The organism is Kumtagia ephedrae (assembly GCF_003012745.1).
In the GTDB taxonomy this organism is placed as follows: domain Bacteria; phylum Pseudomonadota; class Alphaproteobacteria; order Rhizobiales; family Rhizobiaceae; genus Kumtagia; species Kumtagia ephedrae.
The window spans coordinates 111,590-167,944 of sequence record NZ_PXYK01000010.1 but is presented as its reverse complement, the minus strand read 5'-3'; the positions used below and the strand labels follow the sequence as shown (position 1 = coordinate 167,944).

The window sequence follows — 56,355 nt, the reverse complement described above, 5'->3', positions numbered from 1 at the left end:
TGGATGAGCCGTCCAGGTATCACGCGGAGATAGCGGCACTTCCTGCTGCGATCGCAAATGTCATCTGCGTGGAGTTGCTGGACTGGCAGGTTCGGAACGGGGGCTTCCATCAGTACTTCTTCAACTCGTATGGGATCACGATAAACGGCGCGATCCGTGGGTTTGAGGCTATGGGACTGCCGCAGTGCGCGGAAATAGCACGGGCAGCCCGCGATCGGTTTGGGCAATCCTTCCCTGAGGATCGAGGGGATCGCATTGGCTGGGTTGGCGATGTGGGCCATCGGAAGACGATGAATTTCGACGAACTGGATGGGGCGTATTATGCGCTTGATAGGAAAGAGATTTATGCTGTTTTGGATTTATACGCTACCGCCGCGATGAAAGGCCGCCTGCAATAGCTTCATCTTGCAAACAGGTTTTGGCCGGACGAGGACGGACCGACCGCCATCAGTCCTCCGGCTCGACGAGTTCCTCCACCGGCATTTCCAGCGCCTTGGCGAGCCGCATCCACAAAGCGATGTCGCCCGTGCGTTTCCCGTTCTCCAGGTCGGAAAGGTAGTTCTGCGCGATGCCGATCTCGGCTGCGAGCTGCGCCTGGGTGAGACCGCGAAACTTCCGCCAGAAGGCGAGGGGGGATGGTGCTTCGGCGAAAGCCAGGGCCTGTCCCGGCGTGAGGCCGGGCACCTTGCCGCGGCGATAGTCGGCGAGCGCCTTGGCATGGTCCGCCGCATCGCGCAGTGATTCCAGCTCCGCACGCGGCAGGATTGCCATTTCGTCGCCGCCGGGTGATGTGAAGTAGACGATCTTGTTCATCGATCCTGCTCACTCATAGACGGAGCCTCGCGGTCCGATCTTGGTCACGATGATCTCCGTGGCGGTTTCCTCGAAGACGATGCGATAGTCGCCGATCCGCAGGCGCAGGGCCGTCGATCCGGCAAGCGCCTTCACATTGTTGGCCTGCCCAGCGGGATCGACCGCATAGGCCTCGATCTTGGCAAGCAGGCGCGCCGCTTCGGTTCGGTGCTTACGCAGCGCCTTCGCCGCCGGAGGCAGGATCACCACGGCCTTCATGGCTGTATTTATCGCAATTCGCGATGTTTCGCAATTGGACCAAAACGCTGCAAACCGTGGGGAACTTGCGCCGGGGCCGAATCTTCACCATCTTAAGGACAGACAGTTTCCGCGGGCCTTTAACCCGCGCGAGATGGAGAATGCCGAATGGGACGTTTCGCCGTCATATCCCTGACCGACCAGGCAGCACACCGCGTGCGCGAGATCGTCGACACGCGCGACAGCGCCACGGGCATCCGCCTCGGCATCAAGAAGGGCGGCTGCGCCGGCATGGAATATACGATCGATCTGGTGACCGAGCCGAAACCGGGCGACGACCATGTCGAGCGCGACGGCGCCCATGTCTATGTCGCGCCGGAGGCGGCACTGTTCCTGCTCGGCACCGAGATGGATTTCGAGACGACGACGCTCAGGACCGGATTCACCTTCCGCAACCCGAACCAGAGTTCGGCTTGCGGCTGCGGCGAGTCGGTCGAGCTGAAGCCCGCCGACCTCAAGGCGCTGGCCGAGGCGCGGGCGTCGGCCTGAAATCCAGACGCAGCTTACTCGGTTCCGTGGCCGAGTCCTGCCGCGGCGGCAGTGGAAAAACCGTACCTCGGGCATTCCATCGTCAGCATCTGTCAGGATTATTTTCCTGAAATCTATCCCCGCTCCTTCGGACGGAGCGATCATTGCGCCGCCTGTATCGGAAGGAGGCGGCGGTGGACTGGGATGCGGGATCGGCGCGAGGAGATAAAGCAAACGGTCCCGGGAGGAGCCCGGCGTTTCCTGCGGCAATTTACGCAATACGCCGCAACGGCTTGCATTTCCGGCATTCCCCCTCTATATGCCGCGCCATTCCACACACGGACTTTGGTGTCTGTCCGGGAGAAATCCGGCGGAGACCTCCGGTGGCGAGCGGAAATCGTTCCAATCGCCTTTGTCCGTGGAGGCCAACCGGAAAGGACCTTTGAATGGCTCTGCCTGATTTCAGCATGCGCCAGCTTCTCGAAGCTGGTGTTCACTTCGGCCACCAGACCCACCGCTGGAACCCGAAGATGGCGCCCTACATCTTCGGCGCCCGTAACAACATCCACATCATCGACCTGTCGCAGACGGTGCCGCTGCTCGACCAGGCGCTGAAGCAGGTGTCCGACGTCGTGTCGCGCGGCGGCCGCGTGCTGTTCGTCGGCACCAAGCGCCAGGCCTCCGACATCGTTGCCGACGCCGCGCAGCGCTCGGCCCAGTATTACGTCAACTCCCGCTGGCTCGGCGGCATGCTGACCAACTGGAAGACGATCTCCAACTCGATCTCGCGCCTGCGCAAGCTCGACGAACTGCTCGCCGGCGAGGGCAGCGGCTTCACCAAGAAGGAGCTGCTTAACCTGCAGCGCGAGCGCGAGAAGCTCGACAAGGCGCTGGGCGGCATCAAGGACATGGGCTCGACGCCCGATCTGATGTTCGTGATCGACACCAACAAGGAGGCGATCGCCATCCTCGAGGCCAAGCGCCTCGGCATCCCGGTCGTGGCGATCATCGATTCCAACTGCGATCCGGACAAGGTCGACTTCCCGATCCCGGGTAATGACGACGCGGCGCGCGCCATCCAGCTCTACTGCGACCTGATCGCCAAGGCTGCGATTGACGGCATCGCCCGCCAGCAGGGCGCGTTCGGCGTCGACATCGGCGCTGCGGAAGAGGCTCCGGTCGAGCCGACCCTGGAGGAAACGCCCTCCGAGGGGTCGGCCCAGGCCTGAGGCCTCTCCACGGGCTCCGCGGAGCCCGCCCGCCACAAACTGGGCACGCTTGTCGTGCCGGCGTCAGGCGCATCGTCGATACTTCGATGGTGCGCCAGCGCATTTTGAACGAAGAGGCAAAGATGAGCATTTCTGCTGCACAGGTTAAGGAACTCCGCGAGATCACCGGCGCGGGCATGATGGACTGCAAGGCGGCGCTCGCCGAGACCAATGGCGACATGCAGGCCGCCGTCGACTGGCTGCGCGCCAAGGGCATCTCCAAGGCCGACAAGAAGGCCGGCCGCACCGCCGCCGAGGGCCTGATCGGCATCGATTCGGGCCTGCGCGAGGCGGTCGTGGTCGAGGTCAACTCGGAGACCGACTTCGTCGCCCGCAACGTCGCCTTCCAGGAGATCGTCACCAACGTCGCCAAGGTCGCGCTGGCGTTCGGCCCGGACACCGACGCCGTCGCCAACGCGAAATATCCCGGCTCCGACAAGTCGGTCGCCGAGACCATCAAGGACGCGGTCGGCACGATCGGCGAGAACATGAGCTTCCGCCGAGCCGCAAAGCTGTCGGTGCCGCACGGCTCGGTCGCGACCTACGTGCACAACGCCGTGGCCGACGGCCTGGGCAAGCTCGGCGTGCTGGTGGCGATCGAGACGGCCGGCGATGCCGAAGCCGCCAAGGCGTTCGGCCGCCAGGTGGCGATGCACGTCGCCGCGACCAACCCGCTGGCGCTCACCGCCGAGGAGATCGATCCGGCCGTGGTGGCGCGCGAGAAGGCGATCTTCACCGAGCAGGCGCGCGAATCCGGCAAGCCGGAGAACGTCATCGAGAAGATGATCGAGGGCCGCATCCGCAAGTTCTACGAGGAAGTCGTGCTGCTGAAGCAGGCCTTCGTGATCAATCCCGACCTCACCGTCGAGAAGGCGCTGAAGGAGGCCGAGAAGGAGATCGGCGCGCCGGCCAGGATCAGCGGCTTCGTGCGCTTCGCGCTCGGCGAGGGCATCGAGAAGGAAAAGTCGGACTTCGCGGCGGAAGTCGCGGCGGCCGTCAAGAAGTAACGTCCGGAACCACCGGAGCCGTTCCGGAGGGGCCGCACGCTTCGCGCTGCGGCCCCTCTTTCGTCTTCGGCGCCGCGCCACACCGTGACATCGGCGCGGCGCTCCTGTATCGGAACAGCCCGGCCCGCCCGTGACGGCGGAGCCAGGCGCGAGCCCGGCGCCTTCCGGGGGCGGAGGATGCCAAGATGCCTTCATACGAGCTCCTGCTCGCCTTCTTCGTCACCACGGCCATCTTCGCCTACATCCCCGGGCCGGCGATGCTTTATGCCGCCGCGCGCACGATGGCGGGCGGGCGCGTGGCCGGCCTGATGGCGACGCTCGGCATCCATCTCGGCTGCTATGCGCATGTCTTCGCCGCGGCGGCCGGGCTGTCGGTGCTCTTCCATGCCGTTCCGCTGCTCTACACCGCCGTCAAGATCGCCGGCGCCGCCTATCTGGTGTGGCTCGGCATCAGCCAGTTGCGCCGCAAGGTGCAGGGCGACGTCGACGTGCCCGCGCTGCGGCCGGCCTCCGGCCGCCGGGCCTTGCTCGAAAGCGTCCTGGTCGAGGTCCTCAACCCGAAGACCGCGATCTTCTTCGTCGCCTTCCTGCCGCAGTTCATCGACCCCTCCGCCGGCCTGCCGATCTGGATGCAGTTCGTCATCCTGGGCACGATCGTGAACCTGATGTTCTCCTCGGCCGACGTCGTCTGCGTCTTCCTGGCCGGCGCGCTGGTGAACCGGCTGAAGCGTTCGGGACGCGTCCAGCGCATGGTGCAGTGGGCCGGCGGCGGTCTGCTGGTCGGCTTGGGCGTGCATCTGGCGCTGCAGAGGAACTGATCGCGCGAGGCGGGCGGATGCAACGCCCTGTTAAATGCGTCGATGCCCGACGCGCGGGCCACAGTGACATCGCGACTCCCTTCGTGTATCCGGAAGCCGCACGCACCCTTCGGTCCTGGCGGCGGACGGGGTCGGTTGGACGGTCCCGGCGCGGCGGCCGGATTTGCGAGACATTTTGAGGATTTGATGGCCAAGCCCCTTTATCGACGCGTCGTGCTGAAGGCTTCGGGCGAGGCGCTGATGGGCGAGCAGCATTTCGGCATCGACGTCTCCGTCGTCGACCGCATCGCCTCCGACATCGCCGAGGCGCGCGCACTCGGCGTCGAGGTCGGCGTGGTGATCGGCGGCGGCAACATCTTTCGCGGCGTCGCGGTGGCGTCCAAGGGCGGCGACCGCGTCACCGGCGACCACATGGGCATGCTGGCCACCGTCATCAACTCGCTGGCGCTGCGCACCTCGCTGGTCAAGATCGGCGTCGACGCGGTCGTGCTGTCGGCCATCGCCATGCCGGAACTGTGCGAGAGCTTCTCGCAGCGGCAAGCGACCGCCTACATGAACGCCGGCAAGGTCGTGATCTTCGCCGGCGGCACCGGCAATCCTTTCTTCACCACCGATTCGGCCGCGGCGCTGCGCGCCGCCGAGATCGGCGCCGACGCGCTGTTCAAGGGCACCCAGGTGGACGGCGTCTACTCCGCCGACCCGAAGAAGGATCCGACCGCCGTCCGCTACGACCGCATCAGCCATGCCGAGGTGATCAAGAACAACCTCGCCATCATGGACACGGCGGCAATTGCGCTTGCGCGCGAAAACAACATCCCGATAATTGTGTATTCGATCCACGAAAAAGGCGGGTTCGGCGAGATTCTGACTGGCGGGGGTCACTGTACCGTCGTCGCCGATTGAGGTGCCGGCCGCAAGATCGACAGTGGATCAAGGAGTGAGACGATGACCAACGGGGCGAATTTCAACGACATCCAACGGCGCATGGACGGCGCGGTGGCCGCTTTCAAATCCGACCTCGCGTCGCTGCGCACCGGCCGTGCCTCGGCCAACCTGCTCGATCCGATCACCGTGTCGGCCTACGGCACGACCATGCCGATCGCCCAGGTGGCGACGGTCTCGGTGCCCGAGCCGCGCATGATCTCTGTGTCCGTCTGGGACAAGCAGATGGTCGGCGCCGTCGACCGCGCCATCCGCGAATCCAATCTCGGCTTCAACCCGATCATGGACGGCACCACGCTGCGCATCCCGCTGCCGGAGCTCAACGAGCAGCGCCGCAAGGAACTGGTCAAGAAGGCCCATGAATATGCGGAGAACGCCAGGGTCGCGGCCCGGCACGTGCGCCGCGACGGCATGGACCACCTGAAAAAGGCGGAGAAGGACGGCGACATCAGCGAGGACGATCACCGCAAGCAGTCGGAGCGCGTCCAGAAGATGACCGACGACACCATCTCGACGATCGACAGCCTGCTCGCCGGCAAGGAAGCCGAGATCATGCACGTTTGAGGCGCTTCTCGGGGGAACGGGCCTAAAGACGATATGACTACGCCCGCGCATGTCGCGATCATCATGGACGGCAACGGCCGCTGGGCGAAGGCGAGGGGCCTGCCGAGACTTGCCGGGCATCGCGCGGGCGTCGAGGCGCTGCGGCAGGCGGTGCGCACCGCCTCGGACCTCGGCATAGGCTGGCTCACAGTCTACGCCTTCTCGTCGGAGAACTGGTCGCGCCCGCAATCGGAGGTGAGCGACCTGCTCGGCCTTCTCAAGCTGTTCATCCGCCGCGACCTCGCCGAACTGCACCGCGCCGGCGTGCGGGTGCGGGTGATCGGCCAGCGCGACGACCTCCAGGCGGACATCCGCATGCTGCTGGAGGAAGCCGAGACGCTGACGATCGCCAACCGGGCGCTCAACCTGGTGATCGCCTTCAACTACGGCAGCCGCGACGAGATCGTGCGGGCCGTGCGCAGGATCGCGGCCGACGTGGCCGATGGCAGGCTGAGCGCCTCGGCCGTGACGCTGCAGACGGTGTCGGCGGCGCTCGACACCAGCGGCATACCCGATCCGGACCTGGTGATCCGCACCAGCGGCGAGATGCGGCTTTCGAACTTCCTCCTCTGGCAGGCCGCCTACAGCGAGCTGGCCTTCCTGCCGTGCTACTGGCCGGATTTCACGCCCGAGCTGTTCAAGGACACGCTTCGCCAGTTCGGCACGCGCGAGCGCCGCTTCGGCGGGCTCGTCGAGCGCGATCCCGTCTCCAGCAGCGCGTGACCGCGGGATGAGCAACCTGCAGCTCAGGGTGATCTCGGCGATCGTGCTCGCCGCCGTCGTGCTCGCCGTCACCTGGTGGGGCGGGCTGCCCTTCCGCCTGCTGTCGGCCTTCATCACGCTCGCCGTCTTCTACGAGTGGTCGCGCATGGCGCGGCCCGCGACGGCTGCGGGCTGGCGCATCGGCGGGCTCGGCTTCCTGCCGGAAGCCTGCGTCCTGGCTTTTGCGGTCGCTCTGGTCGCCGCTCTGCCGGGCCTCCTGCTGATCGGCTTCGTCGCGGCGCTGGGCGTCCTGCTGGCGGTCCTGTCGGCGATGCGCGTCGGCGATCAATGGGAGAGCGCCGGCTTCGCCTATGCCTGCCTCTCCGGCCTGTCGCTCGCCCTGCTGCGCGGCGGCGATATGGCCGGTCTGCTCGCGATTCTCTTCCTGTTCGCCGTCGTCTGGTCGACGGACGTCTTCGCCTATTTCGTCGGCCGGGCCGTCGGCGGCCCGAAACTCGCCCCGTCCATTTCGCCAGGGAAGACGCGCAGCGGCGCGCTCGGCGGCCTCGTCGCCGGCATCGTGACCGGGCTGATCGTCTGCCTGGCAGTGGGCGTCGCCTCGCCATGGCTGCTGGTGCTTGTCGCCGCACTGCTGTCGATCGTCTCGCAGGCGGGCGACCTGTTCGAATCCTGGGTCAAGCGCCGGCACGGGGTGAAGGATTCGGGCTGGATCATCCCGGGGCACGGCGGCGTCATGGACCGAGTCGACGGCCTCGTCGCCGCGGCCTTCGCGCTTTACCTGATCGGCTGGCTGCTGGGCGGCGCCGACCGGCCGGCACAAGGGCTGTTTCCCGGATGAGGCATACTGGATTAGCTGCGGCGAGGCGCCGCACAGTCTTTGATTTGCCGCCATCCCGCCGTAGAAGGGCGTCGGAGCGGCGGGACCGGTCCGCCAACGAGGGCATGACTTGAGCGCGTTCTTCTCGTCCATCTTCGGCTTCGAGGGGATTCTCCTCGGCACCATCGTGCCCTTCCTGTTCGTGCTGACGGTGGTCGTGTTCGTCCACGAGATGGGCCATTACCTCGTCGGCCGCTGGTGCGGCATCGGCGTGCAGGCCTTCTCCATCGGCTTCGGCCCGGAACTGTTCGGCTTCAACGACCGGCGCGGCACGCGCTGGAAGCTCTCGGCGATCCCGCTCGGCGGCTACGTCAAATTCGTCGGCGACATGAGCGTCACCAGTTCGCCGGACGCCGAGGGGGAGAAAAACCTGTCGCCGGAGGAGCGGCGAATCGCCTTCCACACCCAGCCGGTGTGGAAGCGCGCGGCGACCGTCTTTGCCGGCCCCGCCTTCAACTTCCTGCTCACCATCGCCGTCTTCGCGGTCATGTTCGCCGCCTACGGGCGCGACGTGCGCGAGCCCATGGTCGCCCAGGTCAACCCCGGCAGCCCGGCCGCGAGCGCCGGCTTCCAGCCCGGCGACCGGTTCGTGTCGATCAACGGCCGGCAGATCGAGACCTTCGACGATGTCCGGCGGATCGTCTCCGGACGGGCGGGCGATACGCTCACCTTCGTCATGCTGCGCGACGGCAAGGACGTGACCCTCACGGCGACGCCGCAGATCGTCGAGCAGCAGGACGCGCTGGGCAATGTCATGAAGGTCGGCGTGATCGGCGTGGTCAACGACGAGCAGCTCGGCCAGCCCAGGCATATCGACTACGGCCCGGTCGAGGCCATCGGCGCGGCGGTGAGCCAGACCGGCCATATCATCGCCGCCACCGGTCAATTTTTGAAACGGTTTGTCGTCGGGCGTGAGGACAAATGCCAGCTCGGCGGCCCGGTCCGCATCGCCGACATGGCCGGCAAGGCGGCGAAGGCCGGCTTCGAGTGGCTGGTCCAACTCGTCGCCATGCTGTCGGTCGGCATCGGCATCCTGAACCTGCTGCCGATTCCGCCGCTGGACGGCGGTCATCTCGTCTTCTACGGCTACGAGGCCGTGTTCCGCCGTCCCGTGCCCGAGCGCATGATGGAGGCGGTCTACAGGACCGGAATGTTCCTGGTCCTGGCCTTTATGGCCTTCGTGTTCTGGAATGATCTGTTCGGATGCTGATTCCGTGGGGGAAATCAATGCGAGAAACGCGATGTTACGGTCTCGTTTACCATGAGCGCCGATTGGCGTGACGCCAATGTCACGGCCGGGTGCGAAGTAAACGGCGGTTAACCAGAAGCCTTGCGTATAGGGAAAATCCGGTTAATACCGTAAGCGCAAATGTCCGCGACGTCCGGTTTTCTCGCCGTGGGGACTACGAGAAAAAGGTAATTTGAGCCCGATGAAGGCAGTTTCTAATTTTCTGGGCGCCGCGTCCGCGATTGCCCTCTCAGCGGCGGTCGCCGTTCCTGGCGCTATCGTCGTCCAGCTTGCTGCCGTCCCGGCCGCTTATGCGGCCGTGGTGAGCAGCATCGAGGTTCGCGGCAACCAGCGTGTCGAAGCCGACACGATTCGCAGCCAGACCGGGATCACGCCGGGCAGGTCGTTCTCAAATGCCGATGTCGACGAGGCGGTGAAGCGGCTGTTCGCCACCGGCTTGTTCTCGGATGTGCGCATCAACCAGGTCGGCTCGACGCTGGTCGTCCAGGTCTCCGAGTACCGGGTGGTCAACCAGGTGCTCTTCCAGGGCAACAAGAAGATCAAGGACGCCGCCCTGACGGGCGCCGTGCAGCTCAAGCCGCGCGGCACCTTCACGGACGCCGCGATGGAAGCCGACGCGGAAGCGATCCGCGACGCTTATCGCCGCATCGGCCGCGACGACGCCACGGTGACGCCGCAGGTGATCGATCTCGGCGACAACCGCGTGAACGTGGTCTACACCGTGCAGGAAGGCGACCGCACCAAGATCGCGGCGATCAATTTCGTCGGCAACAACGCCTTCGGCGACCGCCGGCTGTCCGACGTCATCGCCACCAAGCGCTCGACCTTCCTGTCGTTCCTGCTGCGCGACGACATCTATGACGAACAGCGCCTGCGCGCCGACGAGGAGCTGCTGCGGCGCTTCTATTACAATCGCGGCTACGCCGACTTCCAGGTGATCTCGGCGATCGGCGAGCTGGACGAGGCGTCCAACCAGTACACCATCACCATCACCGTCGAAGAGGGCGCTCGCTACACCTTCGGCGACATCTCCATCGACAGCACCATTCCCGACGTGGACACCACGAAGCTTCAGTCGCTGGTGACGACGCATAGCGGCGACGGCTACAGCGCCAAGAACGTCGAGGATTCGATCATCGCGCTCACCGAGCAGATGGCCGGCCAGGGTTACGCCTTCGCGCAGGTCACCCCGCGCGGCGACCGCAACTTCGAGAACCATACGATCGCGGTCACCTACGCCATCGATCAGGGCCCGCGCACCTATATCGAGCGCATCGAGATCCGCGGCAATGCACGCACCCGCGACTTCGTGATCCGCCGCGAATTCGACGTCAGCGAGGGCGACGCCTTCAACCAGGTTCTCATCCAGCGCGCCAAGCGGCGGCTGGAGAAGCTCAACTTCTTCGAGCGCGTCGACATCTCGACGGTGCCCGGGTCCGAGCCGGACCAGGTGGTGCTGGTGGTCGACCTGGTGGAGAAGTCGACGGGCGAACTGTCGATCGGCGCAGGCTACACCACGGGCGGCCAGACCCCTGGACCGTCGGTCGAGGGTTCGATCACCGAGCGCAACTTCCTCGGCCGCGGCCAGTTCATCCGCTTCGCCGCGGGCGTGGGCCGCCGGTCGCGCGACTTCACCTTCTCCTTCACCGAGCCCTATTTCCTCGGGCGCCGCATCGCGGCCGGCTTCGACATCTTCCGCCAGACGCGCACCTACGACGACTACCAGAGCGAGACGACCGGCGCGACCGTGCGCTTCGGCCTGCCGATCACCGAGGCGCTGACGACGCAGACGGCCTACACCTTCGCGCAGGAGAAGTACGAGTTCCGCGACAATTGCGATCCGGAAGACGGCGATCCCAATCCGTGCGACGTGTCGGAGGCAATCGTCGACGGCATCGACAACAGCCCGTGGAACAAGTCGTCGATCTCGCAGTCGCTGATCTACAACACGATCGACGACATGAAGAACCCGCATTCGGGTATCTACGCCAACCTGACGGCCGAGTTCGCCGGCATCGGCGGCGACGCCAAGTACATCAAGCTGACCGGCCGCGGCTCCTACTATAAGACGCTGTCGGAAGAGTATGACATCGTCGGCCTGGCGGTCGTCGGCGGCGGCTACATCACCGGTTACGGCAGCGAATCGGATCTGCGCATCTTCGACCATTTCCAGGCCAACGACCGTATGATCCGCGGCTTCGAATACAACGGCATCGGTCCCTATGATGCCGATACCGATGACCATCTGGGCGGCACCACCTACTTCAACGCCTCGGTCGAGGCGCAATTCCCGGTGCCGGTCATTCCGGAGAGCTTCGGCCTGCGGGGCGCCGTGTTCGCCGACGCGGCGACGCTCTACGGCAACGACATCGGCAATGATGACGTCGAGGTCGCCGGCTCGAGCATGAAGTGGCGTGCGTCGGTCGGCGCGGGCCTGATCTGGGCGTCGCCCTTCGGTCCGCTGCGTGTCGACTATGCCCTGCCGGTGGTCAAAGAGGACAACGACCAGGAGCAGAACTTCAACTTCGGCATCTCCACGCGCTTCTGAAGCAACGAGCGGTCCGGGCACCTGTGCCCGGACGCAAAGGTCTGCATGTCCGAAACCGAATTCTTCGCATCGGTGCGTCGCTACTCGGCATCTGAGATCGCGACGCTCACCGGCGCCGAGATCAAGACACCCGAATTGGCGAACACCCTGGTCGACTCCATTGCCGCCGCGGCCACCGGCGGCGACGGTGCGCTGGTGTTCGTCGAGGGCAAGCGCAACGCCGCCCTGATGGACGGGCTGCGCGCCGCCGCCATCCTGTGCACGGCGGACGTGGCCGAGCGTGCCCCGGGGGGCATTGCCGTCCTGGTGACGCCGCGGCCGCAATATGCCTTCGCCATGGTCGGCCGGCTGCTCTATCCGGAAGCCGCGTCGCCGGTCGCCATGACCGGCGAGACCGGCATTTCGCCCGCGGCCCATGTCGATCCCGGCGCCCGGCTGGAAGCAGGTGTCGTCGTCGAGGCCGGCGCGGTGATCTCCGCCGGCGTGGCGATCGGGGCGGGTACGATCATCGCTCCGAACGCCGTCGTCGGCCGCGACTGCAAGATCGGCCGCAACTCCTATGTCGGGCCGAACGCCGTCGTCCAGTATGCGCTGCTCGGCGACCGGGTGATCGTGCATGCCGGCGCCAAGATCGGCCAGGACGGGTTCGGCTTCGCCATCGGCAAGGCCGGCCCCGAGCGCATCCCGCAGATCGGCCGCGTCATCGTCCAGGACAATGTCGAGATCGGCGCCAACACGACCCTCGACCGCGGCGCGCTCGCCGACACGGTGATCGGCGAGAACACCAAGATCGACAACCTCGTGCAGATCGCCCACAACGTGCGCATCGGCCGCAATTGCGTGATCGCCGGGCTGTCGGGCATTTCCGGCTCGGTGACCTTCGGCGACAATGTGATGGTGGCGGGTGGGGTCGGCATCGCCGATCACCTCAGCATCGGCACGGGCGCCCAGCTTGCGGCCCGCAGCGGCTTCATGCATGACGTTCCGGCAGGCGAGGTGTGGGCAGGCTATCCCGCCAAGCCGATCGGCCAGGCGATGCGCGAGATCGCCACGCTCGGCAGGCTGACAAAGGCTAGGGCAAGGAAGCAGGACAATGGCTGAGGCCGTCACCCTCGAGGCGATCGACATTCTCGGCGTGCTGAAGCTCCTGCCGCATCGCTATCCGTTCCTGCTGGTTGACCGCATCATCGCCATCGACGGCGACAACTCGGCCGTCGGCATCAAGAACGTGACCTTCAACGAGCCGCACTTCCAGGGCCACTTTCCCGGCCAGCCGGTCATGCCCGGCGTGCTCATCATCGAGGCGATGGCGCAGACGGCGGGTGCCATTTGCATCCGCAACCGCGGCTCCGACAGCCCCTCGATCGTCTATTTCATGACCATCGACAACGCCAAGTTCCGCAAGCCTGTCGTGCCTGGAGACCGGCTGGAAATCCATGTGAAGAAGCTCAAGCAGCGCGGCACCATCTGGCGCTTCGCCTGCGAGGCGCTGGTCGACGGGGCGAAGGCGGCGGAGGCCGAGATTTCCGCCATGATCGCCGGCGCGGCCTGACCAAAGAGATCATGACCGAAACCTTCATCCATCCCCTTGCCGTCGTCGAGCCGGGCGCCCAGATCGGCGCCGGCGCCGAGATAGGCCCGTTCTGCCATGTCGGTGCCGACGTCGTGATCGGCGACGGCACGAAACTGATCAGCCATGTTGTCGTCGCCGGCGCCACCACGATCGGCCGCGACTGCACGATCCACCCGCAGGCGGTGCTCGGCGGGCCACCGCAAAGCACCGGCCACAAGGGCGGGCGTACGACGCTGACCATCGGCGACAACTGCATCATCCGCGAATTCGTCAGCATGAACACCGGCACCGATTTCGGCCGGGGAGCGACGACCGTTGGCAATAACGGCCACTTCCTCGCCTATGTCCACATCGCGCATGACTGCTCGATCGGCAACAACGTCACCCTGACCAACGGCGTGACGCTTGCCGGCCATTGCGAGGTGGGCGACTTCGTCGGCATCGGCGGGCTGACCGCAATCCACCAGTTCGTGCGGATAGGCAACAACGCTTTCGTCGCCGGCGGCTCGATGATTCTCGGCGATATCGTCCCCTACGCCATGGTGGGCGGCAACCGCGCGGTGCTGCGCGGCATGAACGTCGTCGGCATGAAGCGCTCCGGCGTGCCGCATGCCGAGGTGCTGAAGCTGCGGCTGGCCTACAAGACGCTGTTCGACCGGTCGCGCACGCTTGCCGAGAACATCGAGACCGCACGCGAGAAATTCGCCGATTCTCCCTATGCGATGCGCGTGGTCGAGTTCATGCTGGCGCGCGGCAAGAGGCAGTTCACGCTCCCGCCGCTGAAAGGCGCGGCCGATGACGACGCCGACGGCCAGGACTGAGGCGCCGTCCATCCAGCTCGGCTCCGGCGACAAGGTCGCGGTGGTGGCCGGCAGCGGCCGGCTGCCGGTGGAGGTCGCCGAAGGCCTCGCCCGCCAGAACCATGCGCCGCTCGTCGTGCTGGTGCGCGGCGAGACGGACCAGCGGGCGGCGTTTGCACCCTTCGAGAGCATGGAGATCGGGCTCGGCGAGTTCGCCTCGGCTCTGTCCAGCCTGAGACGGCGCGGCATAACGCATATGGTGCTCGCCGGCGGCATCGGGCGCCGGCCCGCCTGGCGTGAGTTCCGGCCCAGCCTGTCCCTGCTGCGTCATCTGCCGCGGGCGCTTGCCGCGCTGCGGCGCGGCGACGACGGCCTGCTGACCGTCCTGATACGCACCATCGAGCGGGAGGGCATCAAGGTCGTCGGCGCCCATGAGATCGTGCCGGATCTGCTCGCCGTCGAAGGGCCGATGAGCCGCGAGAGGCCGCGCGCCGCCGATTGGCCGGATATCGACGCCGCCTATGCCGCGGCGCGCGCCATCGGCGCGCTCGACATAGGGCAGGGCACGGTGGCGATCGGCGGCCGGGTGATCGCGGTCGAAGGCATCGAGGGCACCGACGGACTGCTGGAGCGTGTGAAGGCCCTGCGCAGCCACGGCCGGCTCGCCGGCAAGTCGCGCGGCGTCCTGGTCAAATGCGCGAAGCCCGGGCAGGAGCTGCGCGCCGACCTACCGGCGATCGGCCCGGCGACGGTCGACATGGCGCACGCCGCCGGCCTCGCCGGCATCGGCGTCGAGGCCGGGCGGGCGCTGGTCCTGGATGTCGGCGATCTCGTCGAGCGCGCCGACGCACTCGGCCTGTTCGTGGTCGGCCTGCCGCGGGAGCGCACGCCATGAATACGCGCCCGCTGAAGATCGCCGTGATCGCCGGGGAGGAGTCCGGCGACCTGCTCGGCCACGATCTTGTCGAGGCGCTGCGGCGCACCACCGGCAGGGATGTCGCGCTTGTCGGAACCGGCGGCCGCCATCTGCAGGAACTCGGCCTGCGCTCGCTGTTCGACACTTCCGAGATCGCCCTGATGGGCATCGGCGCCATCCTGCGCGACCTGCCGCGACTCGTCCGCCGCATCGGCCAGACGGCGCGCGCCATCGTCGCCGAGCGGCCGGACTGCCTCGTCACCATCGACAGCCCGGAATTCGCGCTACGCGTCGCCAAAAAGGTCCGCGCCGCCGATCCGACCATCCCGATCGTGCATTATGTCTGCCCGTCGGTATGGGCATGGCGGCCGGGCAGGGCACCCGCGATGCGTCCCTATGTCGACCGCATCCTGTGCCTGCTCCCCTTCGAGCCGGCCGAGCTCGAGCGGCTGGGCGGCCCGCCCGGCACATTCGTCGGCCACCGGCTCGCCACCGATCCTGGCATCCTGACCGCCGCGCGGCTGCAGGCGGGCCGTATGGTTTCGCCACCCGGCGAGCCGCGCAACCTTCTCGTGCTGCCGGGCTCGCGGCGCAGCGAGGTCGGCCGGCTGCTCGCCCCGTTCGCGGACACGCTGGCGCAGCTTCGCGCCCGCGGCCATCGGCTGAACCTGCTGCTGCCGACCGTGCCGCACGTCGCCGAACGGGTGCGCGACGCCACGTCGGGCTGGCCGGACCGCCCCGAGATCATTCTGGATGCCGAGCGCAAATGGCAGGCTTTCGGGGAGGCGGACGCCGCGCTCATCGCGTCCGGCACCGTCTCGCTCGAGCTGGCGCTGGCCGGCGTGCCCTTCATATCCTGCTACAAGCTCGATCCGGTCGGCCGCGTGTTTCAGGGACTGGTCACGGTATGGTCGGCGTCGCTGCCCAACATCATCGCCGACCGGGTCGTCGTGCCGGAGCACTATAACCAGTATGTCCGCCCGCTGCATCTGGCGCGCGAGCTGGAGGGCCTGTTCGCCGACACGCCCCTGCGCGCCTGGCAGAAACAGGGCTTTGCCGAAGTCGCGCGGCGCATGCGCACCGACAGGCCGGCGGGAGAGCTGGCGGCGGAAGTGGTGCTGGAACTAGCGAATAGGGAATAGTGAGTAGCGAATAGGGAAGGGAGGTGGCCCTATTCCCTACTCGCTATTCGCTTCTTACCGTTTCGCAATCGGCACGAAATCGCGTTCCGCCGGGCCGGTGTAGAGCTGGCGCGGCCGGCCGATCTTCTGCTGCGGATCCTCGATCATTTCCTTCCACTGGGCGATCCAGCCGACGGTGCGGGCGACCGCGAACAGCACGGTGAACATGGTGGTGGGGAAACCGAGCGCCTTCAGCGTGATGCCCGAATAGAAATCGATGTTCGGGTAGAGCTTCTTTTCAATGAAATATTCGTCGGTTAGCGCGATACGCTCCAACTCGATGGCGACGTCCAGCATCGGGTCGTCCTTGATGCCGAGTTCGCCGAGCACCTCATGCGTGGTCTTCTGCATGATCTTGGCGCGCGGATCGTAGTTCTTGTAAACGCGGTGGCCGAAGCCCATCAGGCGGAACGGATCGTCCCGGTCCTTGGCGCGCCCGATGAATTCGGGGATGCGGTCGACCGTGCCGATCTCCGACAGCATGTTGAGCGCCGCCTCGTTGGCGCCGCCATGCGCCGGACCCCACAGACAGGCGATGCCGGCGGCGATGCAGGCGAAAGGATTGGCGCCCGACGACCCGGCCAGCCGGACCGTCGAGGTCGAGGCGTTCTGCTCGTGGTCGGCGTGCAGGATGAAGATGCGCTCCATGGCGCGCGCCAGCACCGGATTGACCTTGTATTCCTCGCACGGCACGGCGAAGCACATGTGCAGGAAGTTGGCGGCGTAGCCGAGGTCGTTCTTCGGGTAAATGAAGGGCTGGCCGATATGGTACTTGTAGGCCATGGCGGCAATCGTCGGCATCTTGGCGATCAGGCGCACGGAGGCGACCATGCGCTGGTAGGGATCGGAGATGTCGGTGGAGTCGTGATAGAAGGCCGACAGCGCGCCGACCACGCCGCACATGACCGCCATCGGATGGGCGTCGCGACGGAAGCCGGTGAAGAAGCGGCTCATCTGCTCATGCACCATGGTGTGGCGCGTGACGCGGTGGTCGAAATCGTCCTTCTGCGCCTTGGTCGGCAGCTCGCCGTAGAGCAGCAGGTAGCAGACTTCCAGGAAATCGCTGTGCTCGGCCAGCTGGTCGATCGGATAGCCGCGGTGCAGCAGCACGCCGGCGTCGCCGTCGATGAAGGTGATCTCGGATTCGCAGCTGGCCGTCGACGTGAAGCCGGGGTCGTAGGTGAACGCGCCGGTGTCCTTGTAGAGCGAGGCGATGTCGATCACTTCGGGCCCGACGGAGCCCGGTCGAACCTTCAGCTCGTGCGTCTTGCCCCTGAATTCCAGCTTCGCTGTCGATTCGGTCATGCGGATACCCCTTTGTTTAAGGTCGGGATAGCGGCGGCTGGTTGCCGCCACGTGGATGCCGACTTGAGTGCGGTTTCACCCCGCTGTTCAAGCCGTATCCGGGAGCTTCTGAAGGCGGCGGCAATGTTGCACCGCAGCAGAAGGGTTGCAATGGCCCTTGATGAGGCCAGGGAAGGACTAATCGATTTGATCTCCGATGCGTGCCAAACTCTCTTCTCGACCCAGCACCGCCAGCACGTCGAACACGCCCGGCGAGGTGCTGCGACCGGTCAGCGCGGCGCGCAAGGGCTGCGCCACCTGGCCGAGCTTCACCCCCTGCGCGGTCGCGAATTCGCGGACGGCCGCCTCCGTCGACTGCGCCGTCCAGTCGCCGGCGACGCCCGTGAGCGCGGCCCAGGCGCCGGCCAGCACCGTGCGCGGGCGCTCGCCGAGCAGCGCCACCGCCTTTTCGTCCATTGCCAGCGGCCGCTGCGCGAACAGGTAAGTAGCGCTGTCCGCCAGTTCGACCAGCGTCTTGGCGCGCTCCTTCAATCCCGGCATTGCCGCCAGCAGCTTTGCCTTATGCGTTTCGTCGATCCCGGCCGCGAGCGGGCCCGGGGTCGCCAGATGGGGCAGGGTGGCGACCAGTGCCTCGGTCAGCTCCGCGTCATCCATCCGGCGCATATAGAGGCCGTTCAGCGCCTCCAGCTTCTGGAAGTCGAAGCGCGCCGCACCGCGGTTGACGTCCTCGATCTCGAACCAGCGGACCATGTCGCCGATCGACATGACCTCGTCGTCGCCATGGCTCCAGCCGAGCCGCGCCAGGTAATTGAGCAGCGCCGCAGGCAGGTAGCCCATGGCGCGGTATGCCTCGACGCCGAGGGCGCCGTGCCGCTTCGACAGTTTTGCGCCGTCGGCGCCGTGGATCAGCGGGATATGCGCCATGACCGGTACCTCCCAGCCCATGGCGTCGTAGATGACCGTCTGGCGTGCGGCGTTGGTCAGGTGGTCGTCGCCGCGGATGATGTGGGTGACACCCATGTCGTGATCGTCCACCACCACGGCATGCATATAGGTCGGCACGCCGTCGGAGCGCAGGATGATGAAGTCGTCGAGATCCTTGTTGGGAAAGCGCACGTCGCCCTGCACGCGGTCGCGCACGACAGTCTCGCCGTCGCGCGGCGCCTTGATGCGGATGGCTCCCTTGACGCCGGCAGGCGCCTCCGAGGAATCGGCGTCGCGCCAGCGGCCGTCATAACGCGGCGGCCGGCCCTCGGCGCGCGCCTTCTCGCGCATGGCCTCCAGCTCGGCCGGCGTCTCGTAGGCGTAATAGGCCTTGCCCTTGGCCACCAGATACTCGGCCACCTCGCGGTGGCGCTGCGCGCGGCCGAATTGCGAGATCGGCTCGCCCTCCCAGGTGAGGCCGAGCCAGGTCAGCCCGTCGAGGATCGCCGCCGTCGCCGACTCCGTCGAGCGCTCGCGGTCGGTGTCCTCGATCCTGAGCAGCATCGTGCCGCCGGTGTGGCGGGCATAGAGCCAGTTGAACAGCGCCGTGCGGGCTCCGCCGATATGCAGATAGCCGGTAGGCGAGGGGGCGAAACGGGTGACGACGGGCTTGGACATCGGCCTCTCGGCAAAGCGCTGCCGCCGCCCGGCAGTCCCGTGCGGCGGATGCGTGGAAATCGGTCGGCGTTCATGTAGCATAGAAGGTCGGGGGCGCAAGGCCGGAGAAAGCCGGCAGGCTTGCCTTGGCGCCGGGGTGGAGCCATGGCGGACACATCCGCGGGCGACTGGGACGAGCGGCTTCTGCTGCGCGGCGCAAGCCAGCCGCCGCAGGAGGTGGCCGCGGTCGCACCTTTTCCGCGCCTTCCCGTCAACTCGCGGCGGACCGGACGACCATTCCTCATCATCGCGGGCAAGGCACGGACGGCGCTTCCGATAGCATTCCATGCCGCGGAATCGGCCGCCACGCTCGAGGTCGAACGCGGAACCCTCTTTCTGCTCGTGCCCGTCTTCCTCGCCGTTGGTGCGCTCCTCTATTTCCAGATTTCCTTTGAACCCGACGGCCGCCTTCTGCTGGCCGCGACGGCGACCATGATCGCGGCGATGACGTTCGGCCCTCGTGCCGCCGCATGGCGGCTGCCCGTCCTTGCGGTGCTGCTGGTCTGCCTCGGCGCGCTGCTGGGAAAGGTAGAGACCTGGCGCGCGGGGACGGCCATGCTCGGTGGCGAAGTCGCCACGCGCGTCAATGGCTATGTGACTGGTCTCGACCGGCTGGCCAATGGCCGGGTACGCCTGACGATCGACGTCGCGTCGACCGAGCGCCCGCGGTTGCGCTATGCGCCGCAGCGTATCCGCGCCACGGCGCGCAAGCTGCCCGAAGGTGTCGCGGTGGGCTCGACGGTGAGCGGCCTGGTGCGGCTGCGCCCGCCGTCGGGACCGGTGCGGCCCGGCAGCTACGACTTCTCCTTCGAAAGCTATTTCGACGGGATCGGCGCGAGCGGCTTCTTCATGAGCGGGCCGGAGCTGGCCTCCTCGCGGACCGCGAGCCTGGCCGGGCGGTTCACGGCAGCGCTGGAGAACGTCCGCAACCGGTTTGCCGAGCGAGTCCGGCAGCGGGTCGCGGGGGCGGAAGGGGAGATTGCCGCGGCGCTGATGGTCGGCGTGCGCGCCGGCATCCCGGACGAGACCAGCGAGGCGCTGCGGCGCACCGGGCTCTACCATGTGATTTCGATCTCCGGCCTGCACATGGCGCTGGTCGCCGGCGTGGTCATCGGGGCGCTGCGCGCGGGGATGGCCCTGTTTCCGGGATTTGCGTCGCGGCGGCCGGTGAAGAAATACGCCGCCGCGGGCGGCCTGGCGGCGGTCGCCGGCTATCTCGCCATCTCCGGCGGCGAGGTCGCGGCGCAGCGCAGCTTCCTGATGCTGGCTGTGATGCTCGTTGCCGTGCTGTGCGACCGCGCGGCGCTGACCATGCGCAATCTCGCCATCTCGGCGATCATCGTGCTCGTGCTCACGCCGCACGAAGTGGTCGGCCCGAGCTTCCAGATGTCCTTTGCCGCGACCGCGGCGCTGGTCGCTGCCTATGCCTGGTGGAGCGAGCGGCGCAACGCGGAGGCGGGGACCATGCCGGCGCAGCCATCGTTCGCGGCCATGGCGCTGCGCCGGACCGTCGGGATAGCCGTCGGGCTGTTCGTTACCTCGCTGGTCGCCGGCCTCGCCACCACGGCCTACGGCGCCTACCACTTCCAGCGCATCGCTCCGCTCAGCCTCGGCGCCAATCTGGTGGCCATGCCGATCGTCTCCGTGGTGGTGATGCCGGCGGCGGTCCTTGCCGCCGCGGCGATGCCGTTCGGATTGGACGGACCTTTCCTCGATCTGATGGGCAAGGGGATTTCCGCGATGGTGGCGGTGGCCGAGTGGTTTTCACGGCGCTCGCCGGTGGATGCGGTCGGCCTGATCTCGGTTGGTTCCGTGCTGCTGCTGACGCTCGCCCTGGTGATTGCCACGGTCGCCACCACATGGCTGAGGCTGGCGGCACTTCCCTTCGCCCTTGCCGGCCTGCTGACGCTCGACAATGTCAGGCCGCCGGATGTCCTGGTTTCCGAGGACGGCGCCCTGGTCGGACTGCTCGACGCGCAAGACGGGCTTGCCGTCAACCGAACGCGCGCCAACGCCTTCACTGCCCAGAACTGGCAGCGGGCTCTCGAGGGAAGGGCGGTGCACAAACCACAACGCATCGTCGAGCGGCCTGGGCCGACCGCCGACAAGCGCGAGACCGGCGGAAACCGGCCACGGCAGGGCGACCCGATCGACGATGTCCCGCCGGCCGCCGCACGGAACGAAAAAACGGCCGGAAGCGAGGCGGACGGGCCAACCCTCGAATCGATCGCGCTTGCCGCCCGCGACGGCGGCGGCTTCCTGTGCGGGCCTGCCGGTTGCGCCGCGCGCCTTATGTCGGGGGCGGTCGTCGTCCACACCGCAGATGCGGAGGAGGCCCGGCGCGCCTGCGCCTTCGCTGCCGTCATCGTGCTCGACGACGCGGCCGTTCCGCTGAAATGCGCCGATGAAAGACTTGCGGTGGTGACGAGGCGCGACCTTGCGCGCTCGGGGAGCGCCGCCGTTTTTCTCACGCCCGGCGCGGGACCGCCGCAAATCGACTTCGCCATCGGCCTGCCGGAGCGGCCATGGCACGGCCATCGCGTCTTCTCACGCGAAGCACGCGGGCTGCCGCCCTATCGCCGGGGCAAGCAGGGCAAGCCGCAGGACCCACTGGCACCCGCCGGAACGGACGTGCCTGCGAGGGCAGCAACGGATAGCCGAGCTGCCACTGCCGACAGCGATGGCGTGGACCGCGTCCCGATCGTTCCCGATTCCTCGCCCAAACCGTCGTCCGGTGCCGATGCCGGGGAGACCTCCGGCCGGCCCTGAGGTCCGCCCGCCGAAAAATCAGTAACGCCGGATCAGGCCGACCAGCTTGCCCTGGACCCGTACGCGGTCCGGCCCGTAGATGCGCGTCTCATAGGCGGGGTTGGCCGCCTCCAGCGCAATGGAGGCGCCCTTGCGGCGGAAACGCTTCAGCGTCGCCTCCTCGTCGTCGACCAGCGCCACCACGATCTCGCCGGGGTTGGCGGTGTTGGCATTGCGGATGATCACCGTGTCGCCGTCGAGGATGCCGGCCTCGATCATCGAGTCGCCCTTGACCTCCAGCGCATAGTGCTCGCCGCCCGACAGCATTTCCGGAGGGATCATGATGGAATGCGTGCGATGCTGGATGGCGTCGATCGGCACGCCGGCGGCGATGCGGCCCATGACCGGGACGGAGACGCCGGGGCCGGCCTCGTCGTCGTTGCTGGCGACGGGCGCCCGCGCCGGCTCGGCGGGACGCTTGCCGAGGCTGCCTTCGATGACGCTGGGCGAGAATTTTCGCGCGGGAGCGAGCCCTGGCGCGATCGTATCGGGCAGGCGGATCACCTCCAGCGCGCGAGCCCGGTTGGGCAGGCGGCGAATGAAGCCGCGCTCCTCGAGCGCGGTGATCAGACGGTGGATGCCGGATTTCGACGCCAGGTCGAGCGCCTCCTTCATCTCGTCGAAGGAGGGAGGAATGCCGGACTCCTTCAGCCTCTCATGGATGAAGAGCAGGAGTTCGTATTGCTTGCGCGTCAGCATCTTGGCCCCATCCGGAATCGCGTCAAAACAAAACCAGAACAAACACTATCTGTTCCATTTGTGTTCCGCAACCGCTAAATGTCGGGTTAACGGATCGCGACAGGGGCACGATGGCTGAAAAATATTATGTTTCGGCGTCTTGTCGGTGCCTACACCGCACGGCAAGCAGAAAGCGTGGTAAAACGCCCCATTACTTCCGGCAAAGACGGCGGGGGCCGTCGAAAGGCTGGAACGTGCAGTCGGACGGCGTGAAGCTGCGATAGGCCCTGGCGCAGGCAACGACGTTGCAATCGGGGCGGGCCGGCGCCCTGGCGGCAACCGAGGACGTGGTGATCCCATCGATGCCGGCACTGTCTTGCGGCGGCGGAGGGACCGAAACCATCGACGCCAGATGCAACCGTCCGGCCGGCTGCCTGTCGAACACCCCCATGCTGGCCGCATAAAGCGCCAACGCCGTGGCTGCTACGACAGTCGCCAGGGAGAATACGACGGCTCCGCCGATCTCCGGTCCATCGTTCTGTGACCTTCGGTAACGCACCTGCGACCAACTGTCATCGGCACGCGGCAGTTCCACCGCTCGTAAACAATTGATGCCGTCGCATGACCCGGGAGCGGACCGATGGGCCATCGGCCAGAAATCCCGGAAATGGGGCATCTTTCCGGGCGAGCGATCAATGCCAGCCGGGATGGCATTTCCATGCGGGCCGTATCGATTTTCGGAAGGAGTGGCTCCCCGGGCCGGATTCGAACCAGCGACCAACCGGTTAACAGCCGGTTGCTCTACCGCTGAGCTACCGGGGAACAGGTGCTCGTTCAGCAACGCGGCTGGCTATAGCAAACCCGTTTCGGCTTTGCAAAGCGCCGTTGGGCATTTTTTTGATCGATTTGCTGTCCTATGTGAACGGCGGAGCACGCGGAATCAGAGAATGCGGCTGGCGGAGGCCGTCGCGATCGAAGACGGCGGCGCAAAACGAGACGGTCGATGGACGGAAAACCGCAGCACAAGGAAAGGCACCGGCAGGCGCATCGGACGATCTCCGTTTTTGGTCGCGAGCTACGCATGCCGAAGTCGCGCCCCTTGCGGATCGCGATCGGCGTCCTGCTCATCGTCGGCGGCGTGCTCGGCTTCCTGCCGATACTGGGCTTCTGGATGGTCCCGCTCGGGCTGCTGGTGCTTTCCTACGAGTTCGCCTCCGTGCGCCGTGTGCGTCGCCGTGGTGCGGTCTGGTGGGGGCGGCGGCGACGGCCTTGAGCGGAATTCCGACAGAGCCTGACCCGACACGGGCTCGAATCACCGCGACGGTCGCGGGTCACGGTCGGCCGGCGCGGTTTCCTTGCCCAGCCGGAGACCCGGTCACGCCCTCTCAAGCCGCTGCGGCGGGAGGCTTTCCCGGACGAATCCAGCGGCGGATGCGGATTTAATCAGGTGATGCGAAAAAAACACGTCGGCCACCCCGTTTCGCCGAATGATGTGAAAGGGATGCTTTCCCTGCTGCGCTGTCACTTGACCCGGCCCGGTCGGTTAACCTATTGAGCAGGCACAGAACGCACGGCGGTCTGGCCTCGTGGCGGAGTGGTTACGCAGAGGACTGCAAATCCTTGCACCCCGGTTCGATTCCGGGCGAGGCCTCCATCGCTTTCGGCGCCCCGCCTGCGTCGAAGCCGTGCGTTTCGATGAATACGCGCCCCGCGGCGCCAGGGACGGACCGGTTCGACATGGAAGCAGACTACGCCCAGCGCCGGATACGGATGGTCGACGGCCAGCTGCGCACGACCGACGTGAACAACCAGGCACTGCTCGCCGCCATGCTCACGGTGCCGCGCGAGGAGTTTCTCGACAAAGCCAAGCGCAACCTCGCCTATATCGACGAGGACGTGGAGGTCGCTCCCGCGCAGGGCGGCAATCCTCCGCGCTACCTCATGGAGCCGTCGCCCTTCGCCAAGCTGGTGCAGCTTTGCGACATCGCGCCGTCGGATTTCGTGCTCGATATCGGCTGCGGCACCGGCTATTCGGCCGCGGTGCTGTCGCGGCTCGCCAGTTCCGTCATCGCCCTCGAAACCGATTCGATGCTTGCCGATCTGGCGTCCGAGAATCTCACGCGGCTGGGTTTCGACAATGTCGCCGTCGTGCGCGGCCCGCTGCCGGAAGGCTACGGCGCCGAAGCGCCCTACGATGCGATCCTGGTCGGCGGATCGGTCGACCAACTGCCCGAGGCGCTGTTCGCGCAGCTCAGGGAAGGCGGGCGGCTGGTCGCGGTCGAAGGCCGCGGCAACGCCGGCAAGGCACGGCTCTATTCCAAGTGGAACGGCGTGGTCACTGGCCGCAGCGTCTTCAACACGGCAATTAAGCCATTGCCGGGCTTCGAGCGGGCTTATACATTTCAGTTCTGACGCAGTCGGGGATGGTGGCTCGCAGTCTAGAGTAGTGGTTGCACAACCCTGCCAAAGCGGGGATCGGGCAACGGGTGCGTGGCGGCCGCATGCGCGACCGCTCCGGATAATCCGGGCGGAAGGGCTTTTTGCCGCTGCGGTAGAGGGAAAGTCTGTGCTGTTGTTTCGCAAGTCACTGTTCGCCGCCGTCCTCCTCTCCGCGACCGCGTTGTCGGCCGCGACGGCCTCCGCCGAGACGATTCTCGGCGCGCTGACCAAGGCCTATCAGTTCAACTCGACGTTGAACTCGGCGCGCGCCGGCGCGCGCGTCACCGACGAGAATGTCGCGATCGCCAAGTCCGGTTACCGGCCGACGATCGCCGCCACCGGCAGCATCGATTATACGTCGACCAGGCGTAATCCCAGGCTGTCGGTACTTCCGAACTCGAGCCCGCGCATTACCACCGGCTCGTTCGGTATCGAGCTGCAGCAGATGCTGTTCGACGGCTTCCAGACCAGGAACAATGTCGCCGCGGCCGAGGCGCAGGTGCGTGCCTCCTTCGAGAGCCTGCGCAACAGCGAGCAGAATACGCTGTTCGACGCGGCCAGCGCCTATATGGACGTGATCCGCGACCGCCGGATCGCGGTGCTGACGGAGCAGAATCTCGAATTCCTCAACGAGCAGGCGCGTGCCGCCCGGTCGCGCCTCGAGGTCGGCGAGGGCACGCGCACCGACGTCGCGCAGGCCGACGCCAGCCGCTCCTCGGCCGTCGCCCAGCTGAGCGCCGCGCGTGCGCAGGCGCAGGCCAGCGCCGCGGCCTACCGTCAGATCGTCGGCGAGGAGCCGGGCAATCTGCAGGCCGCCGCGCCGCTGGCGAAGCTCCTGCCCAGGTCGGCCGAGGCGGCCTATGCGATGGCTGCTGCGGAGCATCCCGCAATTCTTGCCTCGGAACATCTTGTCGATGCCGCCGGCTTCCAGGTGAAGTCCGCCGAGGGCGCCCTGCTGCCGCGGGTAACGGGCCAGGCGAGCGTCGGAACAGGCTTTACGAGCACCGAACCCCTCCAAACCACCGACAACGGCAACACCTCGGCCAGCATCGGCGCCTCGCTCACGATACCGATCTATACGGGCGGCCGGACCTCGGCGGAGATCCGCCAGTCCAAGGAGACGTTGGGCCAGGCGCGCATCGACGTCGACGTCCGGCGCGACGATGTCCGCCAGGCGGTCACCTCTGCCTGGACGGCCTATGTCGCCGCGCGCGAGAACGTCCAGGCGAACCGCGAGGTCGTCTCTGCCAGCCAGCTCGCGCTGAACGGCGTGATCGAGGAGCGCAATGTCGGCCAGCGCACCACGCTCGACGTGCTCGACGCGCAGGCCGACGTGATCACCGCGCAGATCAACCTCGCCAATGCGGAGCGCGACGTGGTGGTCGGCAGCTACGCCATTCTTTCGGCGATCGGCGCGCTCAACTCGCAGCGGCTCGGCCTAAGAGTGGCCGAATACAAGCCGCAGGAGCACTACAAGGCCGTCAAGGACAAGTGGTTCGGCCTGCGCACGCCCGACGGCCGCTGACGCGCTCCTTCAGGGCGCGCCTCGCGCGCCCTGCCCTTGCCTGTTGAAATTCCTGCGAAACCGTCTTTGGGGATTCTCGCTGCCCCCCGCCTCGGCTAGGCTGTTGTCATGATTCGTGGGCTGTTCGTGGGGAGCAGCCCAGGCAACAGGTCACAAAGGCGGCGGATGTGACGATGGCACAATTGGGCAGCGCGCAGCGCGAACCTTCGATGGAAGAAATCCTGGCTTCCATCCGCAGGATAATCGAGGACAGCGATTCGGTCCGCCGCGGCGACGATCCGGTGGTGCGACCCGACAACGACATCGCCGCCCCGCAAGGCCTCGCCGAAGCGGCTCCGGCTGCCAACCAGGCTTCGGTGATCGCCGTGGAGGCCTTTCGGAGTGCTCCGCGCGGCGAAGCCGGGATTTTTCCGGAAGCGCGCGAGACCTTCACGATGGCCGACGTGCAGGCACAGGTGATGGCGGACCGCGCAGCGGCACGCGAGGTCGCCGAGCGCGCCTCCGAGGCTGCCGAATTCGAGGCGGCGACCTTCGACGAGGCTTCCACCGCTGCTGAAATCGAGCCGCCGGCCACGGCCGGCGACGGTCCGTCGGAGGATAGCGTCGATGCCTGGCGGCTCGGAATTTCCGAGCCGGAGTCTGTCGAGGCGGCAGGCGAGGCTGATTTCGACATGGACGACGTCGCCAACGCCGTGCTGCGCGACATCGCGTCGGCGCAGGCGCCCTCCGCCGAGGCGGACCATCCGGCGGCGGAGATCGACGAGCCGGACGAGGCTCCGGCCTTTTCCGCCGAACTGGCCCGGCCCGCCATCATTTCCGACCAGACCGAGCGGCAGGTCGCGGCGGCCTTCGGCGAGTTGTCGGAGGCCCTGGCGGCACGCAACCGCAAGAGCCTGGACGAAATTGCGGAGGAAATGCTGCGGCCGATGCTGCAGGACTGGCTCGACAACAATTTGCCGACGCTGGTCGAGCGGCTCGTCCGCGAGGAGATCGAGCGGATCGCCCGCGGCGCCTGAGCCCGGTGAAGGGCGTCGGCAACGACGCCTCACTCAGGAAAGCGGCGGCGTTGGCGACAAGCTACCGGATTATCGCCGGTAAAGCACCATTCCGCCGTGGTGGAGCACGCCGTCGATGAAATCGCCGTCCGCGGTGAAGCCGGTGTCGTCCCAATATTCGATGTGGTCGCCGGTCACCTCGTAACGGCCTTCATAGGCGCGTTCGCGGGTGCCGCGCGCCTCGACATAGCGGTTGTTGGGCAGCAGTTCGTGGCGGATGTGACCGTCTTCGGTGACCCACATGCCGACATAGGGGTGATCAGCCGTCGCGGCCGTCTCCTGTGCTGCAACAGGCTGCCCGAGCAGGGCCATTGCGACAAGCGTTGCCAAGGGCTTTTTCATCTTCCGTCTCCCGATGATTGGATGGGCAGCGCCGAATGAACCAGCGCTGCCGAACGAGGGTTTTTCAATCCGCGCGCGGCGCGTTGTTTTCGACGACGGTCTGATAGGCGACGAGATCGAGGAAGGCTTCGGCCTCGGCGACGCGGCCGTCCTTCATCCGGAAGATCCAGACGAACTGGTTGGCGTAAGGTGCGCCCGAAGTCGTGGTGGCCGAGCCGTCGAAGCGGACGATCACGGTGTCGCCCGATGCCCAGATGCCATGGACCTCGGGAACGATCGGGGTCGCGAGACGGCTGGTCAGCGGAGCCGCGGCCCGTTCGACGAAATTCTCCATCCCGGCATAGGTGCCGGCCGCCGGTCCCGACCCGTGAATGGTCCACTTTATGTCCGCGGCCAGCAACTCGGCAAAGACATTGCCGCCGGCACGCCAATTGTCGAAGGCCTTTCGCACCACCGCTTCGTTGCGGGTGGCCGTATCCGCCTGATCGGCGCGGGCGGCCGTCGTGGCTATGACGAGAGCCGAAGCGACCAAAAGGGCGCGGAGGGGACGGGCGAGGGGGTGCGTCAGTCGCAAAGACGTCATCGGTCGGGTCCTTTCTTCGAAGGGGTTAGGGAATGGCCGCGGCCAAGGCCGCTGGGCTGGCACCGCATCAGTTGGCGGAGGCGGTCGGGCGGATGGTGATCTCGGTGGTGTCGACGCTGTCCGGCGCCTCGATCACCTGCCGCACGGCGCGCGCGATGTCGGCCGGCTGCAGGGCGATGGCGCGATATTCGCCCATCAGCGCTTTGGTTCCTTCATGGGTGATGGTCGAGGCCAGATCGCTTTCGACGACGCCGGGATTGACGCAGGTGACGCGGATGTTCGTGCTTTCCTGGCGCAGCCCGTCGGAAATGGCGCGCACGGCGAATTTCGTGGCGCAGTACACTGCTGCGGTCGGCACGACCTGCAGCGCGCCGATCGAGCCGATATTGATGATCTGGCCGGCGCCCTGCCGCTCCATGATCGGCAGCACCGCGCCGATCCCCCACAGCACGCCCTTGATGTTGACGTCGACCATGCGCTCCCATTCGTCGTGCTTTCCAGCGGAGAGCGGCGAGAGCGGCATCACGCCGGCATTGTTCACCAGGACGTCGATGCGGCCCCAGAGATCGAGCGCGGCCTGCGCGAAATCGGCCATGGAGGCACGGTCGGTAACGTCGAGCGCGCGCGCCTCCGCAGTGCCGCCGGCTGCGCGGATCTCGGCCGCGATGGCCTCGACGCGGTCGCGACGGCGCGCGCCGAGCAGCACCTTGCCGCCATGGGCGGCAAGCTCGCGGGCGATGCCTTCGCCGATGCCGCCCGAGGCGCCGGTGACCAGAATGATCTTGTCCATGTGTCTGCTCCCTTTCATCCCTTCACGGGAGAGATGGACCTTTGCGGCTGTCGCGGGTATCTATCCGTTTATTGACTGGATGGTTAGTCAGGCTTGACGATGAACGTCGACATGAACCTCTTGCCGCTGTTCCAGGCCGTCGCCGAGGAAGCCAATTTCCGCGCCGCAGCCGACCGTCTGGGGGTGACACGCTCGGCCGTGAGCCAGGGCATCCGCAGGCTGGAGGATGGCGTCGGCGTGACGCTGGTGACGCGCACCACGCGCTCGGTGCGACTTACCGAGGCCGGCGAGCGGCTGCGCGCCGCCCTTTCGCGGCCCATGTCCGACATAATGGGCGCGCTGGAACGTGTGGCGGCCGAGGACCAGCCGCGGGGGCTGTTGAAGCTGGCGGTCACCTCGATCGCCGAGACCTTCCTGTCGGGGCCGCTGCTCGCCGGCTTTGCCGAGGCCTATCCGGCCGTGACCATCGACGTGACGGTGACGGACGAGGAGTTCGATATCGTGGCGGCCGGTTTCGACGCCGGCGTCAGGCTCGGCGAGGTGATCGAGCAGGACATGATCGCCGTGCCGGTGACCGGCGACCAGCGCGAAGCGGTGGTGGCGGCGCCAACCTATCTTGCGGCGCATGGCGCGCCGACCCATCCGCGCGAACTGGTCCACCATCGCTGCATCGGCTGGCGGCGCGCGCCCAACGTCGCGCCGCACCGCTGGGAATTCGAGGAGAACGGCGCCGCCTTCGACGTTGCGGTCGAGCCGCAGGTCACCACCAACGATCTTCGCCTGATGCTGCGGACCGCGCTGTGCGGCGCCGGCATCACCTTCGCGCCGCGCGAGACGTTCCAGCCCTATGTGGACAGAGGCGAGCTGGTCTGGCTGCTCGAGGAGTTTTTACCGCCCTTTCCGGGGTTTTTCCTCTATTACCCGCAGCGGCGCAACATGGCGCCGAAGCTGCGGGCCCTCGTCGAGCACGTGCGCCGCTGGAACTGATAGAACGGCTGGAACCGCGGTCATTCGCCGGATGTGCGTCGTCGAAGGGAACTGCCTGAGGCGCTGGCGGTTGACTTGGCCAGACCCTTCCGCTTTAGAGCGGACTTTCCACCAATCGCAGAAGCGCGGGCGCCCCATGCTTGAAAAGACCTATGACGCGAAGGCCGTCGAGCCGCGGATCGCCGAACGCTGGGAAGCGGAGGGCGCCTTCCGCGCCGGCGCGGGCTCCGAGCCCGGCGCCGAGCCGTTCACCATCGTCATCCCGCCGCCCAATGTGACCGGCTCGCTGCATATGGGCCATGCGCTCAACAACACGTTGCAGGACGTGCTCGTGCGCTTCGAGCGCATGCGCGGCAAGAACGTGCTGTGGCAGCCGGGCATGGACCATGCCGGCATCGCCACGCAGATGGTGGTCGAGCGCCAGCTTGCCGCCAGCGGCATCTCGCGCCGCGACATCGGCCGCGACGAGTTCGTCAGCCGGGTCTGGACCTGGAAGGAGCAGTCGGGCGGCTCGATCATGCATCAACTGCAGCGGCTCGGCGCCTCCTGCGACTGGTCGCGCGAGCGCTTCACCATGGACGAGGGCCTGTCGGAAGCCGTTCTCGAAGTTTTCGTGCGCCTTTACAAGGAAGGGCTCATCTATCGCGACAAGCGGCTGGTCAACTGGGATCCCGAGCTGCTGACGGCCGTCTCCGACCTGGAGGTCGAGCAGAAGGAGGTCGACGGCAACCTCTGGCATTTCCGTTATCCCGTCGCCGACGCCGTCTTCGACCCGGAAAACCCGGCGACCTACATAACCGTCGCGACGACCCGGCCCGAGACCATGCTGGGCGACACCGGCGTTGCCGTCCACCCCGGCGACGAGCGCTATCGCGATCTCGTCGGCCGCGAGGTGGTGCTGCCGATCGTCGGCCGCAGGATTCCCGTGGTCGCCGACGAGTATTCGGACCCGGAAAAGGGGACCGGCGCGGTCAAGATCACGCCGGCGCACGACTTCAACGACTTCGAGGTCGGCCGCCGCCAAAAGCTGCCGGCGATCAACATCCTGACCGTCGAGGCGCGGGTCGCGCTGAAGGACAATGACGACTTCCTCGCCGGCCTGGACGTCACGCCGGAGCGCGCGCGGCTGTGGGACCAGCTCGACGGGCTCGACCGCTTTGAGGCGCGCAAGCTCATCGTCCAGATCATGGAGGAGGGCGGTTTCCTCGCCAAGGTCGAGCCGCACCGCCACGCCGTGCCGCATGGCGACCGCGGCGGCGTGCCGATCGAGCCCTTCCTGACCGACCAATGGTACGTGAACGCGGCCGAGCTGGCGAAACCGGCCATCGCCTCGGTGCGCGACGGCGCCACCCGCTTCGTGCCGAAGACCTGGGAAAAGACCTATTTCGACTGGATGGAGAACATCCAGCCCTGGTGCATCTCGCGGCAATTGTGGTGGGGCCACCAGATCCCCGCCTGGTACGGCCCCGACGGGCATGTCTTCGTCGAGAAGACCGAGCAGGAGGCGCTGGACGCGGCGATCGAATATTACCTCGCGCTGGAAGGGCCGTGGAAGGCCTGGGTCGAGGACAAGCTGGAGAACTTCAAGCCGGGCGAGATCCTCATCCGCGACGAGGACGTGCTCGACACCTGGTTCTCCTCGGCGCTGTGGCCATTCTCGACGCTGGGCTGGCCGGACAAGACCAAGGAACTTGCCACCTACTACCAGACCGACGTGCTGGTGACCGGCTTCGACATCATCTTCTTCTGGGTCGCCCGCATGATGATGATGGGCCTGCACTTCATGGACGAGGAGCCGTTCCACACGGTCTATGTCCATGCGCTGGTGCGCGACAAGAGCGGCGCCAAGATGTCGAAGTCGAAGGGCAATGTCATCGACCCGCTCGACCTGATCAGCGAATACGGCGCCGACGCGCTGCGCTTCACGCTGACCATCATGGCCGCGCAGGGCAGGGACGTGAAGCTCGATCCGGCCCGCATCGCCGGCTACCGCAACTTCGGCACGAAGCTGTGGAATGCCACGCGCTTCGCCGCGATTAACGGGGTCGCCCGCAACGACGACGTCTGGCTGCAGGACGCCAAGCTGACGGTCAACCGCTGGATCCTGACCGAGCTGACGCGCGCGGCCCGTGCCATCACCGAGGGCATCACCAGCTATCGCTTCAACGAGGCGGCGGGGGCGGCCTACCGCTTCGTCTGGAACGAGTTCTGCGACTGGTATTTGGAGCTGCTGAAGCCGATCTTCACCGGCACGGACGAGGCGGCCAAGGCGGAGAGCCAGGCGGTCGCCGCCTTCGTGCTCGACGAGATCTACAAGCTGCTGCACCCGATGATGCCGTTCATGACCGAGGAGTTGTGGGCGGTCACCGCCGGCGAGGGGCGGGAACGGCCGACCCTGCTCTGCCACGCCCGCTGGCCGGAGCCGGAGTTCGAGGACCATGTCGCGGCGGCGGAGATCAACTGGCTCATCGAGCTGGTTTCCGGCATCCGCTCGGTCCGCTCGGAGATGAACGTGCCGGCGGGCGCGGTCGCGCCGCTGGTCGTGGTCGGCGCCGACGCCACGACCCGCCAGCGGCTGGTGCGCCACGACGCGGCGATCAAGCGGCTGGCGCGTGTCGACGCCGTGGCGCATGCCGATGCGCCGCCGGCCGCCTCCGCCCAGATCGTGCTCGGCGAGGCGACGATCTGCCTGCCGCTCGGCGGACTGATCGACCTCGCCGCCGAATCCGCCAGGCTGCAGAAGGAGCTCGCCAGGGTGACCGAGGAGATCGCGCGGCTGCACAAGAAGCTGTCGAACGAGCGCTTCGTGGCCAATGCGGCGCCGGAAGTGGTCGAGGCGGAGCGGGAGAAGCTGGCCGAATACCAGGCGATCCAAGAGAAGCTGGCAACGGCGCTGTCGCGGGTGCGGGATACCGGCGGCTGAACGCGGAACGGTCGCCGATTCGGCGCACCGTTCTTGCCCGAAAGCTCGGCGCGGCGCCAGAACTTCCGCAAAGTAAGGCGCCGCGGCGCACATTTTTCGCCCGAATGTTGCCACAATGCGACAGACGGGCGAAAAGCGGGGAAATCGGCCGGATTTTTGGCCACCGCCAAGCGTTTTTCTATCATTTTCAAACGAATCGGCGCCAAAATCGGCCGATTTTCGACCTCTGCGGCAGGGCCTGCGGATAATGCTCGAGGCCGCGCCGCCGCCGGGTGGAAAAACCGAGTTGCACGCCCGCCCGGATTTCGCTCAAGGTTGCCGGGGAGACCCTGGGGAGAGACTTTCAATGAGAAAAACACTTGTGACCGCGCTGGTCGGGGCCGGGTGCGTATCGATGGCTTCCGTCGGTTCGGCACTGGCCGGAGGTCTCGAACGCGGCGGCTACAACATCGATCTTCTGTTCGACCCGTCGCGCTTCGCCGCGGACGCGACGGCCGCCTACATCATGCCGCAGAGGGAATTGAACAATGTCGTCAGCGCCAATCCGCTGGCCAGCGGAGCAACGGATGGAGTACGCGATACCGAGGATTACTGGGTTCCTCGTATCGGAATGAAGTTCGGCGCAGCCGAAGCCGTTGACTGTATGATAGACTATTCGCAGCCTTGGGGCGCCCATTCGGCGCCTGGTGCGGACTGGGTGGGCGCCAATAACAATATCGAGACAAAGGTCAACAGCGACAATTACGCCGCTACGTGTTCCTATCGTACCGATCTTGGTAAAGGACAAATACGCTTCATTGGCGGCGCATTCTATCAAGAAGTGGATGGCTTCAAGGAGCGGCTTGTTGTGGTTCCGACGCCCATAGGCATCTTTACCGGCAACGGTCGTCTTGAACTCGGCGGAGATGGTGTCGGCTGGCGCGCTGGTGTGGCTTATGAAATCGAGGAAATCGCCTTTAGGGCGAGCCTTGTCTATAACTCCGAGGTTGACCTTGGAGACATAACCGGCACGCTGGATCTCACCCAGTTGCCCCCTCTTAATCCAATATTGGGCAGGGTGACCGACGTCGTTGGGACGGCCTCAATGCCGCAGTCCGTCGAGTTGAAAGTGCAGTCCGGCATCGCCCCTGGTTGGCTGGCTTTCGGCTCTGTCAAGTGGGTTGACTGGAGCGTCTTGCAAAGCATTCTATTCTGCCCGGTCGGTCAGCCAACGTGTACTCCCACCAACCGGGCGACCTCTCTCGACCTGCTCTATCGCGACGGCTGGACCGTGCAGGCCGGTATCGGCCACGCCTTCACCGACAAGCTGAGCGGCGCCGCCTCGATCACCTGGGACCGCGGCACCTCGACCGGGCTCGGCACCCAGACCGACACCTGGCTGCTCAGCGCCGGCGGCTCCTACACGCCCAACCAGAATCTCGAATTCAGGCTGGGCGGCTCGGTCGGCATCCTGACCAGCGGTTCTTCCGGCGTGGTGGAGAGCGATGGCATCAGCTACGGCACCGACGTCGCCTATGACTTCGGCGACGATCTCGTCAGCGCCGTTTCCGGCAGCGTGAAGCTGAAGTTCTGACGGTTTGCCTGTGGCGCGGTAGCGACGGTCCAAGGCCGGCACGCAAGCCATCCGGCGTGCCGGCCTGCTCGTTACCGGTTGTCCAGTTCCGCGCGCACGAGTTCGAGCCCGCGCCGCGTGATGCGATAGGGTCCGCTTTCCGACGAGGCGATCGCCCGCTTGCGCTTGAGCTTGCGGAAGAGCGCCAGATCGAGGTCGGGATAGCGCCAGCCGTCGCGGGTCAGGCAACGGATCGCCTCGATCCGTCTCTTCTCGTTCTTTTCGACTTCGATGCGCCCGCCCTGGGCGAGCAGGTGGAGAATGCGCTGTTCGGTGCGCGAAATGTCCATGTCTCAATTCCGTGAAAACCTGGCCGAGCGGCCAAAACAAAAAACCGCGGCCGCGAGGCTTCGCGGCGCGGTGGTTCAGGTTTTCTGCCCTGCCTCCCGAAGAGGTCAGGGCGTTACCGGGACTGAGCGTAAGTGGACATCCACTCTCCATTGGATGCGGCGGACTATAGGGGACATGCCGCCGAAACGCCAGAGAAGCCGCGGGATCAAGGGGCAAGGCGCGGCTTGGACCGGCCAAATGCTTGCGTCACCGGCCGGTTTGCACTAGCGAGATGGCCGGTTCAAAATCACTTCAAGCGTGACTTCCACTTTCCGCAGGCCGGCATGACCATCATCGACACCCGCACGCCCGATCCAAAGCGACTGATCCCCGGCGCCACCGGCGACTGGGAGGTGATCATCGGCCTTGAGGTGCATGCGCAAGTCACCTCCGATGCGAAGCTGTTCTCGGGGGCATCGACCGCATTCGGCGCGGCGCCCAACGCCAATGTCAGCCTGGTCGACGCGGCCATGCCCGGCATGCTGCCGGTGATCAACGAGGAATGCGTACGCCAGGCGATCCGCACCGGCCTCGGGCTGAAGGCGCAGATCAACCTGAAATCGGTATTCGACCGCAAGAACTATTTTTACCCGGACCTGCCGCAGGGCTACCAGATCTCGCAGTACAAGCAGCCGATCGTCGGCGAGGGCATCGTGGCGGTGTCGGTCGGGCCGGATTCGAAAGGCCAGTTCGAGGAGATCGAGGTCGGCATCGAGCGGCTGCATCTGGAGCAGGACGCCGGCAAGTCGATGCACGACCAGCACCCGACCATGTCCTATGTCGATCTGAACCGCTCCGGCGTGGCGCTGATGGAGATCGTGTCGAAGCCGGACATGCGCTCGGCCGACGAGGCCAAGGCCTATCTGACCAAGCTCAGAACCATCGTGCGCTATCTCGGCACCTGCGACGGCAACATGGACGAGGGCTCCATGCGCGCCGACGTCAACGTGTCGGTGCGCCGCCCGGGCGAGGGCTTCGGCACGCGCTGCGAGATCAAGAACGTCAACTCCATCCGCTTCGTCGGCCAGGCGATCGATTATGAGGCGCGCCGCCAGATCGCGATCATCGAGGATGGCGGCAAGATCGACCAGGAGACGCGGCTGTTCGACCCGAACAAGGGCGAGACGCGCTCGATGCGCTCCAAGGAGGAGGCGCACGACTACCGCTATTTCCCCGACCCGGATTTGCTGCCGCTCGAATTCGACCAGGCCTATGTCGACGCGCTGGCCGGCTACCTGCCTGAACTGCCCGACGACAAGCGCACGCGCCTGATCGCCTCGCTCGGGCTTTCCGCCTACGACGCCTCGATTCTCGTTTCGGAGAAGGCGATCGCCGACTATTTCGAGAAGGTGGCGGCCGGCCGCGACGGCAAGACGGCCGCCAACTGGGTGATCAACGACCTGCTCGGCGCCTTGAACAAGGCCGGCAAAACCATTGAAGAGTCGCCGGTTTCGCCCGATCAGCTCGGCGCCATCGTCGATCTGATCAGGGAAGGTACGATCTCCGGCAAGATCGCCAAGGATCTGTTCGAGCTCGTCTGGAGCGAGGGCGGCGACCCGAAGGCGCTCGTCGAAAGCCGCGGCATGAAGCAGGTCACCGACACCGGCGCCATCGAGAAGGCGGTGGACGAGGTGATCGCGGCAAACCCCGACAAGGTCGAGCAGGCGAAGGCCAAGCCGAGCCTGGCCGGCTGGTTCGTCGGCCAGGTGATGAAGGCGACGGGCGGCAAGGCCAACCCGCAGGCGGTCAACTCGCTGGTGAAGGCCAAGCTCGGTATCGAGGACTAGCTTCCGTGTTCATCCGCACCGCCAGCGAACGCGACCTGCCGGCGGTGCGCGACCTCCTGGTCGAGACCTGGCATGCCACCTACGATTCGATCTACGGGCACGAGCGCGTCACCGAGATCACCGACGACTGGCATTCGATCGAGTCGCTGGCGGCGCGCCTGAAACGCCCGAACGGCGAGTTCCTGGTGGCCGACGACGGCCGCCGGCTCGGCGGCATGGCTTTCGCGGCGGCCACCACGGACCCGAAGGTTCTGATCCTCTACCAGCTCTATGTCCGACCGGCTTTCCAGGGCAGGGGACTGGGAAAGCAGTTGCTGCACGAGATCGAGGACAGTTTTCCGGATGCCCGCACGGTTCGCCTGGAGGTCGAACAAGCCAATAGCGAAGCCGTTGCCTTCTATCAGGCCAACGGCTTCCGGCCGACCGGCGATACGGTGAATTGCGGCGGCTCGACCTTCGCCATTCCGGCGCTGGTCTACGAGAAACGGCTCGACTGAGACGCCGTCAGCGGCCGACGACCTTCAGGAGTTTCGTGCGCTTCTTCAGCCAGCGCAGACCGACATAGACCGCGGCGCCGCCGGTGAGCGCGGCAAGCCAGGCCGGGTCTATCGCCGTGTGCCTCTCGGCCAGCACCTCGCGCACCTGATCGAGCGTGAAGAAGATCGCCACGATGGCGAAGAAGCTCGAATATTCGCGCCGGAGAACGTTCTTCAGCGAAAAGGGAAGGGCGGGCGGCACCCAACCGGTCAGGCGCGGGAAGAAGGCGGGAACGCGCGCCGCCCAGTCGGCATAGCGATGCCCGAACTTCTCGCCCAGGAACCTCTCCTCCGTGGCGATGATCCGCTCGTGATAGACCACCTGGAAGAGCAGCATCAGCAGCACGACGAACACGTCCTGCGAGAACAGGGCAATTGCCGTCATCGTCACCGCGTTGCCGAAGTAGAGGGGATTGCGCGTCAGCGAATAAAGCCCGGTGGTGTTCAGCGTCTCTGCGATCTGGCGCTGGGTGTTGCGGCCCGACGTGCCGGCCGGCACGAAGCCGACGGTGGCGGCGCGGATGGCGAGCCCGGCGAAGGCGAGCAGGATGCAGGCGCTTTCGTACAGACTGTCGGCAAGGGCGCCGAAATGCATCTCTATCGGTTCCGGCTGCGTGGCCACGAACAGGAAGATCGGCGCGAAGCCGAGGATCACGTAGCTGCGCCGGCGGAACAGCCAGCTCCCCTGCCGGGCGATCGAGTCGGAGATCATCATTGCCTCTGCTGGTACGGGATCGGATCCCGGTTTGGGGTAACGCCGATTGGCGCCTGAAATCCGGCGGAAGTTTGAGCGAGGTTTGGCGGCCGGGCTCCACGTCGGCGGCGCCAAGCAGGCGGCACCTGCCGATTGCGAATGCAACGCAACGCCGCACTTGCATCGCCCGCGCGGCGAGGCCATAACGGGCCTGGTTTTGACGGGCGCAGTCGCGCCGGCGGCCGAGGGACGTGATGAAGAATTTCCTTGCCCAGTTCTTTACCTGGTGGAACGGCCAGACGCTCGGCACCCGCTTCCACACCTGGCGCTACGGCAACAAGGTGGGGCAGGACGAATTCGGCAATACCTATTACGAAGGCGGCATCAATTCCGACGGCCGCACCCGGCGCTGGGTGATCTACAACGGCGTGTCGGAAGCCTCGCGCATTCCGCCAGGCTGGCACGGCTGGATCCATCACCGGGTGGATGTCGCGCCGTCGCAGGAGACATACAAGGCGCGCGACTGGCAGAAGCTGCATGAGCCGAACCTGACCGGAAGCCCCGCCGCCTACCGGCCCAAGGGCTCGCTGGCGCACGGCCTGCGCCGGCCGCAGGTCACCGGCGACTACGACGCCTGGACGCCGGGCGGATGATCGGACGCTTCGGTGTCGCCACAATCCGGGGTTAACGGCATGTTGACCTTGACGGCGCGATACGCCAGTCAGGGTTTTCAGGCAGGCACAGTCCGGAATCATCGATGATGACGCTTTTCTCGACCCTGCACGGGGCCAAGCTCGCAGCTTTCACAGCCGCGAGCCTGACGGTGGGCGTCTGTTGTGCGCCGCCCTCGGCGCAGGCCGAGCGCCTCACTAATCCGGTGGCCGAATTCACCGGCGTCGACAAGATCACCGGCCGCATCATCACCTTCGACGTCTATATCAACGAAACGGTGCAGTTCGGCGCGCTGCAGGTGACGCCGCGCGTCTGCTACTCGCGGGCGAAGGAGGAGGAGCCGAAGACCGACTCCTTCGTCGAGGTCGACGAGATCACCCTCGACCGGAAAATCCGGCGTATCTTCACCGGCTGGATGTTCGCCGAGAGCCCGGGCCTCAACGCCGTCGAGCACGCCGTCTACGACGTCTGGCTGAAGAGCTGCAAGCAGAGTTCCGACGTGCCGGCGCCCGAGGCGAGCAAGACGAACTGAGTGGGGCGGGCGGAGGGCACAGGAAGAGCGGTGCCAGGCCTCTCTACGGATAAAAACGCGCAGCGCCCCGCAGCGCCTCTTCCAGCATCGTCTCGTATTTGCGCCGCGGCACGTCGATCGCTCCGAACGATTTCAGATGCTCGGTGGTGAACTGCGTGTCGAGCAGCACGAAGCCGCGCGCGCGCAGCCGCTCCACCAGATGCACCAGGCAGACCTTCGAGGCGTCGGTCTCGCGCGAAAACATGCTTTCGCCGAAGAAGGCGCGGCCCAGAGTCACCCCATAAAGGCCGCCGACCAGTTTTTCCTCGCGCCAGGCTTCCACCGAATGGGCGTGGCCGATCCTGTTGAGCTCGACATAGGCCTCGCGGATGGGCGCGTTGATCCAGGTGGAATGCCTGCCCGCGCGCGTCTCGGCGCAGGCGTCGATCACGCCGGCAAAGTCGGTGTCGACGCGGATGTCGAAGGGATGGCGCCGCACAGTCCTGCGCAGGCTTTTCGATACGTGGAAAGCGTCGAGCGGCAGGATGCCCCGCGCTTCCGGCCGTACCCAGAAGACTTCCGGATCATCCGAGCTTTCGGCCATCGGGAAGACACCCGAGGCATAGGCTTTCAACAGCAGGTCGGTCGGGATGCGATGGCCGGGCGCAAACGGGCGTGCCATGGGACCCAGCGCGTCAGGCGCTCTCCGCGAGATGTTTTTCCAGCCAGTGGATGTCGTAGTCGCCATTGGCGATGTCGCTGTTGCCGACCAGCTCGCGGAACAGCGGCAGCGTCGTCTTGATGCCGTCGACCACGAACTCGTCGAGCGCGCGGCGCAGCCGCATCATGCATTCGACGCGGTTGCGGCCGTGCACGATCAGCTTGCCGATCAGGCTGTCGTAGTAGGGCGGTATGCGATAGCCGGAATAGACGCCGGAATCGACGCGGATGCCGAGCCCGCCGGGCGTGTGGAAATGGGTGATGGTGCCGGGCGACGGCGTGAAGGTGCGCGGATCCTCGGCGTTGATGCGGCATTCGATGGCGTGGCCCTGGAACTTCACGTCCTCCTGCCTTACCGACAGGCCGCCGCCCGACGCCACGCGGATCTGCTCGTGCACGAGGTCCAGGCCGGTGATCGCCTCCGTCACCGGATGCTCGACCTGCAGGCGCGTGTTCATCTCGATGAAATAGAACTCGCCGTTCTCGTAGAGGAACTCGATGGTGCCGGCGCCGGAATAGCCGAGCTCGGCCACGGCGTTGGCGCAGATGTCGCCGATGCGTGCGCGTTCCGACTCGTTCAGCGCCGGCGACAGCGCTTCCTCCCACACCTTCTGGTGGCGGCGCTGCAGCGAGCAGTCGCGTTCGCCGAGATGCACGCCCTTGCCGGCGCCGTCGCCGAACACCTGCAGCTCAATGTGACGCGGCTTTTCCAGGTACTTCTCGATATAGACGGAATCGTCGCCGAAGGCGGCACCCGCCTCGGTGCGTGCGGTATGCAGCGCCTCGACGAGATCGGCCTCGGTGCGCGCCACCTTCATGCCGCGTCCGCCGCCGCCGGCGGCCGCCTTGATGATCACGGGGTAGCCGATGTCGGCCGCCAGCCGCTTGGCCTCGGTCTCGTCGGAGACCGCCCCGTCGGAGCCGGGAACACAAGGGATGCCGAGCCGCCTGGCCGTGCGCTTGGCCTCGATCTTGTCGCCCATGATGCGGATGTGCTCGGCCGAGGGGCCGATGAAGGTGATGTGGTGGGCGGCCAGGATGTCGGCGAACTTGGCGTTCTCCGACAGGAAGCCGTAGCCCGGATGCACGGCGTCGGCGCCGGTGATCTCGCAGGCGGCGACGATCTGGTGGATGTTGAGATAGCTCTCGCGCGACGGCGGCGGGCCGATGCACACGCTCTCGTCGGCGAGCCGCACATGCATGGCGTCGGCGTCGGCCGTCGAATGCACGACGACGGTCTTGATGCCGAGCTCCTTCGCCGCGCGAAGCACCCTGAGCGCGATCTCGCCGCGGTTGGCGATGAGGATCTTCTGGAACATCGGCAACCTACTCGATCACCACCAGCGGCATCCCATATTCGACCGGCTGGGCGTCCTCGATCAGGATCGCGGTGACGGTCCCGGCGCGCGGGGAGGGGATCTGGTTCATCGTCTTCATGGCTTCGATGATGAGCAGCGTCTGGCCTTCGCGTACCGTCTGCCCGACCTCGATGAAGGCCTTCGCGTTCGGCGCGGGCGCCAGATAGGCGGTGCCGACCATCGGCGAGGCAACGGCGTTCTTCGACAGGTCCGCGGCCGGAACCGGGGCGGCAACAGCGGCGGCCGCCGCGGCGGGAGCGGCAGGCAGCGGGGCGGCATAGGCCTGGATCGGCGCGGCGTGGCGGGCGACGCGCAGCTTGAGGTCGCCGAGCTCGACTTCGATTTCGGAGAGATTCGTGTCGTTCAGGATACCGGCGAGATCGCGGATGAGCTGCTGGTCAACATCCGTCTTCTTTGTCGACATGTCGAGACCTTTTCCCTTCTGTTGCCGGCTGCCTAGAGCCGAGCGGCGAGCGCCTGCAGCGCCAGCACATAGCCCAGCGGCCCGAAGCCGCAGATCATTCCCACGGCGACCGGAGCGATCATCGACTTGTGCCGGAACGGCTCGCGCGCGTGGATGTTGGAAAGATGCACCTCGACGACCGGCAACGGCGCGACGGCGCGGATCGCATCGTGGAGGGCGATGGAGGTGTGTGTGTAGGCGCCGGCGTTGAGCACCACGCCGACCGCCTTGTCGGCAGCCTCGTGCAGCCAGTCCACCAGGTCGCCCTCATGGTTGGACTGGCGGAAGTCGACGGCCAGCCCGAGCGGCTCGGCCGCAGCCTTCAGGTCCGCCTCGATCCCGGCAAGCGTCTTGCCGCCATAGATCCCGGGCTCGCGCTTTCCCAGCGCGTTCAGATTGGGACCGTTGAGGACGAAGACCGTTTTCAATCAGCAACACCTTGCACCGGCGCCCGCAGGAATTGCGGCACCGCGACCTCTATAAAGGGCATAGGCCGCCCCGGAAAGAGCGCAAGCGCGTTCTTTCGCTGTCCACAGGCGGAGGAGGGCGTCGGCCCGACTTCGGATCAGCAGGCGGTTTCGAGACAGTCTTTCGCAGCCGCGATCTTCTCGGCCAGCACTTCGCGGCCGAGCGCGCCGAAAACCACCTCATTGCCGACGACATAGGACGGGGTGCCGGTGATCGACAGGCGGTTGGCGAGGTCGTAGGTCTGCTCGAACGCCTCGCCGATCGCCGGATCCTTCATCGCCTCGCGCAGCTTCGCCTCGTCGGCGCCGAGCGAGACCGCGAGCTGGACGGCGCTCGCCTCGGTGGCGCGGGTCTGGGCGGCGAGCAGACGGTTGTGGAACTCGTCGTACTTCTCCGGCATCACCTTCAGAAAGGCCTGCGAGACGATGTGAGCTTTTTGCGAATCGGCTCCGAGGATGGGGAATTCCTTCAGCACGAAACGGACTTCCGGATCGCTCTCGATCAGCGCAAGCATGTCTTCCTGGGCGCGTTTGCAGTAGCCGCAATTGTAGTCGTAGAACTCGACGATGGTGACCTTGCCCCGGGGATTGCCGAGCACCCCGTCATGGGCGGAGTTGAAGATCAGGTCCCTGGAATCCTCGATGACCTTCACATTGGCGAGCTGCTGCTGCTCGCGCTGCTTGGTCTCCAGTGCGGTCTGGACTTCCAGCATCACCTCCGGATTGGCGAGCAGATAGTCGCGGACGATCCTTTCGACCGCCGGACGATCCAGCCCCGGGTCGGCTGCCGCCGCCTGCGGGGCATTGTCGGGCACCGTGTTTGCCTTGCTGCCGGCGGCGAAGCCGACCGCCAGCGCGGCGAAAGCCACGACCACGCCGGTCGCGCCCAGCAGGATTGCCTTGTTCATCGGATCGTTCTCCTGCTGCGGCGACGCGATACGCCTGCCGCTAGCCTCTTTTCTTGCTCGGAATCTTGAAATTGATGATGTCCTGCGCCCGCACCCAGCCGGGCGAGCCGCGCTTCATCTTGGCCTGGGCGCGTGCCGCGAACACCTTCGCGTCCTGATATCTGCCGGCATAGAAGTTGCCCTCGGCGCTGGCGAGGTCGGCTTCGGGGATCTGGCCGAGCTGCCCGTAGGCCTGCGCGAGATAGCGATAGCCCATGGCGTTCTCGCGGTCGCGCTCCAGCCCGGTGTTGATCTCGCTCACCGCCTTCTTCAGCGAGGCGGGATCGCCGGTGGCGATCAGCGCCTGCCCGAGCGCGATGCGCAGGATGCCTGATTTGTAGGAGTCGAGACGCACCGCGTCCCGATAGGCCTCCGCCGCCTGGCCGGGGCGATTGGCCTTCATCAGCACATCGCCGAGCAGCTCGTGGAAATAGGGGTTCTTCGGCTGCGCGCCGACCAGCGCCTCGGTCTTCTTCTGCGCCGAACGGAGATTGCCGTAGAGATAGGTCGCCATGGCATCGCCATACTGGTTGGCGAGGCCTTGCGGCGCCTTGCGGAACAGCCTCGCGGCCGCCGACTGGCCCTGCGTGTAGACGGCGATCTTGGCGCGCATCATGTCGTGGCGCTGCTGCAGGGCAGGCGGGTCCTCGACATCGAAATATCTGCTGCCGGTGGCGAGCGCCTCCAGGTTGGCTATGCGCTCGCGCGGCATCGGATGGCTGATCCGGTAGGGATCGACCCGCGTGCCGGAGAGCGACAGCGCGTTCTGGAAGCGCTGGAAGGTCTTGAGCATGCCCTTGGCCGACTGGCCAGTGGCCTCGAGATAGGTGATCGCCGAACGGTCGGCGGTGGTCTCCTCGGTGCGCTGGTAGCCCATCAGGCTGCGCCGCGCCGCCTCGCCGCCGCCCATGACGATGCCGCCGCCGGCCTGGGCGAGCTCGCTGGAATTGGCGGCCGCACCGGCGGCAATGGCGCCGATGCCGAGCAGGCTGGCGACGATCGCCATGGTCTGCGCCCGCGCGATCTGGTCGCGCAGCCGCTCCTGGTGGCCGCCGGCGAGGTGGCCGGCCTCGTGGGCGATCACGCCGATGATCTCGTTCGGGGTCTCCGACTGCATCAGCGCGCCGGTGTTGATGAACATGCGGCGCCCGGCGACGAAGGCGTTGAAGCCGGGATCGTTGACCAGGATGATATCGATGTTGGACTTCAGGCCCGCCGCCTTGAAGATCGGCCGGGCATAGTCGCGCACCAGCGCCTCGATCTCGGCGTCGCGCACCACGGAGACGTTGCCCTGCGCCTGCGCCGGCATGGCCGCGGCGAGGCCCATGGCGATGCCGACGGCGCCGCCGACGAAGGCCCGGACAGCCGAGCGCAGGACGGGGATTTTTCCGGTTGTGATCATGGCCGCAAGCACTGGTAACCGAGTGGTGGAGCGATGAAAAGGCGATAGGCGGATTTTCCTGAACTTGTGATCCCCACATCAATCGGGCATTTGTGCGGCGCGGCGGCATCGCCGGACGACGGAGCAGACAGCGGATGACAGCACTTTCCCGACGCGGCGAGGTCGAGCCGTTCCATGCCATGGACGTGCTGGCGGAGGCGAACCGGCTCAAGGCCGAGGGTGTTCCGGTGATCTCGATGGCGGTCGGACAGCCATCCGATCCGGCACCGCTTGCGGTGCGCGAAGCGGCCGCGCGGGCGCTGGAGCATGGCCGCATCGGCTATACCGACGCGCTCGGCACGGCAGCCCTGCGCGTGGCGATCGCCGCGCATTACCGCGAGCACTACGGCGTCGAGGTGGCGCCGGAACGGGTCGCGGTGACGACCGGATCGTCCGCTGCCTTCAACCTCGCCTTCCTCGCCATGTTCGACCCCGGCGACGCGGTCGCCATCGCCTCGCCCGGCTATCCCGCCTATCGCAACATCATGGCGGCGCTCGGCCTCGACGTGGTCGAGGTGGAGATGGAGGAGGCGCCGTTCCTCACGGCCAGGCAGCTCGCGGCGGCGCATGCGCGCAAGCCGCTGCGCGGGCTGCTGTTCGCCAGCCCGGCCAATCCGACCGGAGCGGTGGTGCCGCCGGCGGAGATGGCTGCACTGCTCGCCGAGGCGAGAGCGCTAGGCATCGCCGTCATCTCCGACGAGATCTATCACCGGCTGAACTACACCGCGCCCGACGTCACCGCGCTGTCGCTCGACGACGACGTCGTGGTCATCAACTCCTTCTCGAAATACTACTGCATGACCGGCTGGCGCATCGGCTGGATGGTGCTGCCGGAAAAACTGGTCCGGCCGGTGGAGCGCATCCAGCAGAGTCTTTACATCTCGCCGCCGGAGCTGTCGCAGATCGCCGCCTGCGCGGCATTCGGGGCAGGCGCCGAGCTCGACCGGGTGAAGGCGCGTTATGCGTCGAACCGCGATCTGCTGATGCGGCGCCTGCCGGAGCTCGGTTTCGCCCTGGCAGCCCCCATGGACGGCGCCTTCTACGCCTTCTGCGACGTCTCGACCCTGACCAATGACAGCATGGCCTTCGCCCGCCGCATGCTGGCGGAGGCGCATGTCGCGGCGACGCCCGGCCGCGACTTCGACACGCTGCAAGGCAGCCGCTTCATGCGCTTCTCCTATGCGGGGAGCCATGAGGACATGATCGAAGCCGTGGCGCGGATCGAGCGCTGGCTGCAACAATCTTGCACTGAAGCCTGATCGCGTGTGGTGGAGGAGGTCGTGAACGTCAAGAATTGGCTGACTGAGCTGAACGTAACCGCTGCTATATGGTTTCTTGCACTTGTTTTCCTGATCAAGGAGCTGACTGAGTTTGCCCTTAGCAGTGCAAGTGCCCTGGATGGGAACGTTTTCCCATCGCTGTTTGTTTTTGGTTGGCTGTCATTTCTTTTTGTTTTTCAGTTAATTCGACTATTCCGGTGTGGCTTCTTTGTCGCTTGGCTAAAGGCACTCTGGGACCCTGAATTCAGGACGATATATCGGAACAAATGGATCCATTTAACGCGACCGTCAGCCGGGAGCACCAAGAGGACAACGAAGCACAATCCAACCGACTAGCTACAAATCAACACCGTCAAATACGAGTTGGATACTAAACAGACCATGCCGGAAATCGAAGACGTGCTCAGCGACCTCGCCGCCGAGATGGCGGCGCGCCCAGACCGCGGCGAGGTCGCCACCTACATCCCGCAGCTCGGCAAGGTCGACCCGAGGAAGTTCGGCATCGCGGTGGCCACCGTCGACGGGCGCATCATCACCGCCGGCGACGCGGAAGAACCATTCTCGATCCAGAGTGTGTCGAAGGTCTTCACGCTGACGCTGGCGCTCGGCAAGGTCGGCGACGCGCTGTGGAAGCGGGTCGGTCGCGAGCCGTCAGGAAATTCGTTCAACTCCATCGTCCAGCTCGAGCACGAGCGCGGCATCCCGCGCAATCCGTTCATCAATGCCGGCGCGATCGTCGTCTCCGACGTGCTTTTGGCCGGACACCAGCCGCGCGAGGCGATCGGCGAGATCCTGCGTTTCGTCCAGTTCCTGACCGACGACGACAGCGTCTACATCGACCAGGGCGTGGCAGCGTCGGAGCGGGAGACCGGCTTCCGCAACTTCGCGCTCGCCAACTACATGCGCTCGTTCGGCAACCTGCACCATCCGGCCGAGTTGACGCTGGGCGTCTACTTCCACCACTGCGCCATCGCCATGAGCTGCCGGCAACTGGCGCTTGCGGGCCGCTTCCTCGCCTGCGGCGGCCGCAATCCGGCGACCGGCCATTCGGTGATCTCCAGCGAGCGGGCGCGCCGCATCAATGCGCTGATGCTGACCTGCGGCCATTATGACGGCTCGGGCGACTTCGCCTTCCATGTCGGCATTCCCGGCAAGAGCGGCGTCGGCGGCGGCATACTCGGCATCATCCCCGGCGTAGCCTCGGTCGCGGTCTGGTCGCCGGGCCTCAACGCCAACGGCAACTCGCATCTGGGATCGGTGGCGATGGAAAAGCTGGCGCGGGCGATGAACTGGTCGATCTTCTCGCCCTGACGCCGATCGTGTGTTTCAGATTTCGGAAACGCGAAACCCGCGCAGCCGGGCTGGCTGCGCGGGTTTCGTTTCACTGTGATCCGGCTTCAATGAGTGAAGCCAAGATGCCGTTCTACTTATAGAAAACCCCGCCGCTGCCACCAGCCGGATTTTTTCGGCCGGTCGGCCGCCGGCTGCGGTTGCGCCACAGGCTCCGTCGCGACAGGCTCCGGTTCCTGGGCGGGCTCGGCATGCGGCTCGTCGGATGCGGCTTCCGGCTCCGGCTCGGGAGCCTCGGCGGCGGGCGCGGCTTCGCTAGCCTCCGCAGCCTCGGGCTCCTGCTTCTTGCGCGAGCGCCTTGCCGGCTTCTTGGCGGGAGCAACTTCGGCATCGGCCACGGCCTCGCCGCCGGCTTCCTCGGCAGCGGCTGCCTTCTTGCGCGGCGCGGCACGGCGCTTCTTCGGCGCTTCGACCGGCTCGGCTTCGGCCGAAACGTCCTGTTCGGGCACGACAGCGGCAACGGCCTCGGCTTCTTCGACGACTTCGGCCTCCGCAGGTTCGACGGGTCCCTCGACCGCAGACGCCTCCGTGGCCGCCTCATCCTCGGCCTCGCCGCGATGACGACGACCGCCGCGCTTGCCGCGCCGCCGCTTCTTGCGTTCTGCCTCTTCGGCGGCCGACACGGCTTCGTTCACGTCTCCGGCGTCGCCGGCTTCCTCGACCTCGCCGGAGACCGCCTCGTCGTGCGCGGTATCCTGCTCGACGCCCGCCGTTGCTTCTTCGGCATGCGGCTGGGCATCGTGATCCCGGTCGCGTCCGCCGCGCCGCCGGCGGCGGCGGCGCTTGCGCCGGTCGCGCGACTCGCCTTCCGGATGAGAGCGTTCCTCGCTGGGCTCGGCCTCGACGACGACGCCTTCATCCTCGGCCTCGATTTCGTCCTCTTCCTCGAAGGCTGGCTCCAGGGTCGGGCTGACGATGGCGGAGGGAGGGGTCAACGACTTCTCGGCGATGGCGCCGCGGAAGATCGCATAGTGCTGCGAGCCAACCGTCTCGTCGGCCTCGATGGTGATGGTCAGGCCGAAGCGTGCCTCCATCTCCATCAGCGAGCTGCGCTTGTGGTTGAGCACGTACATGGCCGTGGAGGCCGGCGTCTTGACGACGATGTGGCTGCGCGAATCCTTGAGCAGGAATTCCTCGATCGCCCGCACCACCAGCAGGGCGACGGAGGAATCCGAACGCACATGGCCGGTGCCGCCGCAGTGCGGGCACGGCTTCATCGTCGATTCCAGCACGCTGGCGCGGATGCGCTGGCGGCTCATCTCCATCAGGCCGAAATGCGATATGCGGCCGAGCTGGATGCGCGCCCGGTCGTTCTTGAGATGGTCCTTGAGGCGCTTCTCCACCGCACGGTTGTTGCGGTTCTCCTCCATGTCGATGAAGTCGATGACGATCAGGCCGGCAAGGTCGCGCAGGCGCAACTGGCGGGCGACCTCCTCGGCCGCCTCCAGATTGGTGTGCAGCGCCGTCTCCTCGATCGAGTGCTCGCGCGTCGAGCGGCCGGAGTTGACGTCGATCGAGACCAGCGCCTCGGTCTGGTTGATGATGATGTAGCCGCCGGACTTCAGCGTGACCTGCGGCTGCAGCATGCGGTCGAGCTGCGCCTCCACGCCATAGCGCGCGAACACCGGCACGGTGTCGCGGTAGGGCTGCACCACCTTGGCGTGGCTCGGCATCAGCATGCGCATGAAGTCCTTGGCCTCGCGGTAGCCGTCCTCGCCGGCAACATGGATCTCGTCGATGTCCTTGTTGTAGAGGTCGCGCACCGAGCGCTTGATCAGGCTGCCTTCCTCATAGACGAGGGCAGGGGCCGACGATTGCAGCGTGAGCGTGCGCACGTTCTCCCACAGCCGCATCAGATACTCGTAGTCGCGCTTGATCTCGGCCTTGGTGCGGCTCTCGCCGGCGGTGCGCAGGATGACGCCCATGCCCTGCGGCACCTCGAGATCCTGCACGACCTCCTTGAGGCGCTTGCGGTCCTGCGCATTGGTGATCTTGCGCGAGATGCCACCGCCGCGGGCGGTGTTGGGCATCAGCACCGAATAGCGGCCGGCGAGCGACAGATAGGTGGTGAGTGCGGCGCCTTTGTTGCCGCGTTCCTCCTTGACGACCTGGACCAGCAGGATCTGCCGGCGCTTGATCACTTCCTGGATCTTGTACTGGCGCCGCATCGGCTTGCGGCGGACCTGCACTTCCTCGAGCGCATCGTCGGCGCCCACCGATTCGATCTCGTGATCATCCGTGGATGTGTCGGCAAGTTCCTCGACCTCGCCGCCGCCCGGCGCGGGCGCCGTCTCGTGCGTCTCGTCGGCGACCGTCTCCACCTCTTCCGACACGACATCGGCCTCGATGGCGGCGGCCATGTTGGATGGCTTGTCGCTGCCGGACCGGTTTTCCGGCTCATCGGCCGGTTCCGGAACCTCGGCCGATTCGAAGGCGGCATCCTCCGCCCCGCCCGCCTCGGCGGAAAGCTCCTCCGCAACCGGGGCTGCATCCTCGTCGCCATCGGCGTCTTCGCCGGCCTCGGCCCCGGCGCGCGATGCGTCCTCGCCATTGCGGCCGCGGCTGCGTCCGCGCCGACGGCGGCGCCCGCGGTTGCGTTCCTGGCGGTCCTCGCTTTCGCCGTCGTCATCCGCCTCGTCCTCGGCGGCTTCGGCTTCGGCGCGCAGCAGCGCCTGGCGGTCTGCGACCGGGATCTGGTAATAATCGGGATGAATTTCGCTGAAGGCGAGGAAACCGTGCCGGTTTCCGCCATATTCGACAAAGGCAGCCTGAAGGGATGGTTCGACCCGGGTTACCCGGGCGAGATAGATGTTTCCTTTTAGCTGCTTCTTGTCCTGTGATTCGAAATCAAATTCTTCAATACGGTTACCGTGAACGACGACGACCCGTGTTTCCTCCGGGTGGGAGGCATCTATGAGCATTTTGTTGGGCATTATGTTTTTTCCTGCCGAGCGCACGCCTTCCGCCGCGGGGCAAAGCCTCCGTGGTGAGCAGAATCTGCGCTTCGATCGTATTGATGTCCGCCTGCCGCTGCCGCCGCGCCACGGTGGTGCCGCCCGCCGCCTGATAGGCGCGGTACAGTGCGGACCTTTCCGAGATTGCGCTTCCGACCATTGCTTGCGTTGCGGATCCTCTTGAACCAAGGCCCGGGGAGCCCGGACCAGCTATTTGCTCGTGTCGAGCCGGCGCGAATTTCCTGTTCGCGCCGTTTGCCTTGACGTTCCGGGAGCCGTGGGGACGGCGTCCCGGGACGAATTCTGTGCTGGCCACGCCTGCCCGGACGGAGCTGTCCGGCCGCATTTATCCGACTCCACAGTCTGCCACTAGAACAGCAGACACCGAGCATTGCGGTGTACCAGTCCCGCTTTTATGATTTGACCGTGTTTTAGGCAACCCCGGATTCCGATTGCCGACAAAATGGATGGCGTTCACGGGGCGTGAGGCAAAAGGCTTGGTTAACCTTATCTGGATACCAATCCTTAATTGAACAAGGGCTCGCAGGCGACGGGCCGGGGCAGTTTCGTCCAGCGTCGGAACGGGTAGCAGCATGAGTCCAACCGGTCGAGCCAATCGCAGGGCGATGTGCAGCCTCGCGGCGATGCTGTGGGTGGGCGGCATGATTCTGCTGATCGCCATCCTGTCGCCCGTTTCCGGGGCGGCTGCGGCAAGTCTCGGCGCGAAGGGCTTCAAGATGGCCGGCGATGCGACGCGCATGCGCGTCGTGATGCATTTCGACGCCGAGCCGGAGTTGCGCTGGTTCCTGCTGCGCGGCCCGCACAGGCTGGTGTTGGACCTGCCCGATACCCGCTTCGCCTTCGAGCCCAAGGACATGAAGCCGCGCGGCCTCGTCCGGCGGGTCAGCTACGGCGGCGCCGGCGAGGGCAGATCGCGGGTGATCTTCGCCACCAAGGGTCCGTTCGTCGTGGAGCACGCGGACGTGGTCGCGGAAGAGGACGGCGCCGGCTACCGGCTGTCCATCGATATCGCGGCGGCCGGGGAGCGGCAGTTCGAGGCGGCGCTGGCGGACCAGGCCGAAGTCACCGGCTCAACCGCCGCGGCACCCAAGGGCAGCCGGGTAGGGGCCTCGGTGGACCGCCCGGCCAAGCCCTTCGTCATCGTCATCGATCCGGGACATGGCGGCATCGACAGCGGCGCGCTCGGGGTCAACGGAACCGTTGAAAAGACCATCACGCTGGCCTTCGCGCTCGAGCTCAAGGCGAAGCTGCAGGCGGAGGGCAAATACGACGTCCATCTGACCCGGTCGAGCGACCTGTTCCTGAGGCTCGACGACCGGGTGCGGATCGCGCGCCAGCAGGAGGCGGATCTGTTCATTTCCGTCCATGCCGATACCATCAACCTGAAAGGCATCCGCGGCGCGACCGTGTACACGGTGTCCGACAAGGCGTCCGACGCCGAAGCCCAGGCGCTGGCCGATCGCGAAAACCTTTCCGACAAGCTCGCCGGCATCGAGGTCGAGGACGAGAACCACGAAGTCGCGGACATTCTGGTCGACCTCATCCGCCGCGAGACCCACGCCTTCTCCATCCGCTTTGCCCGAACGCTGGTCGGCGAACTGTCCGAGACGGTGGGCCTGATCAACAATCCCCATCGGTTCGCCGGATTCAGGGTGCTGAAGGCGCCGGACGTGCCGTCGGTGCTGGTTGAGCTCGGCTATCTCTCCAATGCCGAGGACGAGGAGCAGTTGCGCAATCCCGAATGGCGCGGCAAGGCCGTGACCTCGATCTCGAATGCGATCGCGGCCTTTGCCTCGGCCAGGGCGGCGGGCGGCTGATGTCGCCGGCGGGCTCGTCGCGAGGTTGCGTTGCGGCTGCGCCACACCCGAACGGTTTCGGCGGAGAAGCCCCGGATGCCCATCACAATGCCGTATTTTGTCTACACGCCGAGGACAATGCTATATTGATGTTCGGGCTCGCCGGTTCGGGTTGCCGACCAGTTGGGAATCAACAAGAACCGCCGGGGCTTGAAGTGGAGCGGAAATGATTCGTCTCATCGGCTATTTCTTCGGGATCGGCACCATGCTGGCGCTGCTGGTCGCCGGCGCCGTTGCGGTCTATGTCGGCGGTCTCTCCAAGGATCTGCCCGACTACGAGGTGCTGGCAAACTACGAGCCGCCGGTGACGACGCGCGTGCATGCGGTCGACGGTTCGCTGATGGGCGAGTTTGCACGCGAGCGGCGGCTGTATCTGCCGATCCAGGCGATCCCGGACCGCGTCAAGGCCGCCTTCCTCTCCGCGGAGGACAAGAATTTCTATCATCATCCCGGCGTCGACGTGGAAGGCGTGGTGCGAGCGGCCCTCGTCTATGCGCGCGGCGGACCGATGCAGGGCGGCTCGACGATCACGCAGCAGGTGGCGAAGAACTTCCTTCTCACCAACGAGCGGTCGCTCGAGCGCAAGGTCAAGGAAGCGATCCTCTCCTTCCGCATCGAGCAGGCCTATTCCAAGGACCGCATTCTCGAACTCTATCTCAACGAGATATTCTTCGGCCTCGGCGCCTACGGCGTGGCGGGGGCCGCGCTGACCTACTACGACAAGTCGGTGAATGAGCTGTCGGTCGCGGAGGCCGCCTACCTTGCGGCCCTGCCGAAGGGGCCGTCGAACTATCATCCGTTCCGCTATGCGGATCGCGCGATCGTGCGCCGCAACTGGGTGATCGATCAGATGGTCGACAACGGCTATGTGACGCGCGAGGAAGGCGTGAAGGCCAAGGCCGAGCCGCTCGGCGTGACGCCGCGGCGCAAGGGCACCTACCTGTTCGCCGGCGAGTATTTCACCGAGGAGGTTCGCCGCGAGATCATCGCCCGCTATGGCGAGAACGCGCTCTACGAGGGCGGTTTGTCGGTTCGCACCACGCTCGACCCGAAGATGCAACTGGTTGCGCGGCGGGCGATGCAGAGAGGCCTGCTGAAATACGACACGCTGCGCGGTTATCGCGGCCCGGTCACGCATGTCGACGTGGGCGGCGACTGGGGCGTGCCGCTGGGCGAGGTCAAGCGCCTGGACGATGTGCCGGAATGGCAGCTCGCCGTGGTGACGGATGTCGGCGCCTCCGGAGTGACGATCGGCTTGCAGCCTCCCCGCGAGGCTTCCGGCAAGCTGTCCGACGAGCGCAAGACCGGAAGCATCGCGAAAGCGGACATGGCCTTCGTCATGCGCCACGTGGTGGACGGCAAGCGGCTGAAGGCGAATTCGCCCGAAGACGTGCTGAAGATCGGCGACGTGATCTATGTCGAGGAGAAGCCGGAGAAGGACGGCTATCTGGTCCGCCAGGTGCCGGAGGTGTCGGGCGGCCTGGTGGCGATGGATCCGCATACAGGCCGCGTGCTGGCCATGGTCGGCGGCTTCTCCTATTCGGAATCCGAGTTCAACCGCGCGACCCAGGCCTGGCGTCAGCCGGGCTCGTCGTTCAAGCCGATCGTCTATGCCGCCGCGCTCGACAACGGCTACACGCCGGCATCCGTCATCATGGACGGACCGATCACCATCAAGATCGGCACCGAGGTCTGGACGCCCAAGAACTACGACGGCAAGGCGGCCGGACCGTCGACGCTGCGCAACGGCATCGAGCGCTCGCGCAACCTGATGACGGTGCGGCTCGCCAACGACATGGGCATGAAGCTGGTCGCCGAATATGCCGAGCGCTTTGGCGTCTACGACAAGATGCCGCCACACATCGCCATGGCGCTGGGCTCCGGCGAAACCACGGTCATGCGCATGGTCTCGGCCTATGCGGTGATGGCCAATGGCGGCCGGCAGATCAAGCCGTCGCTGATCGACCGCATCCAGGACCGCTACGGCAAGACCGTCTACAGACATGACGAGCGGGGCTGCGAAGGCTGCAACGCGGCCGAGTGGAACAACCAGCCCGAACCTGACCTGGCGGACAATGCCGAGCAGGTGCTCGACCCGATGACCGCCTACCAGATCACGTCGATGATGGAGGGCGTGGTGCAGCGGGGCACGGCCGTGACCGTCTCGGAGCTCGGGCGCCCGATCGCCGGCAAGACCGGCACCACCAACGACGAGAAGGACACCTGGTTCATCGGCTATACACCGAATCTCGTCGTCGGCCTCTACATGGGTTTCGACAAGCCGCAGACGCTCGGCAAGGGCGCGACCGGCGGCGGCCTCGCCGCGCCGATCTTCAAGGAGTTCATGGGCGAGGTGCTCAAGGACACGCCCGTCGTCGACTTCCAGGTGCCGGAAGGCATGAAGCTGATCGCCATCAACCGCAAGACCGGAATGCAGGCGAGCGAGGGCGCCGGCGGCACCATCATCGAAGCCTTCAAGCCGGGCACAGGTCCCGCCGACAGCTACTGGGTGATCGGCATGGACGACGGCGGCCCGGCGGGCGTCGCCGAGAAAATCTCGCCGCAGGCGAGCAAGGCGATCAGCCAGGGCGGCGGCGGTCTCTACTGACCTGGTCCGGCCGCCTCCGGGCGGACGGGAAATCTCATTTCCTTGGCTTTACACCCGGTCGGCGCGTGCCTATGGTCCGCGCCGACCGATTTTCCCACGCAAGCGAGAAGGGCAAGAACACTGCCATGCGTGCAGAGACCGAAAAGCTCGTCGACGAAATCAAGCAGGCCATAAGCCTGCTGAGGAGGCATCTTTGACTGGGATGCCGCTTTAAAGAGACTGGACTACCTCAACAGCCGCGCCGAGGACGCCACCCTGTGGAACGATCCGCAGGAGGCGCAGAAGCTGATGCGTGAGCGCCAGGGCCTCGACGAGGGCATCACCTCGATCAAGCAGCTGACGCAAGCCCTCGAGGACAATGTCGGCCTGATCGAACTCGGCGAGGAGGAGGGCGACGAGGCCATCGTCTCCGAGGCCGAGACTGCCATCCGCTCGCTCTCCGGCGAGATCAAGGCACGCCAGATCGAGACGCTGCTCTCGGGCGAGGCCGATTCCAACGACACCTATCTGGAAGTGCATGCAGGCGCCGGCGGCACCGAGAGCCAGGATTGGGCCAATATGCTCCTGCGCATGTATACGCGCTGGGCGGAGCGGCGTCGCTTCAAGGTGGAAGTGCTGGAGATGCACGACGGCGAGGAGGCCGGGATCAAGTCGGCCACCCTGGTGATCAAGGGCCACAACGCCTATGGCTGGCTGAAGACCGAGTCGGGCGTGCACCGCCTGGTGCGGATCTCGCCCTATGACAGCAATGCGCGCCGGCACACGTCGTTCTCGTCGGTCTGGGTCTATCCGGTCATCGACGACACGATCGAGATCGACATTCCGGAATCGGACGTGCGCATCGACACCTACCGCTCGTCGGGAGCGGGCGGGCAGCACGTCAACACCACCGATTCGGCGGTCCGCATCACCCACATCCCGACCGGGATCGCCGTGGCCTGCCAGGCCGAGCGTTCGCAGCACAAGAACCGCGCCAAGGCTTGGGAAATGCTGCGCTCGCGCCTCTACGAAGAAGAACTGAAGAAGCGGGAGGCTGAGGCCAGCGCGACCGAGGCTGCCAAGACCGACATCGGCTGGGGCCACCAGATACGCTCCTATGTGCTGCAGCCCTATCAGTTGGTGAAGGACCTGCGCACAGGCATGGAGAGCACGAGCCCGTCGGACGTGCTCGACGGCGACCTCGACGACTTCATGGAAGCGTCGCTGTCGCACCGCATCGAGGGTGGCGCCGGGCAGGTGGCGGATATCGACTGACGGCGATGCCGCGCCCGCCGGTGATCCGGCCGGCGTGGAGTATCTCCCGGCGAAAGCCCGTCGACCAGGTCACGCCGCCTTTCGCACCGCGATGAGCTTTGCGGCGGCGGGAAAACGCCTGCAACGGCCGGGGCCCGTGCAACCCTTCTTGTAAGTAATCGTTAATGCTGGCGGCGCACACTTGCCCTGCGGTCGGCGCGATAGGGTTGCATTATTGTGCACTGCAGCAAAGTCTTGCGCCGGCTTGGGAATCGGTCCAGCCTGCAAGGGTTGGTGCAAAAAGCATTGATGGCCGGTTGCGGCATTGGATCAACGCTGACGTCCGGCTGAAAGGG

Annotated in this window: 51 protein-coding genes and 2 tRNA genes (1 of these 53 running past the window's edge); 34 read left to right on the top strand and 19 right to left on the bottom strand. The window is 66.1% G+C overall.

Features of this window, described 5'->3' with window-relative positions; genetic code table 11:
• Nucleotides 1–398, top strand: partial view of a DMP19 family protein gene (locus C7I84_RS12570; protein ID WP_106772529.1) — the 3' portion only. The gene continues 67 nt to the left of window position 1, outside the view; only the last 398 of its 465 coding nucleotides appear in the window; its start codon lies off the left edge, out of view; the stop codon is at nt 396–398.
• Between the two features lie 49 nt (nt 399–447).
• Here C7I84_RS12570 and C7I84_RS12565 read toward each other — a convergent pair whose 3' ends face one another.
• On the bottom strand, nt 448–813 hold the full coding sequence (locus C7I84_RS12565) for a helix-turn-helix domain-containing protein (protein ID WP_106772528.1): 366 nt from the start codon (nt 811–813) through the stop codon (nt 448–450).
• 9 nt (nt 814–822) lie between these two features.
• Nucleotides 823–1,071: a type II toxin-antitoxin system RelE family toxin gene (locus tag C7I84_RS12560; protein WP_106772527.1), complete on the bottom strand. Its 249-nt coding sequence runs from the start codon at nt 1,069–1,071 to the stop codon at nt 823–825.
• 147 nt (nt 1,072–1,218) lie between these two features.
• On the opposite strand from C7I84_RS12560, the gene sufA reads away from it, so the two are divergent.
• The 15 genes from sufA (at nt 1,219) to lpxB (ending at nt 16,044) form a co-directional block, all read left to right on the top strand.
• Nucleotides 1,219–1,599 carry a Fe-S cluster assembly scaffold SufA gene (sufA, locus tag C7I84_RS12555; protein WP_106772526.1) on the top strand — a complete coding sequence of 127 codons (381 nt, stop codon included), beginning with the start codon at nt 1,219–1,221 and terminating at the stop codon, nt 1,597–1,599.
• A gap of 425 nt (nt 1,600–2,024) precedes the next feature.
• Nucleotides 2,025–2,807: a 30S ribosomal protein S2 gene (rpsB, locus tag C7I84_RS12550; protein ID WP_106772525.1), complete on the top strand. Its 783-nt coding sequence runs from the start codon at nt 2,025–2,027 to the stop codon at nt 2,805–2,807.
• Nucleotides 2,808–2,929: 122 nt separating this feature from the next.
• Nucleotides 2,930–3,853: a translation elongation factor Ts gene (gene tsf / locus C7I84_RS12545; protein WP_106772561.1), complete on the top strand. Its 924-nt coding sequence runs from the start codon at nt 2,930–2,932 to the stop codon at nt 3,851–3,853.
• Between the two features lie 185 nt (nt 3,854–4,038).
• On the top strand, nt 4,039–4,671 hold the full coding sequence (locus C7I84_RS12540; protein ID WP_106772524.1) for a LysE family translocator: 633 nt from the start codon (nt 4,039–4,041) through the stop codon (nt 4,669–4,671).
• 183 nt (nt 4,672–4,854) lie between these two features.
• On the top strand, nt 4,855–5,574 hold the full coding sequence (gene pyrH / locus C7I84_RS12535; RefSeq protein WP_106772523.1) for a UMP kinase: 720 nt from the start codon (nt 4,855–4,857) through the stop codon (nt 5,572–5,574).
• Nucleotides 5,575–5,616: 42 nt separating this feature from the next.
• Nucleotides 5,617–6,177: a ribosome recycling factor gene (gene frr / locus C7I84_RS12530; protein ID WP_106772522.1), complete on the top strand. Its 561-nt coding sequence runs from the start codon at nt 5,617–5,619 to the stop codon at nt 6,175–6,177.
• Nucleotides 6,178–6,210: 33 nt separating this feature from the next.
• Nucleotides 6,211–6,939 carry an isoprenyl transferase gene (locus C7I84_RS12525; RefSeq protein WP_106772521.1) on the top strand — a complete coding sequence of 243 codons (729 nt, stop codon included), beginning with the start codon at nt 6,211–6,213 and terminating at the stop codon, nt 6,937–6,939.
• Between the two features lie 7 nt (nt 6,940–6,946).
• Nucleotides 6,947–7,777 (top strand): phosphatidate cytidylyltransferase, encoded by an 831-nt coding sequence (locus tag C7I84_RS12520; RefSeq protein WP_106772520.1) that lies wholly within the window; start codon nt 6,947–6,949, stop codon nt 7,775–7,777.
• A 109-nt stretch (nt 7,778–7,886) separates the two neighbouring features.
• Nucleotides 7,887–9,026 carry an RIP metalloprotease RseP gene (gene rseP / locus C7I84_RS12515; RefSeq protein ID WP_106772519.1) on the top strand — a complete coding sequence of 380 codons (1,140 nt, stop codon included), beginning with the start codon at nt 7,887–7,889 and terminating at the stop codon, nt 9,024–9,026.
• A 220-nt stretch (nt 9,027–9,246) separates the two neighbouring features.
• On the top strand, nt 9,247–11,613 hold the full coding sequence (bamA, locus tag C7I84_RS12510) for an outer membrane protein assembly factor BamA (RefSeq protein ID WP_106772518.1): 2,367 nt from the start codon (nt 9,247–9,249) through the stop codon (nt 11,611–11,613).
• Nucleotides 11,614–11,658: 45 nt separating this feature from the next.
• Nucleotides 11,659–12,714 carry a UDP-3-O-(3-hydroxymyristoyl)glucosamine N-acyltransferase gene (gene lpxD, locus C7I84_RS12505; protein WP_106772517.1) on the top strand — a complete coding sequence of 352 codons (1,056 nt, stop codon included), beginning with the start codon at nt 11,659–11,661 and terminating at the stop codon, nt 12,712–12,714.
• Nucleotides 12,707–13,165, top strand: a complete 459-nt coding sequence (fabZ, locus tag C7I84_RS12500; RefSeq protein ID WP_106772516.1) for a 3-hydroxyacyl-ACP dehydratase FabZ — start codon at nt 12,707–12,709, stop codon at nt 13,163–13,165. The genes lpxD and fabZ overlap by 8 nt, the downstream gene beginning before the upstream one ends.
• 11 nt (nt 13,166–13,176) lie before the next feature.
• Complete coding sequence (lpxA, locus tag C7I84_RS12495; RefSeq protein ID WP_106772515.1) at nt 13,177–14,007, top strand: acyl-ACP--UDP-N-acetylglucosamine O-acyltransferase; 831 nt, start codon at nt 13,177–13,179, stop codon at nt 14,005–14,007.
• Nucleotides 13,982–14,881 (top strand): LpxI family protein, encoded by a 900-nt coding sequence (locus tag C7I84_RS12490; RefSeq protein WP_106772514.1) that lies wholly within the window; start codon nt 13,982–13,984, stop codon nt 14,879–14,881. Before lpxA ends, C7I84_RS12490 begins: the two co-directional genes overlap by 26 nt.
• Complete coding sequence (lpxB, locus tag C7I84_RS12485; protein WP_106772513.1) at nt 14,878–16,044, top strand: lipid-A-disaccharide synthase; 1,167 nt, start codon at nt 14,878–14,880, stop codon at nt 16,042–16,044. The genes C7I84_RS12490 and lpxB overlap by 4 nt, the downstream gene beginning before the upstream one ends.
• A 54-nt stretch (nt 16,045–16,098) precedes the next feature.
• On the opposite strand, the gene gltA is transcribed toward lpxB, so the two are convergent.
• Together gltA and gltX are read right to left on the bottom strand one after the other, a co-directional pair.
• Nucleotides 16,099–17,388 carry a citrate synthase gene (gene gltA / locus C7I84_RS12480; RefSeq protein ID WP_106772512.1) on the bottom strand — a complete coding sequence of 430 codons (1,290 nt, stop codon included), beginning with the start codon at nt 17,386–17,388 and terminating at the stop codon, nt 16,099–16,101.
• A 177-nt stretch (nt 17,389–17,565) separates the two neighbouring features.
• Complete coding sequence (gltX, locus tag C7I84_RS12475; protein WP_106772511.1) at nt 17,566–18,990, bottom strand: glutamate--tRNA ligase; 1,425 nt, start codon at nt 18,988–18,990, stop codon at nt 17,566–17,568.
• Between the two features lie 144 nt (nt 18,991–19,134).
• On the opposite strand from gltX, the gene C7I84_RS12470 reads away from it, so the two are divergent.
• Nucleotides 19,135–21,798, top strand: coding sequence for a ComEC/Rec2 family competence protein (locus tag C7I84_RS12470; RefSeq protein WP_106772510.1), 2,664 nt, complete (start codon nt 19,135–19,137; stop codon nt 21,796–21,798).
• Nucleotides 21,799–21,816: 18 nt separating this feature from the next.
• On the opposite strand, the gene lexA is transcribed toward C7I84_RS12470, so the two are convergent.
• From lexA to C7I84_RS12455, 3 genes are all read right to left on the bottom strand, one after another.
• Nucleotides 21,817–22,536 (bottom strand): transcriptional repressor LexA, encoded by a 720-nt coding sequence (gene lexA / locus C7I84_RS12465; protein ID WP_106772560.1) that lies wholly within the window; start codon nt 22,534–22,536, stop codon nt 21,817–21,819.
• A gap of 190 nt (nt 22,537–22,726) precedes the next feature.
• On the bottom strand, nt 22,727–22,918 hold the full coding sequence (locus tag C7I84_RS31035; protein WP_425351338.1) for a BA14K family protein: 192 nt from the start codon (nt 22,916–22,918) through the stop codon (nt 22,727–22,729).
• Nucleotides 22,919–23,262: 344 nt separating this feature from the next.
• Nucleotides 23,263–23,337, bottom strand: a tRNA-Asn gene (locus C7I84_RS12455).
• Between the two features lie 181 nt (nt 23,338–23,518).
• On the opposite strand from C7I84_RS12455, the gene C7I84_RS12450 reads away from it, so the two are divergent.
• The 5 genes from C7I84_RS12450 (at nt 23,519) to C7I84_RS12430 (ending at nt 27,495) form a co-directional block, all read left to right on the top strand.
• Nucleotides 23,519–23,788, top strand: a complete 270-nt coding sequence (locus C7I84_RS12450) for a hypothetical protein (protein WP_106772508.1) — start codon at nt 23,519–23,521, stop codon at nt 23,786–23,788.
• Between the two features lie 307 nt (nt 23,789–24,095).
• A tRNA-Cys gene (locus C7I84_RS12445) sits at nt 24,096–24,169 on the top strand.
• An 83-nt stretch (nt 24,170–24,252) separates the two neighbouring features.
• Nucleotides 24,253–24,927, top strand: a complete 675-nt coding sequence (locus C7I84_RS12440) for a protein-L-isoaspartate O-methyltransferase family protein (RefSeq protein WP_106772559.1) — start codon at nt 24,253–24,255, stop codon at nt 24,925–24,927.
• Nucleotides 24,928–25,081: 154 nt separating this feature from the next.
• Entirely contained in the window at nt 25,082–26,479 is a 1,398-nt protein-coding gene (locus C7I84_RS12435) for a TolC family outer membrane protein (protein ID WP_106772507.1), read from the top strand.
• Between the two features lie 173 nt (nt 26,480–26,652).
• Nucleotides 26,653–27,495, top strand: a complete 843-nt coding sequence (locus C7I84_RS12430; RefSeq protein WP_106772506.1) for a PopZ family protein — start codon at nt 26,653–26,655, stop codon at nt 27,493–27,495.
• A 69-nt stretch (nt 27,496–27,564) separates the two neighbouring features.
• Here C7I84_RS12430 and C7I84_RS12425 read toward each other — a convergent pair whose 3' ends face one another.
• From C7I84_RS12425 to C7I84_RS12415, 3 genes are all read right to left on the bottom strand, one after another.
• Nucleotides 27,565–27,846 carry an Atu4866 domain-containing protein gene (locus tag C7I84_RS12425; RefSeq protein ID WP_425351337.1) on the bottom strand — a complete coding sequence of 94 codons (282 nt, stop codon included), beginning with the start codon at nt 27,844–27,846 and terminating at the stop codon, nt 27,565–27,567.
• 94 nt (nt 27,847–27,940) lie between these two features.
• Nucleotides 27,941–28,459 carry a nuclear transport factor 2 family protein gene (locus C7I84_RS12420; protein ID WP_106772504.1) on the bottom strand — a complete coding sequence of 173 codons (519 nt, stop codon included), beginning with the start codon at nt 28,457–28,459 and terminating at the stop codon, nt 27,941–27,943.
• 67 nt (nt 28,460–28,526) lie between these two features.
• Entirely contained in the window at nt 28,527–29,249 is a 723-nt protein-coding gene (locus C7I84_RS12415; protein ID WP_106772503.1) for an SDR family oxidoreductase, read from the bottom strand.
• Between the two features lie 99 nt (nt 29,250–29,348).
• On the opposite strand from C7I84_RS12415, the gene C7I84_RS12410 reads away from it, so the two are divergent.
• The 3 genes from C7I84_RS12410 (at nt 29,349) to C7I84_RS12400 (ending at nt 34,732) form a co-directional block, all read left to right on the top strand.
• Nucleotides 29,349–30,236 carry a LysR family transcriptional regulator gene (locus tag C7I84_RS12410; RefSeq protein ID WP_106772502.1) on the top strand — a complete coding sequence of 296 codons (888 nt, stop codon included), beginning with the start codon at nt 29,349–29,351 and terminating at the stop codon, nt 30,234–30,236.
• 136 nt (nt 30,237–30,372) lie between these two features.
• Nucleotides 30,373–33,159 (top strand): valine--tRNA ligase, encoded by a 2,787-nt coding sequence (locus C7I84_RS12405; RefSeq protein WP_106772501.1) that lies wholly within the window; start codon nt 30,373–30,375, stop codon nt 33,157–33,159.
• A gap of 346 nt (nt 33,160–33,505) precedes the next feature.
• Nucleotides 33,506–34,732 carry an OmpP1/FadL family transporter gene (locus tag C7I84_RS12400; RefSeq protein ID WP_106772500.1) on the top strand — a complete coding sequence of 409 codons (1,227 nt, stop codon included), beginning with the start codon at nt 33,506–33,508 and terminating at the stop codon, nt 34,730–34,732.
• A 71-nt stretch (nt 34,733–34,803) separates the two neighbouring features.
• Here C7I84_RS12400 and C7I84_RS12395 read toward each other — a convergent pair whose 3' ends face one another.
• Nucleotides 34,804–35,061 carry a YjhX family toxin gene (locus C7I84_RS12395; RefSeq protein WP_106772499.1) on the bottom strand — a complete coding sequence of 86 codons (258 nt, stop codon included), beginning with the start codon at nt 35,059–35,061 and terminating at the stop codon, nt 34,804–34,806.
• Nucleotides 35,062–35,385: 324 nt separating this feature from the next.
• On the opposite strand from C7I84_RS12395, the gene gatB reads away from it, so the two are divergent.
• Nucleotides 35,386–36,888, top strand: a complete 1,503-nt coding sequence (gatB, locus tag C7I84_RS12390; RefSeq protein ID WP_106772498.1) for an Asp-tRNA(Asn)/Glu-tRNA(Gln) amidotransferase subunit GatB — start codon at nt 35,386–35,388, stop codon at nt 36,886–36,888.
• 5 nt (nt 36,889–36,893) lie between these two features.
• Nucleotides 36,894–37,385 (top strand): GNAT family N-acetyltransferase, encoded by a 492-nt coding sequence (locus tag C7I84_RS12385; protein WP_106772497.1) that lies wholly within the window; start codon nt 36,894–36,896, stop codon nt 37,383–37,385.
• A gap of 7 nt (nt 37,386–37,392) precedes the next feature.
• On the opposite strand, the gene C7I84_RS12380 is transcribed toward C7I84_RS12385, so the two are convergent.
• Nucleotides 37,393–38,139, bottom strand: a complete 747-nt coding sequence (locus C7I84_RS12380; protein ID WP_245428416.1) for a methyltransferase family protein — start codon at nt 38,137–38,139, stop codon at nt 37,393–37,395.
• A gap of 233 nt (nt 38,140–38,372) precedes the next feature.
• Between C7I84_RS12380 and C7I84_RS12375 the strand changes: the two genes are divergently transcribed.
• Together C7I84_RS12375 and C7I84_RS12370 are read left to right on the top strand one after the other, a co-directional pair.
• On the top strand, nt 38,373–38,771 hold the full coding sequence (locus C7I84_RS12375) for an NADH:ubiquinone oxidoreductase subunit NDUFA12 (protein WP_106772496.1): 399 nt from the start codon (nt 38,373–38,375) through the stop codon (nt 38,769–38,771).
• A gap of 107 nt (nt 38,772–38,878) precedes the next feature.
• Nucleotides 38,879–39,322, top strand: a complete 444-nt coding sequence (locus tag C7I84_RS12370) for a DUF2155 domain-containing protein (RefSeq protein WP_106772557.1) — start codon at nt 38,879–38,881, stop codon at nt 39,320–39,322.
• Nucleotides 39,323–39,365: 43 nt separating this feature from the next.
• Here C7I84_RS12370 and aat read toward each other — a convergent pair whose 3' ends face one another.
• From aat to C7I84_RS12340, 6 genes are all read right to left on the bottom strand, one after another.
• On the bottom strand, nt 39,366–39,983 hold the full coding sequence (gene aat, locus C7I84_RS12365) for a leucyl/phenylalanyl-tRNA--protein transferase (protein ID WP_106772495.1): 618 nt from the start codon (nt 39,981–39,983) through the stop codon (nt 39,366–39,368).
• A 13-nt stretch (nt 39,984–39,996) separates the two neighbouring features.
• Nucleotides 39,997–41,340, bottom strand: coding sequence for an acetyl-CoA carboxylase biotin carboxylase subunit (gene accC, locus C7I84_RS12360; RefSeq protein WP_106772494.1), 1,344 nt, complete (start codon nt 41,338–41,340; stop codon nt 39,997–39,999).
• A gap of 7 nt (nt 41,341–41,347) precedes the next feature.
• Complete coding sequence (gene accB / locus C7I84_RS12355) at nt 41,348–41,803, bottom strand: acetyl-CoA carboxylase biotin carboxyl carrier protein (RefSeq protein WP_106772493.1); 456 nt, start codon at nt 41,801–41,803, stop codon at nt 41,348–41,350.
• A 32-nt stretch (nt 41,804–41,835) separates the two neighbouring features.
• Nucleotides 41,836–42,270, bottom strand: a complete 435-nt coding sequence (gene aroQ / locus C7I84_RS12350) for a type II 3-dehydroquinate dehydratase (protein ID WP_106772492.1) — start codon at nt 42,268–42,270, stop codon at nt 41,836–41,838.
• Between the two features lie 137 nt (nt 42,271–42,407).
• Nucleotides 42,408–43,217 (bottom strand): DsbA family protein, encoded by an 810-nt coding sequence (locus C7I84_RS12345; protein ID WP_106772491.1) that lies wholly within the window; start codon nt 43,215–43,217, stop codon nt 42,408–42,410.
• Between the two features lie 40 nt (nt 43,218–43,257).
• Nucleotides 43,258–44,583, bottom strand: a complete 1,326-nt coding sequence (locus C7I84_RS12340; protein WP_425351336.1) for a M48 family metalloprotease — start codon at nt 44,581–44,583, stop codon at nt 43,258–43,260.
• Between the two features lie 209 nt (nt 44,584–44,792).
• Between C7I84_RS12340 and C7I84_RS12335 the strand changes: the two genes are divergently transcribed.
• Both C7I84_RS12335 and C7I84_RS12330 read left to right on the top strand, forming a co-directional pair.
• A complete protein-coding gene (locus C7I84_RS12335) occupies nt 44,793–45,956 on the top strand; it encodes a pyridoxal phosphate-dependent aminotransferase (protein WP_106772489.1) in 1,164 nt (387 codons plus the stop codon).
• Between the two features lie 402 nt (nt 45,957–46,358).
• Nucleotides 46,359–47,288, top strand: a complete 930-nt coding sequence (locus tag C7I84_RS12330) for a glutaminase (RefSeq protein ID WP_106772488.1) — start codon at nt 46,359–46,361, stop codon at nt 47,286–47,288.
• Between the two features lie 116 nt (nt 47,289–47,404).
• Here the strand turns inward: C7I84_RS12330 and C7I84_RS12325 are convergent, their stop codons facing one another.
• Nucleotides 47,405–50,260 carry an Rne/Rng family ribonuclease gene (locus C7I84_RS12325; RefSeq protein ID WP_106772487.1) on the bottom strand — a complete coding sequence of 952 codons (2,856 nt, stop codon included), beginning with the start codon at nt 50,258–50,260 and terminating at the stop codon, nt 47,405–47,407.
• Nucleotides 50,261–50,874: 614 nt separating this feature from the next.
• Here C7I84_RS12325 and C7I84_RS12320 point away from each other — a divergent pair.
• The 3 genes from C7I84_RS12320 (at nt 50,875) to prfB (ending at nt 56,020) form a co-directional block, all read left to right on the top strand.
• A complete protein-coding gene (locus C7I84_RS12320) occupies nt 50,875–52,119 on the top strand; it encodes an N-acetylmuramoyl-L-alanine amidase (protein ID WP_425351332.1) in 1,245 nt (414 codons plus the stop codon).
• Between the two features lie 205 nt (nt 52,120–52,324).
• Complete coding sequence (locus tag C7I84_RS12315; RefSeq protein ID WP_106772486.1) at nt 52,325–54,766, top strand: penicillin-binding protein 1A; 2,442 nt, start codon at nt 52,325–52,327, stop codon at nt 54,764–54,766.
• A 125-nt stretch (nt 54,767–54,891) separates the two neighbouring features.
• Nucleotides 54,892–56,020, top strand: a protein-coding gene (prfB, locus tag C7I84_RS12310; protein WP_106772555.1) for a peptide chain release factor 2 whose coding sequence is annotated in 2 segments (ribosomal slippage) — nt 54,892–54,957 and nt 54,959–56,020 — 1,128 coding nt in all. Because the reading frame shifts where the segments join, the coding sequence is not laid out codon by codon here.
• The last annotated feature ends 335 nt before the right edge of the window (nt 56,021–56,355 follow it).

Coding starts and splice junctions, on each gene's coding strand:
- C7I84_RS12565 (WP_106772528.1), bottom strand. CDS start 813: ATGAACAAGATCGTCTACTTCACATCACCCGGCGGCGACGAAATGGCA.
- C7I84_RS12560 (WP_106772527.1), bottom strand. CDS start 1,071: ATGAAGGCCGTGGTGATCCTGCCTCCGGCGGCGAAGGCGCTGCGTAAG.
- sufA (WP_106772526.1), top strand. CDS start 1,219: ATGGGACGTTTCGCCGTCATATCCCTGACCGACCAGGCAGCACACCGC.
- rpsB (WP_106772525.1), top strand. CDS start 2,025: ATGGCTCTGCCTGATTTCAGCATGCGCCAGCTTCTCGAAGCTGGTGTT.
- tsf (WP_106772561.1), top strand. CDS start 2,930: ATGAGCATTTCTGCTGCACAGGTTAAGGAACTCCGCGAGATCACCGGC.
- C7I84_RS12540 (WP_106772524.1), top strand. CDS start 4,039: ATGCCTTCATACGAGCTCCTGCTCGCCTTCTTCGTCACCACGGCCATC.
- frr (WP_106772522.1), top strand. CDS start 5,617: ATGACCAACGGGGCGAATTTCAACGACATCCAACGGCGCATGGACGGC.
- C7I84_RS12525 (WP_106772521.1), top strand. CDS start 6,211: ATGACTACGCCCGCGCATGTCGCGATCATCATGGACGGCAACGGCCGC.
- C7I84_RS12520 (WP_106772520.1), top strand. CDS start 6,947: ATGAGCAACCTGCAGCTCAGGGTGATCTCGGCGATCGTGCTCGCCGCC.
- bamA (WP_106772518.1), top strand. CDS start 9,247: ATGAAGGCAGTTTCTAATTTTCTGGGCGCCGCGTCCGCGATTGCCCTC.
- lpxD (WP_106772517.1), top strand. CDS start 11,659: ATGTCCGAAACCGAATTCTTCGCATCGGTGCGTCGCTACTCGGCATCT.
- fabZ (WP_106772516.1), top strand. CDS start 12,707: ATGGCTGAGGCCGTCACCCTCGAGGCGATCGACATTCTCGGCGTGCTG.
- lpxA (WP_106772515.1), top strand. CDS start 13,177: ATGACCGAAACCTTCATCCATCCCCTTGCCGTCGTCGAGCCGGGCGCC.
- C7I84_RS12490 (WP_106772514.1), top strand. CDS start 13,982: ATGACGACGCCGACGGCCAGGACTGAGGCGCCGTCCATCCAGCTCGGC.
- lpxB (WP_106772513.1), top strand. CDS start 14,878: ATGAATACGCGCCCGCTGAAGATCGCCGTGATCGCCGGGGAGGAGTCC.
- gltA (WP_106772512.1), bottom strand. CDS start 17,388: ATGACCGAATCGACAGCGAAGCTGGAATTCAGGGGCAAGACGCACGAG.
- gltX (WP_106772511.1), bottom strand. CDS start 18,990: ATGTCCAAGCCCGTCGTCACCCGTTTCGCCCCCTCGCCTACCGGCTAT.
- C7I84_RS12470 (WP_106772510.1), top strand. CDS start 19,135: ATGGCGGACACATCCGCGGGCGACTGGGACGAGCGGCTTCTGCTGCGC.
- lexA (WP_106772560.1), bottom strand. CDS start 22,536: ATGCTGACGCGCAAGCAATACGAACTCCTGCTCTTCATCCATGAGAGG.
- C7I84_RS31035 (WP_425351338.1), bottom strand. CDS start 22,918: ATGGTTTCGGTCCCTCCGCCGCCGCAAGACAGTGCCGGCATCGATGGG.
- C7I84_RS12450 (WP_106772508.1), top strand. CDS start 23,519: ATGGACGGAAAACCGCAGCACAAGGAAAGGCACCGGCAGGCGCATCGG.
- C7I84_RS12440 (WP_106772559.1), top strand. CDS start 24,253: ATGGAAGCAGACTACGCCCAGCGCCGGATACGGATGGTCGACGGCCAG.
- C7I84_RS12430 (WP_106772506.1), top strand. CDS start 26,653: ATGGCACAATTGGGCAGCGCGCAGCGCGAACCTTCGATGGAAGAAATC.
- C7I84_RS12425 (WP_425351337.1), bottom strand. CDS start 27,846: ATGGCCCTGCTCGGGCAGCCTGTTGCAGCACAGGAGACGGCCGCGACG.
- C7I84_RS12420 (WP_106772504.1), bottom strand. CDS start 28,459: ATGACGTCTTTGCGACTGACGCACCCCCTCGCCCGTCCCCTCCGCGCC.
- C7I84_RS12415 (WP_106772503.1), bottom strand. CDS start 29,249: ATGGACAAGATCATTCTGGTCACCGGCGCCTCGGGCGGCATCGGCGAA.
- C7I84_RS12410 (WP_106772502.1), top strand. CDS start 29,349: ATGAACGTCGACATGAACCTCTTGCCGCTGTTCCAGGCCGTCGCCGAG.
- C7I84_RS12405 (WP_106772501.1), top strand. CDS start 30,373: ATGCTTGAAAAGACCTATGACGCGAAGGCCGTCGAGCCGCGGATCGCC.
- C7I84_RS12400 (WP_106772500.1), top strand. CDS start 33,506: ATGAGAAAAACACTTGTGACCGCGCTGGTCGGGGCCGGGTGCGTATCG.
- C7I84_RS12395 (WP_106772499.1), bottom strand. CDS start 35,061: ATGGACATTTCGCGCACCGAACAGCGCATTCTCCACCTGCTCGCCCAG.
- gatB (WP_106772498.1), top strand. CDS start 35,386: ATGACCATCATCGACACCCGCACGCCCGATCCAAAGCGACTGATCCCC.
- C7I84_RS12380 (WP_245428416.1), bottom strand. CDS start 38,139: ATGATGATCTCCGACTCGATCGCCCGGCAGGGGAGCTGGCTGTTCCGC.
- C7I84_RS12375 (WP_106772496.1), top strand. CDS start 38,373: ATGAAGAATTTCCTTGCCCAGTTCTTTACCTGGTGGAACGGCCAGACG.
- C7I84_RS12370 (WP_106772557.1), top strand. CDS start 38,879: ATGACGCTTTTCTCGACCCTGCACGGGGCCAAGCTCGCAGCTTTCACA.
- aat (WP_106772495.1), bottom strand. CDS start 39,983: ATGGCACGCCCGTTTGCGCCCGGCCATCGCATCCCGACCGACCTGCTG.
- accC (WP_106772494.1), bottom strand. CDS start 41,340: ATGTTCCAGAAGATCCTCATCGCCAACCGCGGCGAGATCGCGCTCAGG.
- accB (WP_106772493.1), bottom strand. CDS start 41,803: ATGTCGACAAAGAAGACGGATGTTGACCAGCAGCTCATCCGCGATCTC.
- C7I84_RS12345 (WP_106772491.1), bottom strand. CDS start 43,217: ATGAACAAGGCAATCCTGCTGGGCGCGACCGGCGTGGTCGTGGCTTTC.
- C7I84_RS12340 (WP_425351336.1), bottom strand. CDS start 44,583: ATGGGCCTCGCCGCGGCCATGCCGGCGCAGGCGCAGGGCAACGTCTCC.
- C7I84_RS12335 (WP_106772489.1), top strand. CDS start 44,793: ATGACAGCACTTTCCCGACGCGGCGAGGTCGAGCCGTTCCATGCCATG.
- C7I84_RS12330 (WP_106772488.1), top strand. CDS start 46,359: ATGCCGGAAATCGAAGACGTGCTCAGCGACCTCGCCGCCGAGATGGCG.
- C7I84_RS12325 (WP_106772487.1), bottom strand. CDS start 50,260: ATGCCCAACAAAATGCTCATAGATGCCTCCCACCCGGAGGAAACACGG.
- C7I84_RS12320 (WP_425351332.1), top strand. CDS start 50,875: ATGAGTCCAACCGGTCGAGCCAATCGCAGGGCGATGTGCAGCCTCGCG.
- C7I84_RS12315 (WP_106772486.1), top strand. CDS start 52,325: ATGATTCGTCTCATCGGCTATTTCTTCGGGATCGGCACCATGCTGGCG.